The following is a 56,201-nucleotide window of genomic DNA, read 5'->3' on the forward strand; positions in this document are numbered from 1 at the left end:
CACCATCAACGCGATGTACTACGACCCGGCCGCGCAGACCGTGCATGACTACCATCACGGCATGGAAGACATCCGCGCGCGCACGCTGCGCATGATCGGCGACCCGGCCACGCGCTACCGCGAAGACCCGGTGCGGATGCTGCGCGTGGTGCGCTTCGCCGCGAAGACCGGCTTCGATATCGACGAGGCCACGCGCCACCCGGTCGCCGGCCTGGCAGAGCTGATCCACAACGTGCCGAGCGCGCGCCTGTTCGACGAGATGCTCAAGCTGTTGATGTCCGGCCACGCCTGGGCCTCGCTGCAGGAGCTGCGCAAGGCGGGCCTGCACAAGGGCCTGCTGCCGCTGCTGGACGTGGCGCTGGAGCAGCCCATGGGGCAGCGCTTCGTGCAGCTGGCGCTGGACAACACCGACCGCCGCGTGCAGGCCGGCAAGCCGGTTTCGCCGGGCTTCCTGTTCGCCGCGCTGCTGTGGCACCACGTGCTGCAGCGCTGGAACCAGTTGCGCGAGGAAGGCGAGCACGCCATCGCCGCGCTCAACAGCGCCATGGATTCGGTGCTGGAAAAGCAGACCGGCCAGCTGGCGATCCAGCGCCGCTTCGTCACCGACATGCGGGATATCTGGGGCATGCAGCCGCGCTTCGAGAAGCGTGTCGGCCGCATGCCCTTCCGCCTGCTGGAGTCGCCGCGCTTCCGCGCCGGCTACGATTTCCTGCAGCTGCGCTGCCAGTCCGGCGAGCTGCCGGAAGAGCTGGCCGCCTGGTGGCAGGATTTCCAGAACGCCGAGCCGCATGAGCGCGAGGACCTGATCGACGCCGTGCGCAGCGCGCGGGGCCAGGGTGGCGGCCAAGGTGGCGGCCAGGGCGGAGGCCAGGGTGCGGAAGGCGAAGCCCCGGCGCGCAAGAAGCGCCGCCGACGCAGTCCGCGGAAATCGGATAAAGTTTCTTCCCGGAGCGACTCGGACGCGGGCCAGGCGGCACATGCCGGCCCCGGCCAGCCGGAGGAAACCTAAATGACTCTCGCCTTCATCGGCATCGGCGCCAATCTGGGCGATGCCCGCCAGGCCATCAAGGACGCCATCGTGTGCCTGGCCCAGCAGGTCGGCATCACGGTGCTGGCGCGTTCCTCGCTCTATCGCACCGCGCCGGTCGATGCCGGCGGCGACGACTACTACAACGCGGTGGTCAAGGTGCAGACCTCGTTCACCGCGCCGCAGCTCTTGCGCATCTGCCACCACATCGAGGACCAGTTCGGCCGCGAGCGCCCGTTCCGCAACGCGCCGCGCACGCTCGACCTGGACCTCCTTGTGTTCGGCAACGAACAATACGATGACGAGCACCTGACCGTGCCGCATCCGCGCGTGACCGAGCGCGCCTTCACGCTGGTGCCGCTGGTGGAGCTTGACGCCGAGCTGTCGATCCCCGGGCGCGGCCGCGCCGCCGACTTCCTGGCCGGCGTGGTGTCCCAGCGCATCGAGAAAGTCTCCACCTGCAAGTGCCTGCGCCTGCAGGCCGAGGGCGGGGCCGGCAGTACCGGCTGAGGCCACCCGGGCCATCCGCGCAAAGCGCCATGCTCGACCACCTGCGCCGCATCGTCGTCGAAGGCCCCGTCGGATCGGGCAAGACCTCGCTGGCCCAGCGCCTCGCGCATACGCTGCAGGCGCACGAGCTGCCTGACTGCGCGCGCCGCAGTCCCTTCCTGGAACCGTTCTACCGCGATCCCGCGCGCCACGCGCTGGCGATGCAGCTGTGGTGCCTGACCCAGCGCGCCGTGCAGTTGCAGCAATGGCAGGCCGCGCTGCTGGCCGGCCAGCGCATGGTGACCAATTTCCTGATGGCCAAGGACCGCCTGCACGCGGCACTGACGCTGGCGCCTGACGAACTGGCGCTGTACGACGCCATTGCCGCGCGCTTCAGCCTGCCATCGCAGCGGGTCGACCTGGTCATCGTGCTGCAGGCCACGCCGTCGCTGCTGCGCGAGCGCATCGTCCGCCGCGGCGAGCCGGGCGAGGCCGGCATCGACGAACACTACCTGCAGCGGCTGGCCGACGCCTACGGCGAACTGTTCCACCGCTACGACGAGGCCCCGGTTCTGGTCGTCGATACCGCCCACTTCAATCCGGTGGACAACGATGACGATTTCCGTACACTACTGTCGCGCATTGAAAACATGCGCGGCCGCAAGGCCTTTCTCAATCTCGCTGCGCCCTGACAGGCCCCGCCTGCCAGCCACAACACAATAACGACGGCAGCCGTTGCCCAGCAGCATTTGCTGCGCATGGTCCCAGCGGCAAAAACCGCCGTCATACACGGGCACTGCCATGAGTTACCTCCTCGATCCCTCCCGCAAGACCATCACGATTCCCAAATTGCAGGCGATGCGCGACGCCGGCGAGAAAATCGCCATGCTGACCGCCTACGACTCCAGCTTCGCGGCGCTGCTCGACTACTGCGGCGTCGAGATGATCCTGGTCGGCGATTCGCTGGGCAATGTGATGCAGGGCCAGCAGACCACGCTGCCGGTGACGCTGGAACACATGGCCTACCACACCGAATGCGTGGCGCGCGGCAACCAGACCGCCTTGCTGGTGACCGACCTGCCGTTCGGCACGTACCCGACGCCGGAAACCGCGTTCGCCAGTGCCGTCACGCTGATGAAGGCCGGCGCGCAGATGGTCAAGCTCGAAGGCGGCGACTGGCTCTCGCCCATCGTAAAGTTCCTGGTCGAGCGCAGCATCCCGGTGTGCGCGCATATCGGCCTGACGCCGCAGTCGGTGCATGCGCTGGGCGGCTTCAAGGTGCAGGGCAAGACCGACGCAGGCGCCGCACAGCTCAAGCGCGATGCGCTGGCGCTGCAGGAAGCGGGCGCGCAGGTGGTGCTGATGGAAGCGGTGCCGGCCAAGCTCGCCGGCGAGATCACGCAGCTGCTGAAGGTGCCGACCATCGGCATCGGCGCCGGCGCCGACTGCACCGGCCAGGTGCTGGTGCTGCAGGACATGATCAACGTCTACCCCGGCCGCAAGGCCAAGTTCGTGCGCAACTTCATGGAAGGCCAGACCTCGATCGAAGGCGCCGTGCGCGCCTACGTGGCCGCGGTCAAGGACGGCAGCTTCCCCGCCCCCGAGCACACCTTCTCCGCCTGACCCGGTGGAGATCGCTGCCGCCACCGCCGCCGCATTCCGCCTCCTCGGCAGCGGCGACGCGGGGCTGTGGTTCATCGTCTGGACCTCGCTGGCCATCGCGGTGCTGGGGCTCGCGATCGCCACCGTGCCCGCCATCGCCGCCGCCTGGCTGATCGCCACGCGGCAGTTCCCCGGGCGGCGCGCGGTGGTGGTGGTAGCGCAGGCCTTTCTCTCCTTCCCGACTGTGCTGGTCGGGCTGATCCTTTATCTCTTGCTGACGCGCCAGGGGCCGCTGGGCAGCCTGCACCTGCTGTTCACGCCGTCTGGCATGGTGCTGGGACAGGCGGTGATCGGCTTCCCGGTGGTGCTGGCGTTCGCATTGTCGACGCTGCAGGGTGCCGATGTGCGCCTGCGCGAAACCGCGTGGGTGCTGGGCGCCGGACGCTGGCGCACCTTCCTCACGGTGCTGCGCGAGCTGCGCTTCGGGCTGATGGCGGCGGTGGTGGCAGGCTTCGGGCGGGTGATCGCCGAGGTCGGCTCCGCGCTGATGATCGGCGGCAATATCGAAGGCTCGACCCGCACCATCACCACCGCGATCGCGCTGGAAACCAGCAAGGGAGAATTCGCGCAGGGCATTGCGCTGGGCATCGTGCTGGTGGCGCTGGCGCTGCTGGTCAATATCGGCATGGCGTGGCTGCAGGGCGCGGGGGGGTTCCGGCGATGACAGCCGCATCCCAACCACCGGCATCGGCCCTGCTGACCGTGCGCGGGCTGGCCCGCACCATCGGCCTGCGCCGGCTGTTTGCCATCGACGCGCTGGTGATCCCGCGCGCCACCGCGATCGTGCTGACCGGCATGAACGGCGCCGGCAAGACCACAATGCTGCGCATGCTGGCCGGACTGGAACGCGCGCCCGGCGCCACCGTGCAATGGACCGATGCCAACGGCCAGCCCCACAGCGCGCCACTCGATCCGCTGCCGCTAGCGGTGCGCCAGCGCATTGCCTATCTGCACCAGCATCCCTACCTGTTCCGCACCTCGGTGCGCGCGAACATCGCCTACGGCCTGCATGCGCGCCGCATGCTCCACGACGAGATCGCGCGGCGCGTGGGCGAGGCCCTTGGCTGGGCCGGCGTGTCGCACCTGCAGGACACCGCGCCCGAATACCTGTCGGGCGGCGAGATCCAGCGCGTGGCGCTGGCGCGCGCCAAGGTACTGGAGCCGGAATTGCTGCTGCTGGACGAACCCACCTCCAGCCTCGACGGGCATGCACGCGAACAGGTGATCGCGTTGGTCCGCGACCTGGCTACCGAAGGTCGCACCGTGATCATGGTGTGCCACGACCGCGAGCTGATCAACCTGCCGGGCGTGGTGCGCTGGAAGCTGGGCGACGGCGTGCTGGACACGCACCACCCCTAGCGCTCAGATAAGCGTTGCCGGTATTGCGCCGCGCAGTGCATTGACTACCACGACCGCGTCGGCTCGCGCCAGCATGGCGCGGGTGATGACGCCCTCCGCCACCGTTTCACCAGGCGCGCCGAGTACCGCGCCGCCTTGCTCCAGCACGACCGCGCGCATCACCCCAGGCAGGATGTCGGCCGACAGCGGCGGCGTCAGCCAGCGGCCATCGATGCGGACGAAGACCGAGCTGCGCCCGCCTTCCAGCAATTCGTCGCGGGTATTGAAGAACAGGCGGTCGAAGCCGCCGACACGCTCGGCGGCCTGCCAGCCGGCGTCGTAGACCGCGCGGGCGCTGGTCTTGTGGCGGCGCAGCGGATCGGCGTCGGGCAACGGTTCGGGCGCCAGGTCGACCGTGACCGGCCCTTGCAACGGCACCACCGCGCCACTGGAGAAGGACAGCGTGCCCCCCTTGTCCAGCGCCAGGCGCAGTCGCCAGGTACCGGCGCCAAGCTGCGCGGCCTGCGCAGCCACCGCCGCCCGTGCCGCTTCGGCATCGAAGGCAAACCCGAACGCGCGCGCCGAGGCCGCAAGGCGCGCCAGGTGGCGGTCCGCCTGCAGGCATCCGCCGTCCTGCACGCGCATGGTCTCGAACAGCGTGAAGCCGGGATCGAGCCGCGTCAGGAAGCGCGCCTTCCAGCCGCATTCCGCGAATTCCTCGGCGGCTACGCTGTCGTGGACGATGCCGCCGCCAACGCCCATTTCGCCGGCTCGCAGCCCGCTCGCCGCCGGCTGCGCCAGCACCAGGGTGCGGATTGCCACGGACAGCGCGAACGGGCCCATGGTGGCGCCGGCTTGCGGGGCATCGATCCAGCCGATCGCGCCGGTGTACAGGCCGCGCGGCGTGCCTTCCAGCTCGGCGATGATCTCCATGGTGCGCCGCTTGGGCGCGCCGGTGATCGAGCCGCACGGGAACAGCGCCGCCATCAGCGCGCCGAAGCCGGTATCGGGACGCGCCGTGGCGGTGACGGTCGAGGTCATCTGCAGGACCGCGCCGAACGGCTGCACGGTAAAGCGCTCGGGCACGGCCACGCTGCCCGGCTGCGCGATGCGGCCCAGGTCGTTGCGCAGCAGGTCGACGATCATCACGTTCTCGGCGCGGTTCTTGGCATCGGCGGCGAGCGCGGCCGCGGCCTGCGCGTCGCGCTGCGCATCGCCCGAACGCGGCGCGGTGCCCTTCATCGGGCGCGTCAGCAGGTGGCCGCCGCCGTCGTGGCGCACGAACAGCTCCGGCGACAGCGACAGCACCCAGCCGTCGCCAGGCAGCCGCGCCAGCGCACCGTAGGGCACCGGCTGCGCGACGCGCAGCGCGGCGTACAGCGCTACCGGATCGCCGAAGGCGTGGCAGCGCAGGCGCTGCGTGTAGTTGACCTGGTAGGTGTCGCCGGCCTCAATCCACTGGTGGATGCGGGCGATGGCGTCGTCGAAGGCTGCGCGCGGGGTGTCGGAGACGACGTCCATCAGGCCGGCCGGCGCTGGCCCGGCGTTGGCCTGAAGCCAGTCAGCCACGGCCGCGCCGTCGAGGCGGCGCAGCTCGCGGAACCAGAGCAGGCGCAGCGCGCCGTCGTGGCACGGCATGGTCGCGCCGGTGTGGACCGGGGCATCGACCAGCGCGCCGCCAAACTCGTAAGGGGCGAACAGCGTGGCGTGCCAGCCCTGGCGCCAGCCTTCGGCTAGCATTGCGTCGAGCCGGGCGATATCGCTGCCGGCGGGCAGCACGTCTTCGCCGAGGAAGCCGGTGTATAGGCGCGATGCGGCTTGCGACGCGGTGGCGGTGGCGTCATCGAGAAGGACGAACACCTCTCCTTTCGCTGAGGGCGTGCTCCCCTCTCCCGCGCGCGGGAGAGGGGAGAAAACCACGTGCGTGCGTCGCGATCGTCGCACAAAAACAAAACCGGCCACGCTCTCACGTGGCCGGTCTCATACCGCCCAAGCCGGATCAGCTGAAGAAACTCTTCACCTTGTCCAGCCAGGATTGCTCCTGCGGGCTATGCCGCGAACCGCCCTCGTGCACCGACCGGTCGAACTGGCGCAGCAACTCCTTTTGGGCCTCGGTCAGCTTGACCGGCGTCTCCACGTTCACATGCACGTAGAGATCGCCCGGATAGCCCGAACGCACGCCCTTGATGCCCTTGCCGCGCAGCCGGAAGGTCTTGCCCGATTGCGTCGCCTCGGGCACCGGGAAGGTGGCCTTGCCGTTCAGCGTCGGCACTTCCAGGTCGCCGCCCAGTGCCGCGGTGGCAAAGGAGATCGGCATCTGGCAGTGCAGGTCGTCGCCGTCGCGCTCGAACACCGCGTGCTGCTTGATGTGGACTTCCACGTACAGGTCGCCCGGCGGCCCGCCGTTGATACCCGGCTCGCCGTTGCCCGACGAGCGGATGCGCATGCCTTCGTCGATGCCCGCCGGGATCTTCACTTCCAGCGTCTTTTGCGACTTCAGCTTGCCCTGGCCGTGGCACTTGGTGCACGGCTTGGGAATGAACTTGCCGCTGCCGTGGCACTTCGGGCAGGTCTGCTGCATGGTGAAGAAGCCCTGCGACACGCGCACCTGGCCGGCGCCGTGGCAGGTCGGGCAGGTCTCGACGCTGGAGCCCGGCTCCGCGCCCTTGCCGTGGCAGTGGTCGCAGTCGTCCCAGTGCGGCACGCGGATCTGCGCCTCGTGGCCGTGCGCGGCCTGCTCCAGGCTGATCTCCATGCTGTAGCGCAGGTCGGCGCCGCGATAGGCCTGCGGGCCGCCGCCGCCGCGGCGACCGGCCTGCTGCTGGCCGAAGATGTCGCCAAAGATGTCGCCGAAGGCCTCGGCGAAACCGCCGTAGCCCTGTGCGCCGCCGAAGCCGCCGGCCATGTTGGGGTCGACGCCGGCGTGGCCGTACTGGTCATAGGCCGCCTTCTTATCCGCGTCGGAAAGCATCTCGTAGGCCTCTTTGACCTCCTTGAATTTTTCCTCGGCGACCTTGCCGTCCTTGCCCTCCGGATTGCGGTCCGGGTGGTACTTCATCGCGAGCTTGCGATAAGCCTTCTTGATTTCGTCGTCGCTCGCGTTCTTGCCTACCCCGAGCACTTCGTAGTAGTCACGTTTTGCCATGGTGGCTCATTACCCTTTGGCCGGCAGGCGCATGCGGCACCGTACCGGCGAATAGCAAAAAAGCCGAGCGAGGCATCCGACGGCGGTTTCCCGCTGGGTCCGATGGCCGCGCCCGGCGTCGGGGCGGGAGCGGTGCCGGCCAGTGCCTGCACCGCCGCCCGCGTGTCCCGATTACTTCTTGTCGTTGACTTCCTTGAATTCGGCGTCCACAACGTTGTCGTCCTGCGGCTGGGCCTGCTGCTGCGCGCCGGCACCTGCCGCACCCGCTGCGCCCTGCTCGCCGGCCTTGGCCTGCATGTCGGCGTAGACCTTCTCGCCCAGCTTCTGGCTGACTTCCGACAGCGCATTGACCTTGGCATCGATCTCGGACTTGTCGCCGCCGCGGGCGGCGTCTTCCAGTTCCTTGATCGCGGCTTCGATCTTTTCCTTCTCACCGGCTTCCAGCTTGTCGCCGTATTCGGTGACTGCCTTCTTGGTCGAGTGGATCAGCGCGTCGGCCTGGTTGCGGGCGTCAGCCAGCTCGCGGGCCTTCTTGTCTTCCTCGGCGTTGGCCTCGGCGTCCTTGACCATGCGCTGGATCTCGTCTTCCGACAGGCCCGAGTTCGCCTTGATGGTGATCCGGTTTTCCTTGCCGGTCGCCTTGTCCTTGGCGCCCACGTGCAGGATGCCGTTGGCGTCGATGTCGAACGAGACTTCGATCTGCGGCGTGCCGCGCGCTGCGGGCGGAATGCCTTCCAGGTTGAACTCGCCCAGCAGCTTGTTGCCCGAGGCCATTTCACGCTCGCCCTGGAACACCTTGATGGTCACCGCCGGCTGGTTGTCGTCGGCGGTCGAGAACACCTGCGCGTGCTTGGTCGGGATGGTGGTGTTCTTGGTGATCATCTTGGTCATCACGCCACCAAGCGTCTCGATACCCAGCGACAGCGGCGTCACGTCCAGCAGCAGCACGTCCTTGCGGTCGCCCGACAGCACCGAGCCCTGGATCGCGGCACCGACGGCCACGGCTTCATCCGGGTTCACGTCCTTGCGCGCTTCCTTGCCGAAGAACTCCTTGACCTGCTCCTGCACCTTGGGCATGCGGGTCATGCCGCCGACCAGGATCACGTCGTCGATGTCGCTGACCTTGACGCCGGCGTCCTTGATCGCGGTGCGGCACGGCTCGATGGTGCGGGTGATCAGCTCTTCGACCAGGGATTCCAGCTTGGCGCGGGTGATCTTCAGGTTCAGGTGCTTCGGACCCGAGGCATCGGCCGTGATGTACGGCAGGTTGATCTCGGTCTGCTGCGAGCTCGACAGTTCGATCTTGGCCTTTTCAGCGGCTTCCTTCAGGCGCTGCAGCGCGAGCACGTCCTTGGACAGGTCGACGCCCTGGTCCTTCTTGAACTCGCCGATGATGTAGTCGATGATGCGCTGGTCGAAGTCTTCGCCGCCCAGGAAGGTATCGCCGTTGGTCGACAGCACTTCGAACTGCTTCTCGCCGTCAACGTCCGCGATCTCGATGATCGAGATGTCGAAGGTACCGCCGCCGAGGTCATACACGGCGATCTTGCGGTCGCCCTTCTCGTTCTTGTCCAGGCCGAAGGCCAGCGCGGCCGCGGTCGGCTCGTTGATGATGCGCTTGACGTCCAGGCCGGCGATGCGGCCGGCATCCTTGGTCGCCTGGCGCTGCGAGTCGTTGAAGTACGCCGGCACGGTGATCACGGCTTCGGTCACCGGCTCGCCGAGGTAGTCCTCGGCCGTCTTCTTCATCTTGCGCAGCACTTCGGCGGAAACCTGCGGCGGCGCCAGCTTCTGGTCGCGCACCGACACCCATGCGTCGCCGTTGTCGGCCTTGACGATGGAGTACGGCATCAGGCCGATGTCCTTCTGGACTTCCTTCTCTTCGAACTTGCGGCCGATCAGGCGCTTGACCGCGTACAGCGTGTTACGCGGGTTGGTGACGGCCTGGCGCTTGGCCGGCGCGCCGACCAGGATTTCGCCGTCTTCCATGTAGGCGATGATCGACGGGGTGGTGCGTGCGCCTTCCGAGTTTTCGATGACCTTGGGGGTGTTGCCCTCCATGATCGCGACGCAGCTATTGGTGGTACCGAGGTCGATACCGATGATCTTACCCATTATTCTCTCCTCTTGAGCCTTCGCTATCCGCGCGGCTGCAATTCAACCTGAGGCCGAAATGTGGCCGTCCGGGGTCTTTTCAAGGGCAGAAACGGCAAATCCGAGTAAATTTCTCGGATTCTGCGTTTCCTCAACGGCATTGGCGGCCGGGGCTTGAGCCAAAAATGCCATACCCCGCAACCATAAATGCGGCTTAAATAACTTTTCTGCGCCTTAGCTGACTTGCCGGTCGCGCTGCCACAGCACATCCGAGCCGCCGCCGGCCCGGTTCAGCACCCGCGCCAGCACGAACATCAGGTCCGACAGCCGGTTCAGGTACTGGCGCGGGGCCTCGTTCAGCGGCTCGGCCGCGCCCAGCGCCACCAGCGCGCGCTCGGCGCGCCGGCATACGGTGCGGCACACATGGGCCTGGGCCGCGGCGCGGCTGCCGCCGGGCAGGATGAATTCGGCCAGCCGCGGCAGGTTGGCGTTGTAGTCGGCCAGCCAGGTGTCGAGCTGCGCCACCTGCTCGGACTTGAGCAGGGTGTAGCCGGGGATGGAAAGCTCGCCGCCCAGGTCGAACAGGTCGTGCTGGATATGCAGCAGCGCGGCGCGCACGTCGTCGGGAAGCGTCTCGGTCAGCAGCACGCCGACGTGGCAGTTCAGTTCGTCGACGTCGCCGATGGCGGCGATGCGCAGGCTGTCCTTGCCGGTGCGGGTGCCGTCGCCCAGGCCGGTGGTGCCGGCATCGCCGGTGCGGGTGGCAATCTTGGACAGGCGGTTGCCCATGCCGGTCTCCTCTTGGCTGGTAAGCGTGTTGGGGGAAATGGAGCATTATCGCGCCGGAGCGCAGGGATACGCCATGCTGGCGAGGGTCCGCCAACTCCCTCCTTCGGTGCGGGTCCCGCTTGTGCGGCTATCGGCCAAGCCGGCGCCGGCCAAGGGTGGATGAGCCGCCGCGCGGCGTAGAATGCCATTATTCGTCCATTCGATAACCGGGTCGCGCCCCCGCCTGCCATTCCCTTCCGGACCGCAAGACCGGAACGCCACCGCCGGCAACACCGCCGCGCCGACCCGCCGGAGACCCGCATGAACCACCCCACGCCGTCCGCCGCGCTCGACCGCCGTCCCCTGCCGCCCGCTTTCAGCGAGGCCCTCGCGGCGCGCTTCGGCGAGCGCTTCACCACCTCGGCCGGCGTGCGCGAGCATCATGGGCGCGACGAATCGCCGTTCCCGCCGGCCGCGCCGGACGCGGTCGTTTTCGCCCACAGCACCGACGAAGTCGCCGAGGTGGCGCGCCTGTGCAACCACCACGGCGTGCCGCTGATTCCCTACGGCGCCGGCTCGTCGCTGGAAGGGCACCTGCTGGCCGTGGCCGGCGGGGTCAGCCTCGACCTGTCGCAGATGAACCGCGTGCTGGCGGTGCAGCCCGAGGACCTGACCGTGACCGTGCAGCCCGGCGTCACGCGCAAGCAGCTGAACCAGGAAATCAAGGACACCGGCCTGTTTTTCCCGATCGACCCTGGCGCGGACGCGTCGCTGGGCGGCATGTGCGCCACGCGCGCCTCCGGGACCAACGCGGTGCGCTACGGCACCATGCGCGAGAACGTGCTGGCGCTGACCGTGGTGACCGCCGACGGCCGCGTGATCCGCACCGGCACGCACGCGCGCAAGTCGTCGGCCGGCTATGACCTGACCCGCCTCTTCATCGGCAGCGAAGGCACGCTCGGCATCATCACGGAGGTCACGGTGCGGGTCTACCCGCAGCCGGAGGCGATCTCGGCCGCGGTGTGCGCCTTCCCCAGCATGGGTAGCGCGGTGCAGGCCGTGATCCAGACGATCCAGCTGGGCGTGCCGGTGGCGCGCGTTGAATTCGTCGATGCGCTGGCGATCCGCGCCATCAACCGCCACGACAACCTGACGCTGCCCGAGACGCCGCACCTGTTCTTCGAATTCCACGGCACCGAGGCCGGCGTGCGCGAGCAGGCCGAGACCGTGCAGCAGATCACCGCCGAGCACGGCGGCCAGGGCTTCGAGTGGGCCACGCGCCCCGAGGACCGCAGCCGGCTGTGGAACGCGCGCCATACCGCCTACTTTGCGATGCTGCAGCTCAAGCCCGGCTGCAAGTCGGTCACCACCGACGTGTGCGTGCCGATCTCGCGCCTGGCCGAGTGCGTGACCGAAACCGAAAAGGACCTGAACGCCTCCGCGCTGCCCTGCCCGATCGTCGGCCACGTCGGCGACGGCAATTTCCACGTCGCGATCCTGGTCGACCCGGACAAGCCGGAGGAAATGGCCGAAGCCGAGGCCATCAACCAGCGCATCGTCGAACGCGCGCTGGCGATGGGCGGCACCTGCACCGGCGAACACGGCGTGGGGCTGCACAAGCAGCGCTTCCTGGTGAAGGAGCACGGCGAGGATGCGCTCGACCTGATGCGCGTGATCAAGGACGCGCTCGATCCCAACCATATCCTCAACCCGGGCAAGATCTTCAGTGCCACGCGCGGCGGCGCGCACTGAATCAGCCCGGCATGGCATCCATGTTCAACCGCGTCCCGCCGCTGCACCTGCTGATCGCCTTCGAGGCCGCGGCGCGCCTGGGCAGCTTCGCGCGCGCGGCCGAGGAGCTGTCGGTCACGCCCAGCGCCGTGTCGCACCGCATCAAGAACCTCGAGGAGCTGTGGGGCGAAGACCTGTTCGTGCGCGCCAACGCCGCGCTGCGGCTGACCGCTGCCGGCACGCGCTACCTGCGCAACGTGCAGGACGCGCTCAAGTCGCTGAACGAGCTGGCGCGGCCCGAGTACAACAAGCTGCGCACGCGGCTGCGCGTGGCGATCCCGCCGACCTTCGGGCGCCAGCACCTGGTGCCGCGGCTGCCCGAGTTCGGCGCGCTGTACCCGCATATCGACCTGGAACTGCACCTGGCGATCCCGTTCCTCGACGTCAAGGCCGAGGACACCGATGTCGAGATCCGCTACGGCACCGGCCGCTATCCCGATCTGAAGACCACCAGGCTGCTGGTCGAGCCAGTGTTCCCGGCATGCGGGCGCGAATACTACGAACGCGTCAACGGCCGCGCCATCACCAAACCCGAACACCTGCACGGCCTGGTGCTGCTGCGCAGCCCGCTGGAACCGTGGAAGCCGTGGTTCGAGACCGCCGGGCTGGACTGGCCCGAGCCGCAGACCGGGCCGCAGTTCAACGACATCGGACTGATGCTGGAAGCAATCGCGTCCAACCAGGGCGTGGCGCTGGTGCGCCAGCGCATGGCGCGGCACTGGCTGTCGCTGGGGCAGATGGTGCGGCTGCTCGATATCGAATCGGTATCGCCGCACGGCTATTACATCGTCGAGCGCGAACAGGCGCCGCTGAAGCCCGAGGCGCGCTATTTTGTCGACTGGCTGCTGAGCCTGGACTGGTAGGAGACCGCCCATATGGAGATCCGGCTGCTGACCCCCGCCGATGCCGAAGCCTTCCACGCGCTGCGCCTGCAGGGCCTGGCCGAGGCGCCGGAAGCCTTTGCCGCCAGCCTGGAAGAAGAACAGGACCTGGCGCCCGAGGCGGTGGCGCAACGCCTGGCGCCGAGTGCCGACAAGGCCGTGTTCGGCGCCTTCGAGGGCACCGCGCTCGCCGGCGTGGTCGGCATCATGCGCGAGCCGCGTCGCAAGCACTGGCACAAGGCATCGATCTTCGGCATGTATGTGGCGCCGGGCTGGCGCGACAAGAAGCTCGGCCGCGCGCTGATGGAGCGCGCGCTGGAGCAAGCCGCCGCCATGGAAGGCGTGCGCCAGGTGCTCCTGTGCGTCAATGCCGGCAGCGCGGGCGCGGTGCGGCTGTACGAGTCGCTCGGCTTCGAGCGTTTCGGCCTGGAGCCCGAAGCGCTGTATGTCGCGCCGCACTTCTACGACAAGCTCGACATGGTGCTGCGGCTGCCGGCCCCGGCACACTGACGCGGGGGCGCCGCCTTTCCTGCACTCCCCCAGCACCCGCCGGCCAGTGCTACGCTGAAAACGGGGCCGGTGCCCGCCTGGCCATGATGAGCATTTTTGATCGGCTTGCCATGCGGAATTCACGTGCCTGGTGATGCCCGCGGCATGAGGCCTGCGCTATAGTCAGCCGTCCCCACGGCGGGCCGCCCGCCCGGCCCGACCAGAGTCCAGGAGTCGCCATGAATGCCCCGCACGAAGCCCGCACCCTCGCCACCGACGGCACCGCAGGCGCGCAGGCCACCGCCGAAGGCCGTCGCAATGCGCTGCTCGCCGGCCTGGCGCAGATCCTGCCGGATGCCGCGCTGCTGTCCAGGCCAGAGGACACCGTGCCCTACGAGTGCGACGGCCTCGCCGCGTACCGCCAGGTGCCGATGGCCGTGGCCCTGCCCGACACCGAGGAGCAGGTCTGCGCAATCCTGCGCCTGTGCCACAAGCTGGGCGTGCCGGTGGTGCCGCGCGGCGCCGGCACCAGCCTGTCCGGCGGCGCCATGCCGATCGCCGAAGGCCTGGTGCTGTCGCTGGCCAAGTTCAAGCGCATCCTGTCGGTCGACCCGTATTCGCGCACCGCGGTGGTCCAGCCGGGCGTGCGCAACCTGGCCATCTCCGATGCCGCCGCGCCCCACAACCTCTATTACGCGCCCGATCCCTCGTCGCAGATCGCCTGCACCATCGGCGGCAATGTCAGCGAGAACTCCGGCGGCGTGCATTGCCTGAAGTACGGCCTGACCGTGCACAACGTGCTGCGCGTGCGCGCCGTGACCATGGAAGGCGAGGTGGTGGTGTTCGGCTCGGATGCGCCCGACTCGCCCGGCCTGGACCTGCTGGCCGTGCTGATCGGCTCCGAAGGCATGCTGGCCGTGGTCACCGAGGTGACCGTGCGCCTGATCCCCAAGCCGCAGCTGGCGCAAGTCATCATGGCGTGCTTCGACGACGTCGAGAAAGGCGGCAATGCGGTTGCCGATGTGATCGCCGCCGGCATCATCCCGGCCGGGCTGGAGATGATGGACAAGCCCGCCACCGCCGCGGTGGAAGAATTCGTGCACGCCGGCTATGACCTCGATGCCGCCGCCATCCTGCTGTGCGAATCCGATGGCACGCCCGAGGAAGTGGCCGAAGAGATCGAACGCATGAGCGCGGTGCTGAAGGCGTCCGGCTGCACCCGCATCGTGGTCTCGCAGAACGAGGCCGAGCGCCTGCGCTTCTGGAGCGGGCGCAAGAACGCCTTCCCCGCCGCGGGCCGCATTTCGCCGGACTATTACTGCATGGACGGCACCATCCCGCGCAAGCATATCGGTACGCTGCTGCGCCGCATCGAAGAGATGGAACGCAAGTACAGCCTGCGCTGCATCAACGTGTTCCATGCCGGCGACGGCAACATGCATCCGCTGATCCTGTTCGATGGCTCGGACCAGGACGAATGGCACCGTGCCGAGCTGTTCGGCGCCGACATTCTGGAAGCGTGCGTCGAGCTGGGCGGCACCGTCACCGGCGAGCATGGCGTGGGCGTGGAGAAGCTCAATTCGATGTGCGTGCAGTTCTCGCCCAGCGAGCGCGAGGCGTTCTTCGGCGTCAAGGCGGCCTTCGATCCGGCCCGCCTGCTGAACCCCGACAAGGCCATCCCCACGCTGGCGCGCTGCGCGGAATACGGCAAGATGCACGTCAGGAAAGGACTGCTGCCGCATCCGGACCTGCCGCGCTTCTGAAGCCCGCGCCATGGCCAACGAACGCCGACGCCAGCAGCAGGAAGCAGTGGCTCGCCAGCGCCTGGGCCGGCCCGAAACCGGCTGGCGCCAGCGCTGGTACACCATCATCTTCGAGGCCGACACGCGCGAAGGACGGCTCTTCGACGTCTCGCTGCTGATCGCCATCGTCGCCAGCGTGATGGTGGTGATGCTCGACAGCATGGCCGCGGTGCACAGCCGGCTTGGGCTGCTGTTCACGGTGCTGGAGTGGACCTTCACGCTGTTCTTCACGGCCGAATACGCGATGCGCATCCTGGTGGTGCGCCGGCCGTGGCGCTATGTCTTCAGCTTCTACGGCGTCATCGACTTTATCTCGATCATGCCGACGTGGCTGGCGTTCTTCGTGCCGGGGCTGCACTTCCTGATCGACGTGCGGCTGCTGCGGCTGCTGCGCGTGTTCCGGATCCTCAAGCTGACCGTGTACTTCGAGGAAGCCGAGATCCTGTACCGGGCGCTGGTCAACAGCCGGCGCAAGATCTTCGTGTTCCTGGGCACGGTGTTCATCATTACCGTGATCCTCGGCACGGTGATGTATGTGGTGGAAGGGCCGGAGCACGGCTTCCACAGCATCCCGGTAAGCATGTACTGGGCGGTCGTGACGCTGACCACCACCGGCTTCGGCGACATGGTGCCGAAGACGGCGCTGGGCCAGTTCATCACCTCGCTGACGATCCTGCTGGGCTACGGCATCATCGCCTTCCCCACCGGCATCGTCGGCGCCGAGCTGGCCGCGAGCATCCTGAAGAAGCCGCTGACCACGCGCACCTGCACCCATTGCCTGACCGAGGGCCATGAGCCCGACGCGATGTACTGCAAGCACTGCGGCAGCGCGCTGCCGGATTACCAGAACGACAGGCCTGAAGTTCCCGGCGGCCGCGACGGCAAGCCCGGATCCTGAGCCGCCAGAAACAATATCCTCTTCACCACCCACGCATATGCAAGCCACCCTCGACGCCTTCCGCGACGCCGTCAGGCAAGCCACCGAAACCCGCACGCCGCTGCGGTTGCGCGGTGGCGGCAGCAAGGACTTCTACGGCCAGGCACCTGAGGGCCAAGTGCTGGACACGCGCGCCTATGCCGGCATCGTCGACTATGACCCGGCGGAGCTGGTGATCACCGCGCGCTGCGGCACGCCGCTGGCGGAAATCGAAGCCGCACTGGCCGACAAGCGCCAGGTGCTGGCCTTCGAGCCGCCCCATTTCGCGCTGCCAGGCCAGGCCAGCGCGGCCACGCTGGGCGGCGCGGTGGCCGCCGGCTTGTCGGGCCCGCGCCGGCAGTCAGCAGGCGCGCTGCGCGATTTCGTGCTGGGCGCGCAGCTGATGGACGGCAATGGCGAGGTGATGAACTTCGGCGGCCAGGTGATGAAAAACGTGGCCGGCTACGATGTGTCGCGGCTGCTGGCGGGGTCGCTGGGCACGCTTGGGCTGGTGCTGGAAGTTTCGCTCAAGGTGCTGCCCGCGCCGTTCGACGAAGCCACGCTGCGCTTCGAGCTAACGCAGGCCGATGCGATCAGGCAGCTGAACCAGTGGGGCGGCCAGCCGCTGCCGCTGGCCGCGTCAGCCTGGCATGACGGTGTGCTGCACGTGCGCCTGGCAGGCGCCACCGCGGCGGTGCATGCCGCCTGCGCACGACTGGGTGGCGAGCGTGTCGATGCCGCCGTGGCCACCGCGCTGTGGCAATCGCTGCGCGAGCAGACCCACGCCTTCTTCAGCCCGGCGCACGCGGGCCGCGCGCTGTGGCGCCTGGCGGTGCCGCCGGTCGCCGCGCCGCTGGACCTGCCTGGCCAGCAACTGGTGGAATGGGGCGGCGGCCAGCGCTGGTGGCTGCCCGCCGATGGCGCCACCAAAACCGATGCCGAAAGCGTGCGCGCCGTGGCCCAGGCCGCCGGCGGCCATGCCACGCTGTTCCGCAACGGCGACAAGTCGGTGGGCGTGTTCACGCCGCTGGCCTCGCCGCTGGCGGCAATCCACCGCCGCCTGAAAGCGACGTTCGATCCCGCCGGCATCTTCAATCCGCGGCGCATGTATCCCGGACTCTGATCCAAACCACCCAAGCGTTCCAACGCCCAGGCAAAGACCTCCCCCACACCATGCAAACGACCCTGGCCGATTTTCTCCGCGGCACGCCCGAAGGCGAGGAAGCCAAATCCATCGTCGGCAAATGCGTGCATTGCGGCTTCTGCACCGCCACCTGCCCGACGTATCAGCTGCTCGGCGATGAGCTCGACGGGCCGCGCGGGCGCATCTACCTGATGAAGCAGGTGCTGGAAGGCAATGCCATCACCGAAAGCACGCGCCTGCACCTGGACCGCTGCCTGACGTGCCGCAACTGCGAGTCGACCTGCCCGTCGGGCGTGCGCTACGGGCGCCTGGTCGACATCGGCCGCAAGGTGGTCGACGACAAGCTCGAAGCCGAAGGCATCCAGCGCCCCGCCGGCCAGCGCATTGCGCGTTGGGCGCTGCGCGAGGGGCTGACGCGACCGAAGCTGTTCGGCACCGCGCTGCGGCTCGGCCAGATGGTGCGGCCGATCCTGCCGGGCGCGCTGCGCAGCAAGGTGCCGGCGCTGTCGCAAGCCGCCGAGCCGGGCACCTGGCCGCGCAATGTCCACGCACGCAAGATGTTGTTGCTCGACGGTTGCGTGCAGCCGGCGATGTCGCCCAACATCAATGCCGCGACCGCGCGCGTGCTCGACCGTGTCGGCGTACAACTGGTGGTGGCGCGCGAGGCGGGCTGCTGTGGCGCAATCCGTTTCCACACCGGCGACCACGACGGCGGACTCGACAATATGCGCCGCAATATCGATGCGTGGTGGCCGCATATCGAAGCCGGCGCCGAGGCCATCGTGATGACGGCCTCCGGCTGCGGCGCGATGGTCAAGGATTACGGGCATCTGCTGCGCAACGATCCGAAATACGCAGAGCGCGCGCGACGCGTTTCCGCATTGACCCGCGACCTGTCCGAGATCCTGCCGGACTTTGCCGACGATCTGCATGCCCTGGCCGGCGCGGTGCCGCGCGACAGGCGGCGCGTGGCTTACCACCCGCCCTGCACGCTGCAGCATGGCCAGCAGATCCGCGGCAAGGTGGAAGCGCTCTTGACCGGCCTCGGCGTGGAGGTCAAACTCTGCGCTGACAGCCACCTGTGCTGCGGCTCGGCGGGCACGTATTCGGTGCTGCAGCCGGAACTGGCCTACCGCCTGCGCGACGACAAGCTCGGCAAACTGCAGGCCACGCAGCCCGAAGCCATCGTGTCAGCCAATATCGGCTGCATCACGCACCTGCAAAGCGGTACCGATACGCCGGTGATGCACTGGGTCGAACTGGTCGACCGGATGCTGGGCTGACTGGCACACGGGGCCGGATCACGGCCGTGTGGTTGTCTCCCCTCTCCCGCTTGCGGGAGAGGGGCGGGGGTGAGGGTGAGCGGTTCGTCGGGCGATATCGCATCAAGACGCGCCGGCCCTCACCCCCGGCCCCTCTCCCATTCATGGGAGAGGGGAGAAACAGAGCGACCTACGAGGCGACCGCCCCCATGCTCCAGACCTTTGCCATCCTGCTGGTTTTCCAATCCGTCGGCGAGGTGATCAGCTACGCGCTGCGCCTGCCGGTGCCCGGCCCCGTGCTCGGCATGATCCTGCTGTTCGGCTGGCTCGTCTTCGACGACCGCCTGCTGCCCATCATCCAGGGCACCACCAGCGAACTGCTCAAGCACCTGTCGCTGCTGTTCGTTCCCGCCGGCGTCGGCATCATGGTCCACGCCAACCGCATCGAAGGCGAATGGATGCCGATCCTGGTGGCGCTGGTGATTTCCACCTGGCTCGCCATCGCCACCACCGCCGTGGTCACGCGCATGCTGATGCGCAAGCGCACCGGCGCGCCCAACGCCGATGCGGAGGGAGAACAGGCATGATGACACCACGCCTGAACGAGATCTGGGTCTACCTGGCCGCGAGCCCGCTGGTCGGGCTGACCGCCACGCTGCTCGCCTACGTCTTCGCCTTCCGCATCTACGAGAAGTCGCGCTTCTCGCCGCTGGCCAACCCGGTGATGATCGCGGTGGCGCTGCTGGTCACGGTGCTGACCGTCACCGGCACGCCGTACAAGACCTACTTCGACGGCGCGCAGTTCGTGCACTTCCTGCTCGGGCCGGCCACCGTGGCGCTGGCGGTGCCGCTGTACATGCAGCTGCCCAAGCTGCGCACCCATGTGTTCCCGCTGCTGGCCGGCCTGGTGGCCGGCTCGGTGGTCGCGGTGGTGTCGGCGGTCGGCACCGCGTACCTGCTGGGTGCCTCGCCGGAAACCGTGCGCTCGCTGGCGCCCAAGTCCGTGACCATCCCGATCGCCATGGGCGTAGCCGAGAAGATCGGCGGCCTGCCGTCGCTGACCGCGGTGCTGGTGATGGCTACCGGCATCATCGGCGCGGTCAGCGCCACCAGCCTTCTCAACCTGCTGCGCATCCGCGACTACAGCGTGCGCGGCTTTGCCACCGGCGTGGCCGCGCACGGCATCGGCACCGCGCGCGCGTTCCAGGTGAACCAGGAAGCCGGCGCCTTCGCCGCGCTCGGCATGGGCCTGAACGGCGTGCTGACCGCGATCCTGGTGCCGGTGATGGCGGCCTGGATGCCACACTGACAGCCTCCTGACAGCACGCTGTCAGCAGCCCCCGCGCATGATGCGAGCTCCTCACTCCCCATCACCCGGAACCAAGGAGCCCGTCATGAGCAACCGTCTGATCAACTGGCTGGAAATCCCTGTCGTCGACATGGTCCGCGCCATCGGATTCTACGAACAAGTCTTCGCCACCAAGCTGCGCCGCGAGACCATGAGCCAGATCGACATGGCCGTGTTCCCGCACCCCGATCCCGGCGGCGCGCTGGTTGCCGGCGAAGGCTACCGCCCCAGCAACTACTACGGCACGGTGCCCTACCTGCACGCCCCCGACCTCGACGCACTGCTGGAGCGCGCCGCGCGCGCCGGCGGCAAGACCGTGTTCGGGCCGCTGCGCCTGCCGGGCGAGATCGGCCGCATCGCGCATATCACTGACAGCGAAGGCAACCGCATCGGGCTGCACGAGCCCTTTGCGGGATAAGGAAGGCCGCTACGGATGAGCCGCCGCGCCGATCGCCTCTTCCAGATCGTCCAGGTCCTGCGCGGCCGCCGCCTGACCACGGCGGCGCTGCTGGCGCAGCGGCTCGGCGTGTCGGAACGCACGGTCTATCGTGATATCCAGGCGCTGTCGCTGTCAGGGGTGCCGGTCGAGGGCGAGGCCGGCATCGGCTACCGGCTGCGCGCCGATTTCGATGTCCCGCCGCTGATGTTCAGTGCCATGGAAGTGGAAGCGCTGGTGGCCGGCCTGCGGCTGCTGAAGGCCTGGGGCGGCGGTGCGCTCGCCGCCGCGGCCGATCCGGCGCTGGAGAAGCTGGTCGCCGCATTGCCGCCGCCGCGCAGGCTCGCGGCGCAGCAAAGCCGCGTGTTCGCGCCGGAGTATGTCAACCAGTCGCACGTGCGCGACACCTTCGACGTCGTGCACGGCGCACTGGGCGAGCAGAAGCTGCTGCTGCTCGACTACTGCGACGCGCAGCAGCGCATCACCGAACGCGTGGTGATGCCGCTGGGCCTGTTCTTCTGGGGCAATGCGTGGCTGCTGGCGGCGTGGTGCACCACGCGCTCGGACTACCGCAGCTTCCGCCTCGACCGCTGCCGCGCCATCCGCATGCTGGACGACCATTTCCATGAAACGCCGGACCGGTCGCTCAACGGATTCCTGCGCGCGGTGCGCGCCAGCGGCGCGTAGCCTCAGGCCGCCGGATCGGACAGCAGCGTATCGATATCCTTGCGCAGCTCTTCCGGCTTGGTGGTGGGGGCGTAGCGCTCGTACACCGTGCCATCGCGCCGCACCAGGAACTTGGTGAAATTCCACTTGATGCCCTGCGTGCCCAGCACGCCGCGCTTTTCGGTGGTGAGCCAGCGGTACAGCGGATGCGCCTGCTCGCCATTGACGTCGATCTTGGCGAACATCGGGAAGCTCACGCTGAAGCGCGATTCGCAGAACTGGCCGATCTGCTGCGCATCGCCCGGCTCCTGCTTGCCGAACTGGTTGCACGGGAAGCCCAGCACCTCCAGCCCGCGCTCGCGGAATTCCTCATAGAGCTTCTGCAGGCCGGCATACTGCGGCGTGAAACCGCATTCGCTGGCGGTATTGACCACCAGCAGCACCTTGCCCTGGAACTGCGTCAGCGGCACGGGCTGTCCGGACAGCGAATTGGCTTCGAACTGGTAGATATTGCTCATGGCAGACTCCTGCGGACTCCTTGCACGTGGCCGAAGCATACGCCCATGCGCGCCGGCGTGCACGGCAGCCCGGCTCTAGATCACGTTCAGGTGCTCGGTGCCGGCGCCCAGGTCGGTGTCCCTGGCGTGCGCGCTGTGCAGCTTGATCATCAGGCGCAGGTCATTGAGCGAATCGGCATTGCGCAGCGCGTCCTCGTAGGTGATCTTGCCTTCCTCGTAGAGGTCGAACAACGCCTGGTCGAACGAAATCATGCCCTGCTCGCGCGATTTCTTGATGACTTCCTTCAGCTCGTGGATCTCGCCCTTGAAGATCAGGTCGGCCACCAGCGGCGTGCCGATCATGATCTCGACCGCCGGCACGCGGCCCTTGCGCCCGGCGCGCGGCAGCAGGCGCTGCGACACCATCGCCTTCAGGTTCAGCGACAGGTCGATCAGCAGTTGCTGGCGCTTTTCCTCGGGGAAGAAGTTGACCACGCGGTCGATCGCCTGGTTGGCGTTGTTGGCGTGCAGCGTGGCCAGGCACAGGTGGCCGGTTTCCGCGTACTGCATCGCGTACTCCATGGTCTCGCGGTCGCGGATTTCGCCGATCAGGATCACGTCGGGCGCCTGGCGCAGCGTGTTCTTCAGCGCCACGTGCCACGACTCGGTATCGATGCCGACCTCGCGCTGCGTGACGATGCAGTTCTGGTGCGCGTGCACGTATTCGATCGGATCCTCGATGGTGATGATGTGGCCGTAGGAATGCGCGTTGCGGTGGTCGAGCATCGCCGCCAGCGTGGTCGACTTGCCCGAGCCGGTCGCGCCGGTCACGATCACCAGGCCGCGCTTGGACATCACGATGTCATGCAGCGTCGGGGGCAGGTCCAGGTCCGCCACTGACGGAATCCGCGTATTGATGGTCCGCACCACCATGCCGGCCTTGCCCTGCTGGATAAATGCAGACACGCGGAAGCGCCCCGCCTTGGGCGCAGTGATGGCGAAGTTGCATTCGCGGCTGGTGTCGAAGTCCTGCACCTGCCGCTCGTTCATCACCGAGCGCACCAGGCCCAGCGCCTGCGTCGGGTTCAACGGCTGCTGCGACACCGGCGTGATCTTGCCGTCCACCTTGATCGCCGGCGGGAAGTCGGCGGTGATGAACAGGTCCGAGCCGCGGTTGCTGACCATCAGCTCCAGCAGGTCGTTGATGTACTTGGCGGCGGATTCGCGATCGAGCATGGCAGTGTCCTGCGGGAGTGCGGCCGTCGCATTCGCGGAGCGGCCTGGAGGGCAAGGCGTCGGCGCGGGCCTTCAGCGGCCCGCGGGTGCCTCAGCCCATGAACGCGTCGGGATTCTTGGCAATGGCGCGCGCATCGTTGTAGCTGATGGCGCTGCGCTTGATCAGGTCCGACAGGCACTGGTCCAGCGTCTGCATCCCCAGCCCGCTGCTGGTCTGCATCATCGAGTACATCTGCGCGATCTTGTTCTCGCGGATCAGGTGCCGGATCGCCGGCGTGGCGATCATGATCTCGTGCGCGGCGGTGCGGCCGTTGCCGTCGCGGGTCTTGAGCAGCGTCTGCGAGATCACCGCTTCCAGCGATTCGGACAGCATGGTGCGCACCATGTCCTTCTCTTCCGGCGGAAACACGTCGACCACACGGTCGATGGTCTTGGCGGCGGAACTGGTATGCAGCGTGCCGAAGACCAGGTGGCCGGTTTCGGCCGCTGTCAGCGCCAGGCGGATGGTTTCCAGGTCGCGCAATTCGCCCACCAGAATGACGTCCGGATCTTCACGCAGCGCGGAGCGCAGCGCGTTGGCGAACGAATGCGTGTGCGGTCCCAGCTCGCGCTGGTTGATCAGGCTCTTCTTGGAGTTGTGGACGAATTCGATCGGGTCTTCCACCGTCAGGATGTGACCCATGTCGTTTTCGTTGCGATGGTCGACCATCGCCGCCAGCGTGGTGGACTTGCCCGAGCCGGTCGGGCCCGTCACCAGCACCAGCCCGCGCGGCTTCATGCACAGATCGGCGAATACCGCCGGCGCGCGCAGCTCTTCGAGCGTAAGAACCTTGGAGGGAATGGTACGGAACACCGCGGCCGCGCCGCGCTGCGTGTTGTAGGCATTGACCCGGAAGCGTGACAGGCCAGCGATCTCGAACGAGAAGTCGATTTCCAGCCGTTCTTCGTAGAGCTTGCGCTGGGTATCGCTCATGATGTCGTACACCATGGCGTGGACATCCTTGTGCGCCATCGCCGCGACATTGATCCGGCGCATGTCGCCGTGGATCCGGACCATCGGCGGCATGTCCGATGACAGATGAAGATCGGACGCCTTGTTCTTGACGGCGAAAGCCAATAGCTGCGCGATGTCCATCTATAATGACCCCACCCTGGAATAGTTATCGGTACTTTAAGTACTTCTTTTATATGTCCGCCGGATTATGTCTGTGATTGCCGCCAACTTGCAAGCCGTGAACCAGCGCATTGCGGCGGCTGCACAACAGGCTGGCAGGCAACCCGGCGACATCGCCCTGCTGGCCGTTTCCAAGACCGTATCCGCTGACCGCGTACGCGCCGCCGCCGAGGCCGGACAGCTCGCCTTTGGCGAGAATTATGTCCAGGAAGGGGTGGAGAAAATCGCCGCGCTGGCCGATTTGCGGGGCCGGATGCAGTGGCATTTCATCGGCCCGCTGCAAAGCAACAAGACGCGGCTGGTGGCGGAGCATTTCGACTGGGTGCATGCCATCGACCGGCTCAAGATCGCCGAGCGGCTGTCGGCGCAACGCCCGGCCGGGATGGCCCCGCTGCAGGTCTGCCTCCAGGTCAATATCAGTGGCGAAGCCAGCAAGAGCGGCGTCGCGCCGGCCGAAGTGCCGGTGCTGGCGCAGGCGGTTGCCGCGCTGCCCGGCCTGCGGCTGCGGGGCCTGATGGCGATTCCCGAACCCGAAGACAATCCCGCTGCCCAGCGCCGGCCCTTTGCCTCCATGCGCGCGTTGCTGGGCGAACTGCGCGAAGACGGCCTTGACCTCGACACGCTGTCGATGGGCATGTCGGGCGACATGGAAGCCGCCATCGCCGAGGGCGCCACCATGGTGCGGATCGGCACTGCGATCTTCGGTGCGCGCGGCTGAGCCGGCGCCTTCCCTATCCATCAAGACACGACAGAGATTCCCATGCTCGATACCCTTACCTTCGGCTTTCTCGGCGGCGGCAATATGGCTTCCGCGTTGATCGGCGGGCTGATTGCCCGCGGCGTTCCCGCTGGTTCGATCCGGGTGGTCGATCCTTTTCCGGAGGCACAGCAGCGCCTTGCGCGGGATCTGGGCGTCCACGCTGCGGGGGCGCCAGACGCGGCGTTCGGCGCCAGCGACGTGCTGGTGCTGGCGGTCAAGCCGCAGCAGTTCCGCGAAGCCGCGGCGCAGCTGCAGCCGCACCTGCCGGCCGGGGACGGCAACCTGGTGATCAGCGTGGCGGCGGGTATCCGCTTGCAGGACATGCAGCGCTGGCTGGGTGGGCGCAATCGGGTGGTGCGGGCGATGCCGAACACGCCGGCGCTGGCGGGGATGGGGATGACTGGCCTGGCGGCGCCGGCCGGGTTGTCATCAGGTGACCGCGAAGTCGCCAGCGCGGTGGCGCAGGCGGTTGGCAAGTGTGTGTGGGTCGAAAACGATGCGCAGATCGATGCTGTTACCGCCATCTCTGGCAGCGGGCCCGCTTATGTCTTTTATTTCATCGAGGCGATGCAGCGGGCGGCTACTGAATTGGGGTTGAGTGCCGAGCAGGGGCGCGAGCTGGCGGTTGAGACTTTCCGCGGTGCTGCGGCGCTTGCCGGGCAGTCTTCTGAGCCGGTTTCGACGTTGCGTGAACGGGTTACGTCAAAGGGCGGTACTACCTATGCTGCGCTGACGGCTATGGATGCTTCCGGGATTGGTGATGCGTTCGTGCGGGCGATGCATGCTGCTGCGGCGCGGGGGAAGGAGATGGGGGGGGAATTTGGGAAGGACTAGTGCTCGGGGGCTTTCGCTGCTGATGACATGCTGTCGGCCGTTGAAGCGCTCGGTTCCGCCCTTCTGGCCCGCTGTCGCTATTGGCGACATGCTGTCGGCCGTTGAACCGCCTGGTTCCGCCCTCCTGGGCGGGTAACTTTTTGTCCGAGCGACAAAAAGTCACCAAAAAGCGCGTTTACGGCCCTGCGGGCGGCAACTCTTATCGTAGTTGGCGAGAGTTTTCGTACGGGGCTGGGCTTCGTTGCAGGGCAAGACTGCCTGACGCCCTGGTGCGCCACGGTTCCGGGATTGATGCGATGTTTTTGAACGAGCCCGGAGCTGTGGGTGGCCCCTGCTGCGGGCGTCAACTTAGGGTCGCCTACGGCTGCGCTGCGCGCGGGTCCTAACGTGGCGGAGCTGGCGTCCATGTCCTGGCTCGCGCTTCGGGCTCGGCGTCGCACGCTGGCGACATAGCTGGCGCATAGGAAAGCCTTGGCTCTGCTCCGGCAAATTGGCTGGCTTTACTTCGCGGGGGCTCCGGCCCTCACCCCCGGCCCCTCTCCCGCAAGCGGGAGAGGGGAGCAAACAAGCGGCAAGAAAGGGCTTGCGGGCTCACCCGCGATAGCGCCAAGCGAGCGCAGCGACGCGTTCCGAGCCAGAGCACCTGAACTTAGATGCTGCCGGCGCGCAGCGCAGCCGTAGGCGTTCCTACGTTGACGCCCGTAGCAGGGGCCACCCACAGCTCTGGGCTCGTTCAATAATCACGTCAATCTCAGCCACCGTGGCGCACCAGGGCGTCAGGCAGCCCTGCTATGTGAGGAAGCGCAGCCCCGTACGAAAGCCCTTGCCCACTACGATAAAAGTGGCCGCCCGCAGGGCCGTAAACGCGCTTTTTGGTGACTTTTTGTCGCTCGGACAAAAAGTTACCCGCCCAGGAGGGCGGAACCAGGCGGTTCAACGGCCGACAGCATGTCATCAACGGCGACAACACAGCTTCAACGGCCGACAGCATGTCATCAACAGCGACCACTCAACTCACCGAACTCCATAAGCCACCGCCGTCCCCACAAACACACATGCCCCCAACCAATTGTTGTGCCGGAACGCAGCAAAACACCGCATCCGATCCCGATCACGAATCAGCGTGTAGTGATACCCGGCACAAACAGCCGCCGCAGCCAGCCCAACCCAATACGGCCACCCCAACCCCAGCATCAACCCCGCCAGGGCCATCAGCACCAGGAAAGCGGCATAACAGAACATGATCGCAACAACATCAAACCGACCAAACGTAATCGCCGAAGTCTTCATCCCGATCAGCAGATCATCATCCCGATCCACCATCGCATAAGCGGTGTCATAAGCCACCGCCCAGAACACATTGGCCAGCAACATCAGCCAGGCCACCAGCGGCACCTGATCCTGGATCGCGGCGAACGCCATCGGAATGCCAAACCCGAACGCAATCCCGAGGTAAGCCTGGGGAATCGCAAAAAAACGCTTGAAGAACGGATAAGTCCCCGCCACCACGGCCGCCACCACGGCGAGCGACTTGGTCAGGGCATTCAGCGGCAGCACCAGAGTAAAGGCCACCAGGGCCAGCACGGCGGCCACGGCCAACGCTTCCCACGCAGCGATCTTGCCCGCTGTCAGCGGCCGTTCCTTGGTCCGCTTCACATGCTTGTCAAAATCCCGATCCGCCCAGTCATTGATTGCACAGCCAGCGGAGCGCATGAGGAACGTGCCCGCCACGAAAATCCAGAACAATCCCCATGACGGCGGCCCGCCGGCAGCCATCCACATGGCCCACAACGTCGGCCACAACAGCAGCAGCGTGCCGATCGGCTTGTCGATGCGCACCAGGCGCGCGTAGAGGGAAAGGCGTTCAAGCATCGGGGCGGGAGGCAATGGCGACAGGGACTGCACGGCGGGGATCCGGGAAGGAAGCTTCAATGGAAACGCGCCACAGCCCGGATGGCTGCAGCGCGCAATGCCGGCCGCCGCGTGGCAGCGGCCGGAAGTCGCTAAGAGGCGTCAGGCGAGCATCGCGCGCAGCATCCACGCGGTCTTCTCGTGCGTCTGCATGCGCTGGGTCAGCAGGTCGGCCGACGGCTCGTCGGCGGCAGCGTCGACCACCGGGAAGATCGAGCGTGCGGTGCGCACCACGGCTTCCTGGCCTTCGACCAGCTTGCGGATCATCTCGGTCGCCTCGGGCACGCCCTCTTCTTCGGCGATCGACGACAGGCGGGCGTATTCCTTGTAGGTGCCCGGTGCCGGGTAGCCCAGCGCGCGGATGCGCTCGGCGATCGAGTCCACGGCCAGCGCCAGCTCGGTGTATTGCGTCTCGAACATCAGATGCAGCGTATTGAACATGGGACCCGTCACGTTCCAGTGGAAGTTATGGGTCTTGAGGTAGAGGGTGTAGGTGTCTGCCAGCAGCTTGGACAGGCCTTCCGCAATCTTCTTGCGGTCCTTGTCGGAAATACCGATGTTCACGCTCATCTCATTCTTCTTTGCCATGGTAGGTACGCTCCGTTCTGGTAAAGCACGAGGAGCGCCGCCGGAATTGCCGAAAACATGGTTCCGGGCGGCGCGTTACCCGCATTATTGCATTAGCCGGCGATCCCGGACAAACCCCGGACTACCTCGATAAGGACCACCGCAGCACCAAGCACGATCACGGCGACACCGACTTCCTTGCGCCACATCTTGTGGCGCAGCCGCGCGGCATCGGGGCCCTCGGGCTTGTCATGGCCGTCATGCCAGAGCTTGCGCCACTCGTCGATAAAGAACCGGATCATTGCCATGGTGCTTCTCCCGGGCGCGGCGGCCGTTGCTGCCGCCGCGCCGGACAGGTTACTTCAGGTCAAGCGCGCGCGCCACGCCCTCCCCGTAGGCAGCGTCGGCCCTCGTGAAGTGCTCGATCTGCTTGCGCACGATCTCTTCCGGCACGCCCTGCATTGCCGCCGCGATGTTGGCGAGCAGCCGCTGGCGCTGGCCCTCGTCGAACAACCGGAACAGCGCGCCGGGCTGGCTGTAGTAGTCCGTGTCGACGCGGTGGTCCCAGCGGTCGGCCGCGCCGTCGAGCGCCAGCGGCGGCTCCATCGCGCGTTCGCTGGCGCCGTAGGCGCTCTCGCGGTTCGGCTCGTAGTTCAGCTTGCCGCCCTGGTTGCCGTCCACGCGCATTGCGCCGTCGCGGTGGAAGGTGTTGTGGAACGGGCATTTCGGCGCATTCACCGGGATCTGGTGGTGGTTGATGCCCAGCCGGTAGCGCTGCGTGTCGCCGTACGAGAACAGGCGGCCTTGCAGCATCTTGTCGGGCGAGAAGCCGATGCCCGGCACGATATTGGCGGGGTTCATCGCCACCTGCTCGACCTCGGCGAAATAGTTGTCCGGGTTGCGGTTCAGTTCCAGCACGCCTACGTCGATCAGCGGATAGTCCTTGTGCGGCCAGACCTTGGTCAGATCGAACGGGTTGATGTGGTACCTGGCCGCATCCGCTTCCGGCATGACCTGCACGCGCAGGTTCCAGCGCGGGAAGTTGCCCTGCTCGATGTTCCCGAACAGGTCGCGCTGCGCGCTCTCGCGGTCGTTCGCCACTACCCTGGCAGCCTCTTCATTGGTCCAGTTGGCGATGCCTTGCTGCGACTTGAAGTGGAACTTGACGTAGAAGCGTTCGTTGCTGGCGTTGATAAACGAATACGTATGCGAGCCGAAGCCGTGGATCTGCCGATAGTTCTGCGGCAGGCCGCGGTCGCTCATCAGGATGGTGACCTGGTGCAGCGATTCCGGATGGCGCGACCAGAAGTCCCAGACCGCAATCGGGTCGCGCAGGTTGGTGCGCGGGTTGCGCTTCTGCGTGTGGATGAAGTCGGGAAACTTGAGCGGATCGCGCACGAAGAACACCGGGGTGTTGTTGCCGACCACGTCCCAGTTGCCTTTATCCGTATAGAACTTGACCGAAAACCCACGCACGTCGCGCTCGGCATCGGCGGCGCCGCGCTCGCCGGCTACGGTCGAGAAGCGGATGAACAGCGGCGTTTCCTTGCCGACTTCGGCAAAGATCGAGGCCTTGGTGAATTTCGTGATGTCGTGCGTGACCCGGAACGTGCCGTAGGCACCGGAACCCTTGGCATGCACGCGGCGCTCGGGAATGACTTCACGGTCGAAGTGGGCCAGTTTTTCGAGGAACCAGACATCCTGCAGCAGCATCGGGCCGCGCGGGCCGGCGGTCTGCGAGTTCTGGTTGTCGGCAACGGGTGCGCCGGCTGCGGTCGTGAGAGTGTCCTTCTTGCTCATCTGTTCCTCTTGTCGTGGGTGGCGGGAAGAGAATTCCGCCTCAGTTGACGGCGGCGTAGCAGGCAAGGCAATCGAGCAGGTAGCGCCCCATGCGGAGAGAGAACGGGCGCTTGATCGTTATGCCGGGAGTGGACTGGGCACTGGTGCTCATGCTCGGCTCCTTGCCTGGTTTCGATGCCAGTTGGCATGGTAGAAGCCAGTCTACAAACAAACTATTGCACTGAGAATTTAATTATTTATACCTATGTATTAGGTCAAATCTATTCGACTTTCCGCGGTTTCATGCCGGCGCAAAGTGAAGGAGCGAAGACAAGCTCCGAAAATGCCGTACTTCGGGGACAGAAAAACAAAGGCCGCAACGGATATCCCGTTGCGGCCTTCAGGCTTGCGTCTGGTTTTGGAGAATCAGGCGGCTTCTGCCAGCTCCTTGGCATCGAGCTTGCGCACACCAGACAGCTCGCAGGCGGCCACGGCGTTGGCCAGTGCTTCCATCGCCGGCAGGCGCGTGAAGCTTTTGCGCCAGGCGAGCACCACGCGGCGGTCCGGCACCGGATCGGCGAACGGCACGTACGACAGCATGTCGCCCTTGGCCTTCAGGTCAGGCACCGAGGTGCGCGGCAGCACGGTAATGCCGACACCGCTGGCCACCATATGGCGAATGGTTTCCAGCGACGAGCCTTCGAATGTCTTCTGGATGCCGTCCGCGGCCTGCGAGAAGCGCGACAGTTCCGGGCACACGCCCAGCACATGGTCGCGGAAGCAGTGGCCGCTGCCCAGCAGCAGCATGGTCTGCCGCTTCAGCTCGTCAGGGTCGATGGCGTGCGCCTCGGCGAGCTGGTGGCCGCGCGGCACGGCGACAACGAAAGGCTCGTCGTACAGCGGACGCACCGTCAGGCCGGAATCGGGGAACGGCTCGGCCATGACCGCGCAATCGATCTCGCCCTGCTTGAGCAACTCGATCAGCTTGTGCGTGTAGTTCTCCTGCAGCATCAGCGGCATCTGCGGCACGGTCTCGATCATCCGCTTGACCAGCGATGGCAGCAGGTATGGCCCGATGGTGTAGATCACGCCCACGCGCAGCGGCCCGGCCAGCGGGTCCTTGCCCTGCTTGGCGATCTCCCGGATGGCCATGGTCTGCTCGAGCACGCGCTGGGCCTGCGCCACGATCTGCTCGCCGATGTTAGTCACCGACACCTCGGAGGTGCCGCGCTCGAAGATCTGCACGTTGAGTTCGTCTTCCAGCTTCTTGATGGCGACCGACAGTGTCGGCTGCGACACGAAGCAGGCTTCGGCGGCCCGGCCGAAATGGCGCTCGCGCGCCACGGCGACGATGTACTTGAGTTCAGTGAGCGTCATGACTTATCAATTCCGGGTAGGCGATAGATTTTACCTTCGATTCCGGGTTCTGTCAGAGCGCCCCTGTGATTTGTGCGGTATGCGTACGATGCCGCACAAGCCCCGCCGCAATCAGGCTTTGAGGAAGTGTTCGCGCCCGCCGAGCCAGCGCGACAGGTGCGCTTCCACCGCTTCCGGAAACTGTGCCAGCATCAGCTCGGCCGCTTCCTGCGCGTACTCCACCAGCCACGCGTCGGTCTGCAGGTCGGCAAAGCGCAGCATGGCCTCGCCCGACTGGCGCGCACCGAGGAATTCACCCGGACCGCGGATTTCCAGGTCGCGGCGCGCGATCTCGAAACCGTCGGTGGTCTCGCGCATGGTCGCCAGCCGCTCGCGCGCCGTCGGCGACAGCGGCGCCTGGTACATCAGCAGGCATACGGATTCGGCGCTGCCCCGCCCCACGCGGCCGCGCAGCTGGTGCAATTGCGCCAGGCCGAAGCGCTCGGCGTGCTCGATCACCATCAGCGAGGCGTTGGGCACGTCCACGCCCACCTCGATCACCGTGGTGGCGACCAGCACCTGCATGCGGTTGGCGCTGAAGTCATCCATCACCGAGGCCTTTTCGGCAGGCGGCAGGCGGCCGTGCACCAGCCCGACGCGCAGGTCGGGCAATGCGGCCACCAGCGTTTCATAGGTCTCGACCGCGGTCTGCAGCTGCAGCGCCTCGCTTTCCTCGATCAGCGGACAAACCCAGTAAACCTGGCGGCCTTCGGCGGCGGCGTGATGGATGCGCGCGATCACTTCGTCGCGCCGCTCGTCGTTGACCAGGCGCGTGACGATCGGCGTGCGGCCAGGCGGCAGTTCGTCGATCACGGATACGTCCAGGTCCGCGTAGTACGTCATGGCGAGCGTGCGCGGGATCGGCGTGGCCGACATCATCAGCTGGTGCGGCACGGTATCGGGCGCCGGCACATCGGTCGCGCCCGCCTTGCCGCGCAATGCCAGCCGCTGCGCCACGCCGAAGCGGTGCTGTTCGTCGACCACCGACAGGCCCAGTTTCGCGAAGCGCACCGTATCCTGGATCAGCGCATGGGTGCCGATCACCAGTTGCGCCTCGCCCGACTCCACGCGCGCCGCGGCCTCGCGCTTGTCGCGCGCCTTCAGGCTGCCGGCCAGCCAGACCACCGGCACGCCAAGCGGCTCCAGCCAGGCCGACAACTTGCGGAAGTGCTGCTCGGCCAGGATTTCTGTCGGCGCCATCAGCGCGGCCTGGTAGCCGGCATCGATCGCCTGGCACGCCGCCAGCGCGGCGACGATGGTCTTGCCGCTGCCGACGTCGCCCTGCAGCAGCCGATGCATCGGGTGCGGGCGCGTCATGTCGGCGGCGATCTCGGCCACCACGCGTTCCTGCGCACCGGTCAGGCGGAACGGCAGCGCCGCCAGGAAGCGCGTCAGCAGGCCGCCTTCGCGGCGCGGCATGGTTGGCGCGGTCTTCTCGCGCCGCGCCGCGTGCGCGCGCCGCAGCGAGATCTGCTGCGCCAGCAGTTCGTCGAACTTGATACGCTGCCAGGCCGGGTGCGTGCGGTCGGCCAGCGCCGCTTCGCTTTCTTCAGGAGGCGGCGCATGCAGCAGGCGCAGGCAGTCTGCCAGCGGGCGCAACTGCAGGCGCGCCAGCGGACCCTGCAGCACCGGGCGCGGCAGCGTCTCCGGCATCGGCGTGCGCGACAGCGCGCCGCCGATGGCCTTGCGCAGGTAGGCCTGCGAGATGCCGGCAGTGGCCGGGTAGACGGGCGTCAGGCGATCCGGAAGCGCTTCGCCCTCGGCAACGGGACGCACCGTCGGGTGAACCATCTCGGCGCCGAAGAAGCCGCCGCGGATCTCGCCGCGCACGCGCAGCCGCGCGCCTTCGGCCATCTGCTTGGTCTGGCTGCCGTAGAAGTTGAGGAAGCGCAGCGTCAGCTCGCCGGACGCGTCGGCAAGCTTGACCACCAGCTGGCGGCGCGGACGGAACGTGACTTCGTTGGAGATGACCTCGCCTTCCACCTGCGCCGGCTGGCCGAGCCCCGCGCGGCGGATCGCGTCGGCGATCGGCGCCAGCGTGGTCTCGTCCTCGTAGCGCATCGGCAGGTGCAGCACCAGGTCGACCGGGCGGCGCAGGCCGAGCTTGGCGAGGCGAGCTGCAGCGGACGAGGTAGACGATGTCGATTTGCCCTTGCCCTCCCCGGCCTTGCCGCGCGCGGGTGCGACCGCATCCTTGGCGGCATCGGCGGACAGGTCGGTCGTTTCGGTGGCGGTTCCGGGCATCGGCAGCGAAGACTGGCGGCAGGGACGGCTGGGGCAGCGGGCATGGGCGGGAACGCCGGCGAATAGCCGGTATCACGCCCGGCCCGGCGGCAAGCACGCCCGTGGCCTTACAATATCGGATTCGCCGATTGTACCCATGCCGGCCGCCACCACGGGCGGCGAGTGCCGCTTTGTGCCTCGCTTTCCGACCCGTCGCGGGCGCCGCGCGCCGTTTCCACGATGTTGACGCTTTCCGATTTCGATTTTCCGCTGCCGCCAGAACTGATCGCCCAGAGCGCGCTGCCCGACCGCAGCGCCAGCCGGCTGCTGGTGGTGGAACGGGTCGCGCCCGCCGACACCGCCGATGCGGTGCGCCTGGTCGACCGCGCCTTCAGCGACATCATCGACTACCTGCGCCCTGAAGACCTGCTGGTCTTCAACGACACGCGCGTGATCAAGGCACGCTTCTTCGGCCACAAGCCCAGCGGCGGCAAGGTCGAAGTGCTGGTCGAGCGCGTGCTGGACTCGCATACCGTGCTGGCCCAGGTGCGCGCCTCGAAAACGCCTGCCGAGGGCAGCGCGCTGCACCTGGCAGAAGACGCCTTCGCGGTGACGGTCGGCCCGCGCGTGGACCAGTTCTTCACGCTGCGCTTTCCCGAGCCGGCGCTGGACCTGATCGAGCGCTACGGCCGCCTGCCGCTGCCGCCGTATATCACGCACGACCCCGACGCCTACGACGAGACCCGCTACCAGACCGTCTACGCGCGCAATCCGGGCGCCGTCGCGGCACCGACCGCGGGCCTGCATTTCGACGACGCGCTGTTCGCGCGGCTGGATGCCGCCGGCGTGCGCCGCGCCTTCCTGACGCTGCACGTGGGTGCCGGCACCTTCCAGCCGGTGCGCACCGAGAACCTGGCCGAGCACAAGATGCATTCGGAGTGGTATGCCGTTTCCGAGGAACTGGCCCGGGCCGTGCGCGAGACCCGCGCCCGCGGCGGCCGCGTGATCGCGGTCGGCACCACTTCGCTGCGGGCACTGGAGTCGGCCGCGCAGCCTGACGGCACGCTCGCCGCCGGCAGCGGCGACACCGATATCTTCATCACCCCGGGCTACCGTTTCCGGCTGGTCGATGCCCTGATCACCAACTTCCACCTGCCCAAGTCGACGCTGCTGATGCTGGTGTCGGCGCTGGCCGGCGTGGAAGCCATCCGCGCCACCTACCGCCATGCGGTCGAGCAGCGCTACCGCTTCTTCAGCTATGGCGACGCCATGCTGCTGACCCGCCGGAATGATGCCGATACCGCAGGCACCGCGGCCTGAACCCTGACACAAGCATGCTTAACTTCGAACTCATCACCACCGACGGCAACGCTCGCCGCGGCCGCGTCACGCTGAACCACGGCGTGGTCGAGACTCCGATCTTCATGCCGGTGGGCACCTATGGCTCGGTCAAGGCAATGTCGCCGCTGGAACTGAACGAGATCGGCGCGCACATCATCCTGGGCAATACCTTCCACCTGTGGCTGCGTCCGGGACTGGAGGTGGTCAATGCCCACGGCGGATTGCACAAGTTTATCGGCTGGGACAAGCCGATCCTGACCGATTCCGGCGGCTTCCAGGTGTTTTCGCTCGGTGATCTGCGCAAGATCACCGAGGATGGCGTCACGTTCGCGTCGCCGGTCAATGGCGACAAGCTCTTCCTTTCGCCCGAGATCTCGATGCAGATCCAGCGCACGCTGAACTCGGACATCGTGATGCAGTTCGACGAGTGCACGCCGTACGAGATCGACGGCCGCCCCGCCACGCACGAGGAAGCGGCCAAGTCGATGCGCATGAGCCTGCGCTGGGCCAAGCGCTCGCGCGACGAGTTCGAGCGGCTGGCCAACCCCAATGCGCTGTTCGGCATCGTCCAGGGCGGCATGTACGAGGACCTGCGCGATGAATCGCTGGCGGGCCTGTCGGAGCTGGATTTCCACGGCTTCGCCATCGGCGGCCTGTCCGTCGGCGAGCCCAAGGAAGACATGATGCGCGTGCTCGAGCATGTGGCGCCGCGCCTGCCGGCCAACAAGCCGCACTACCTGATGGGCGTGGGCACGCCCGAGGACCTGGTCGCGGGTGTCGCCGCCGGGGTCGACATGTTCGACTGCGTGATGCCGACCCGCAATGCGCGCAATGGCTGGCTCTTCACCCGCTACGGCGACGTCAAGATCAAGAACGCCGCGCACCGCAACGACCCGCGCCCGCTCGACGAAAGCTGCGCCTGCTACACCTGCCGCAACTTCTCGCGCGCTTACCTGCACCATCTGCACCGCGTCGGCGAAATCCTCGGCGCGCGCCTGAATACCATCCACAACCTGCACTATTACCTGCAGCTGATGCGCGAGGTGCGCGAGTCGATCGAGCAGCACCGTTTCGCCGACTTCCGTCGCCAGTTCGCGTCCGACCGCGCCCGCGGCACGCAGTGAAATCAGTGCAGCGGCGCGAACTTTCGCGCCGCTGCCGGTCGAATACCCGGGTTGCCTGCAGTTGGCATCCGCAATGCAGCGCCCTGCTCGCCGGGACCTGCCGCGAGTCGCCCCGAAAGCACCCCGAAGAAACCCGTATTCCGCCCTAGAATGCCAAAGGCGGGCCGAATGCGAATGGTAGAATGATCGATTACTTGACTGACTTTTGTGACGGAGAATCAACGTGCTGATTTCTAACGCATATGCCCAGACCGCCGGTGCCGGCGGCGCGGCTGGCGGCCTGATGAGCTTCCTGCCCATCATCCTGATGTTTGCGGTGCTGTGGTTCATCATGATCCGCCCGCAAATGAAGCGCCAGAAAGAAGCGAAGGCAATGCTCGAAGCGCTGTCCAAGAACGACGAAGTCGTCACCGCCGGCGGTATCCTGGGCCGCGTGACCAAGGTCACCGACCAGTACGTCAGCCTGGAAATCGCTGAAGGCACGGAGATCACCGTGCAGAAGAATGCCGTGACCACGGTGCTGCCGAAGGGTTCGCTGAAGGCGCTCTGATCCGCCGATCGCCCCGATCGACTAAGCGACTCCCGCCTTTGTCTTTTCCGGCATGCCCGTTCGCGCATGCCCCGGCAGCCGCCTGATCCAGCCCGCCAGAGCCCCCGTGGCTCCGCTCCGTGGCTGCCAGGCGGCTGTTTGCCAAACCGGTTCGGCCTCGCCGACGTGGCGCGCCACGCCTGCGCCGGCCCCGCCAACCGCTGAATGACTGGCCCGAGATGAATCGTTATCCGCTTTGGAAATACCTCGTGATCCTGGTGGCGCTGACCATCGGCATCCTCTACACCTTGCCGAACTTCTTCGGCGAGGCGCCCGCCGTGCAGGTGTCTTCGGGCAAGGCCACGGTCAAGATCGACCTGTCGATGCAGAAGCAGGTCGAAGAGATCCTGGCGCAGAACCAGCTGCAGCCTGACGGCGTGTTCTTCGACATTTCCGGCCAGTCCGGCTCGGTCAAGGCGCGTTTCCGCACCACCGACGAGCAGCTCAAGGCCAAGGACGTGCTGTCGCGCGCGCTCAACCCGGACGCTGCCGATCCTACCTACGTGGTCGCGCTTAACCTGCTGTCGGGCTCGCCACGCTGGCTGACCTCGCTGCACGCGCTGCCGATGTACCTGGGCCTGGACCTGCGCGGCGGCGTGCACTTCCTGCTGCAGGTCGACATGAAGGGCGCCGTCGACAAGAAACTCGACAGCCTGGCCGGCGACGCGCGCACGCTGCTGCGCGACAAGAATATCCGCCACGGCGGCATCGACCGCGAAGGCGAACGCCTGACGGTGCGCTTCAACAACGCCGACGAGGCCAACCGCGCCCGCGCGCTGCTGGCCGACAACCTGCGCGAAGTGGCCTTCGCGCTGGACGGCAACAACGTGGTCGGCACCTTCACCGAAGCCGCCCGCAAGGCCGTGCAGGACGCCGCGGTCAAGCAGAACATCACCACCCTGCACAACCGCGTCAACGAACTCGGCGTGGCCGAGCCGGTGATCCAGCAGCAAGGCACCGACCGCATCGTGGTGCAGCTGCCGGGCGTGCAGGACACCGCCAAGGCCAAGGACATCATCGGCCGCACCGCCACGCTGGAAGCGCGCCTGGTCGACAACGACGCGCCGCGCAGCCCGCGCCCGGGCGACCCGGTCCCGTTCGGCAGCGAGCTGTTCACGCAGGGCAACGGCGCACCGGTGGTGCTGAAGAAGCAGGTCATCTTCACCGGCGACCGCATCGAAAGCGCCTCCGCCGGCTTCGACCAGAACCAGCAGCCTTCGGTCAACATCAAGCTCGACGCCCAGGGCGGCCGCGTGCTGCGCGACGTCTCGCGCGAGAACCTGAAGAAGCCGATGGCGATCGTGCTGTTCGAAAAGGGCAAGGGCGAAGTGCTGACGGTGGCGACCATCCAGTCCGAACTGGGTTCGAGCTTCCAGATCACCGGCTCCTACTCCACCGAAGCCGCCAACGACCTGGCGCTTCTGCTGCGCGCCGGCTCGCTGGCCGCGCCGATGGAGATCATCGAAGAACGCACCATCGGCCCGTCGCTGGGTGCCGACAACATCCAGAAGGGTTTTGACTCGGTCGCCTACGGCTTTGCCGCCATCGGCGTGTTCATGATCCTGTACTACATGCTGTTCGGCGTGTTCTCGGTGGTGGCGCTGGGCGTGAACCTGCTGCTGCTGATTGCGGTGCTGTCGATGCTGCAGGCCACGCTGACGCTGCCGGGCATCGCCGCCATCGCGCTGGTGCTGGGCATGGCCATCGACGCCAACGTGCTGATCAACGAGCGTATCCGCGAGGAACTGCGCGCCGGGGCATCGCCGCAGATGGCGATCGCGGTCGGCTTCGACCGCGCCTGGGCCACCATCCTGGACTCGAACGTGACCACGCTGATTGCCGGCCTGGCGCTGCTGGCCTTCGGCTCGGGCCCGGTGCGCGGCTTTGCCGTGGTGCACTGCCTGGGCATCCTGACCTCCATGTTCTCGGCGGTGTTCTTCAACCGCGGCCTGGTCAACCTCTGGTACGGCCGCAAGAAGAAGCTGCAGAGCGTGGCCATCGGCCAGATCTGGAAGCCGGGCAACGCCTCCGACACGCCGGTCGCCAAGTAAGCGGCCAGGCCAGTCGATCAGCAACAACTAGCAGTACAGAACAGGATTCAACATGGAATTCTTCCGCATCCGGCGCGACATTCCGTTCATGAAGCACGCGTTGGTCTTCAACGTGATTTCCTTCCTGACGTTTGCCGCGGCCGTATTCTTCCTCTGGCAAAAGGGCCTGCACCTGTCGATCGAATTCACCGGCGGCACGGTGATGGAGGTCAGCTACCAGCAGGCGGCCGACCTGGAAAAGATCCGCGGCCAGGTAAGCAAGCTGGGCTATACCGACGTGCAGGTGCAGAACTTCGGCACCTCGCGCGACGTGATGATCCGCCTGCCGCTGCAGAAGGGCCCGGACGGCAAGCCGGTCACGTCGGCCCAGCAGAGCGAGCAGGTAATGGGCGCGCTCCAGGCCGGCTCGCCTGACGTCAAGCTGCAACGGGTCGAGTTCGTCGGCCCGCAGGTCGGCAAGGAACTGGCTACCGACGGCCTGCTGGCGCTGCTGTGCGTGATAGTCGGGATCGTGATCTACCTGTCGTTCCGCTTCGAGTGGAAGTTCGCGGTGGCGGGCATCATCGCCAACCTGCACGACATCGTGATCATCCTGGGCTTCTTCGCCTACTTCCAGTGGGAATTCTCGCTGTCGGTGCTGGCGGCGGTGCTGGCGGTGCTGGGCTACTCCGTCAACGAATCGGTGGTGATCTTCGACCGGATCCGCGAGAACTTCCGCAAGTACCGCAAGATGACCACCCACGAGATCATCGACAACGCGATTACCAGCACGATCTCGCGGACCATCATCACCCACGGTTCGACCCAGATGATGGTGCTGTCGATGTTCTTCTTCGGCGGCCCGACGCTGCACTACTTCGCGCTGGCGCTGACGGTGGGTATCCTGTTTGGCATCTATTCGTCGGTGTTCGTGGCCGCGGCGCTGGCGATGTGGCTGGGCGTGAAGCGGGAAGACCTGGTCAAGTCGGATAAGAAGGGCGAGTCGACCGACCGCAACGATCCGAACTTCGGTGCGCAGGCCTGACGCCCTGCTGCTCCGGCAAAAAGACATGGCGCCCCGCGGGGCGCCATTTTTATTGGGGCAGTTGCAACCGGATCAAACGGGTTGCGAAAACCGCTCGATCCACGCCGCCAGCCGGTCAGCCGCGAAAGCCTCGGTGCGCGGCGCTGTCCGGCACAGGATGGTGTCGCCATCGCGCGCGAACTGCACCGCGCCGCCAACCTCGTCAAGCCACAGCAGGCTCGCCAGCCAGGCCGCGTGATGGGGCGACACCGGCGTACCCACCGGCTGCGCCAGGAACTCGGCCAGCGTAGCCGGCGTGGTCCACACCACCGAGTCGCCATCGCGGCGCACCACATCGCTGCCGAGCGCGTCGGTAATGACCGCGACCGCATCGGCCGCTCCCTTGCCCGCGTTGGCGCTGCGCAGCGCCGCCAGGCGCGTGGCCACGGCATGGCCGAAGGTGCCGCTGCGCTCGGCCTCGGCACGTACCAGATCGGCATAATCCATGCGCTGCCAGTCCGGGTCGGCATTGCGCGCGCCGGCCAGGTCGACCGCCGCCAGGTAGGTTTCCACCGGCTGGAACCGGCCCGGGCCGATCAGGCTCGCGCACAGCGCATGCAGCATGCCGATGCGCGTGGCCACGGTCTGCGTCTGCAGCACCGCCAGCTTCTCGCGCACCAGCTGGTCGCGCTCCTTGCGCAGCCCGGACAGCTCCAGCGCCTGCTTCAGCTCCATGCGCAGCGCGGTGATATCCCACGGCTTCTTGATATAGCGGTGGATCTGTCCCTGGTTGACCGCCTCGACGGTCTGGTCCAGCTCGGAATAGGCCGTGGTCAGGATGCGCACGATGTGCGGATAGCGTTCGCGCGCATAGCGCAGCAGTTCGTTGCCGTATTCGCCGGGCATGCGCTGGTCCGACACCAGCACTGCCAGGCTGTCGGCGTGCGCGTCCAGCAGCGCCTTGCCCTCTTCCACCGAACCGCCGGTCACCACCGGTGCCAGCGCCCCGATGGCGCGCTGGAAATACTTGACGGCGGTGGCTTCGTCATCGACGAACAGAATCGCCGGGGGTGGTGCCTGGGTGGCAATCGGTTCGCTCATCGGTCACTCCTAATCATTCGATTCTTGAAACTTGGAAAGTCCAGCGTCACGGTCGTGCCGGCCCCGGATGCGGATGCGATCCGGATGCCGCCGCCAAAGGACTGCATGACGCGGTTGCAGAAAATCATGCCCAGGCCGCTGCCGCCGGCGCTGGCGTGGGTGGTCACGGGATCGACCAGCAGGCGCTCCATCACCTCGGGCGGGATGCCGGGCCCGTTGTCGCTGATGTGGATTTCCTGGTGCGGCTGGGCCACCACCACGAAGCGCAGCGCCGGCGACGGCGTGTCCGCGAGCGCGCGCAGCGCATTGCTCATCACCGACGACAGCACCAGCGCCACGCAATTGGGCAGCGTCTGCACCGGGAAATCGCCGTGCATCTCGACCTGCACCCACTGGCGCTGGTCGCCGGAAAACGGGTAGGTATCGAGCAGCGATGCCACCAGCGCACCCGCGCTGGCCTCGGCACCGGGCTCGGGCCGCGCCGCCTTGCTGCCGGCGCTGTTGCGCACCGACTGCAGGAACGACGACAGCACCGCCAGGCAATACTGGGCGTTGTCGTGCATGGCGCTGGCGGCCTGGCCGATCTCGCCCTGGCGCTGCTCGCTGTATTCGCCCGCGACCCGGCTTTCGATGCCGCGCGCGAAATTGGCGATCGCCGCCAGCGGCGTGTTCAGTTCGTGCGCCAGGAAAGCCAGGGTCTCGTCGATCGCCATCAGCCGGTGCTGGCGCAGCGCGCGCTCGCGGTGGCGCTCGCCGGCCAGGCGCAGCACTTCGCGCACCTGCGCCACGCTCAGCGGCTTCTCCAGGATGCGGAACACCTCGCCGCTGTTGACCGTCTGCAGCAGCATGTCCTTGTCGGCATATGCCGTCACCAGGATGCGCACGATCTGCGGGTACAGCTGCGCCACTTCGCGCAGCAGTTCGCCGCCATCGCGGCCGGGCATGCGGAAGTCGGTCACCAGGACGGCGATGCGCGGGCCATCGGTGGCGAGCGTGGCGATCGCCTCCTCGGCACTGGCGGCCAGCAGTACCTCATACTCCGAACCCACCGCGCGCGCGAAATACTTGCGCGCCATGTCTTCGTCGTCGACGTAAAGCAGGGTCGGCCGCGCTTGCTGCACCTCGGTCATGGCACTCATGACGGCTTACTCCGCGCGCGGCAGGTCGAAGCTGAACGCGGCCCACTGCCCCAGCTCGCTCTCGGCGAAGAGCTGGCCGCCATGGCGCTCGATCACCGCGTAGCTGATCGAAAGCCCCAGCCCCAGGCCCTGCCCCACATCGCGCGTGGTGAAGAAGGGCTCGAACACGCGCGCCAGGTTTTCCTCGGCAATGCCGGGGCCATTGTCGCGCACCGTGACATGGAGCCGGCTGTCGGCCCAGCGCACCGTGGTATGGATCGCCGGCGCGGCCGTGCCGGCCTTGCGCATGGCCAGCGCGGCGTTGGAGAACAGGTTGATCAGCACGCCGATGACCGCGGCCTCGTCGCCCAGCACCAGGGTGTCGCCCGGCAACTCGCGCGTCACCTTGACGCCGCGCAGCTCGTGCGCGGTCAGGCGGATCGAGGAGTCGAGCGCCTTCTCGAACAGGAACGGCGTGCCCTCCACCTCGGCGCCCGGCTTGCGGTAGGCGAAGGTCTTCAGGTCGGACACGATATGCTGGATGCGCTGCATGCCCTGCTTGGCATCGACCAGGCACTCGGTCAGCGACTCGCTTTCCTTGGCCTGCGGCTCTTCCATCGCCACCTCGATTGCCATCAGGCAGAAGTTGACCGGGTTGTTGACCTCATGCAGCAGCCCGGCCGCCAGCGTACCGATCGCGGCCATCTTTTCCTGCTGCAGCATCTGGCCCTTGATGTCGACCAGCTTGCGGTTGATGACTTCCAGCTCGGCGTTGGTCTCGGCCACCTCCGCCTTCAGCCGGAACAGCATGAAACGCGCGCGCTCGTTAAAGAAGGTGTAGACGCCGCTTGCTGCCGCCGCGAACAGCAGGAACAGCGAGTTGACGATGAAGGTCCCCATCGGCTCGATGCCGCCGGCGTGGAACAGGCACGCCAGCACGTACAGCAGATAGGAGAGCAAGCCGAAGACCAGGTTCTGCCACAGCCCGAACGGCAGCGCGATGCCCGAGGCGAAGATCGCCAGGTTCAGGCCGACGTAGTAAGGCGACTGCACGCCCTCGGTCTGCGAGATCATCCACGCGATCATGATCTGCGGCAGCAGCAGCCAGGTCAGCGTCAACCAGGGCGCGAGCCGGCGCCCGATGGCGCTGTACAGCATCACCACCACGCCCGCGATCAGCAGCGACACCACCACGCGCGCCACCGCGAACGCAAGCTGCTGCTGCGGATACTGGCCGTAGTCGAGCCCGACGCCGAGCAGGACCAGCACGATCGCGGTATAGGCGCCGCCGCGGCTGAACGCCAGGCGGAAGTCGGCCAGTTCGGACTGGTAGCCGGCGTAGAGTTGATTGGTGCTCATGGGGTGGTCCGCGCGGACAGCCTCATTCAATGGTGGCTTCGGCAAAGACGTTGACGCCGGTGGGGTCTACGTAGATGCGGTGCGAGTGCGAATTCTCCGGCAGCAGCTGCGCCATGCCGGCGTCGTCGCGGTAGATCAGGTACCACTCCAGCAGGTGCTCCATGCCGAATTTCTCTGGATTGTTGGCATGCACGTTGGTGACCAGCACCTGGCCGGCCGAACGCGACCGCGAGGCGAAATACGCCAGCAGCCGCGTGCAGACCTTGTCCGACAGGTAATCGAACAGTCCCGCGCAGTAGACCGCGTCGAACTCCCGCGCACTGATATCGTCAGGCGAGATGCGGCGCTTGAGCAGTTCGTGCACCGACTGGTGCACCATCTCCACCGACGCCTTGCGCCCGGCGCCAGAGGCTGCCCGCTCGATCGAGTTGCGCGTGTAGTCCAGCGTCTCTTCGCTGAAGTCGACCAGCTGGAACGACAGCAGCTCGGGATTGGGATACTCCCGCACAAAGCGCTGGATCTCGAAGGCCGGCCCGCAGCCCACGTTGAGCACGCGGAACGGCCGGCCGGCCGCACGCGCGCGCTCGGCCTGGCGTGTCAGGAAATCCACCAGCAGGTCGATGCGGTTGCGGTGCGCGGTCGCCACTGCCGCCTTCAGGAAGGCGGTGTTGACGATCTGGAAGTAGGTGGTCGGACCCTGCTGCGGATCGCTCAGGATCTGGTTGACCATCTCGTAGTCGCCGGCGTAGCCGAGCGGCTTGGTGAAGGTCCGGTACACGAACGGCGCGCGCAGCAGCAGCGGGTGCAGCGCCGACTGCGCGTAGGTGCGGTGCACTGGCGCGATTTCGGGGTCCACGCGCTCGGCCTCGCCCTCGAGCCAGTCAAGGTAGGTCTTGGTCTTGACCATGATCGGCGTGGCCAGCTCGTAGAACACGTCCTCGCGCAGCTTGCCGTCTTTCTTGGGCAGCGACTCGGTCAGGTCGACCTGCTCGACCCAGCGCGATACTTCGGACAGGAAGGCGCGCATCTCGTTGACCACGATCTGGTAGTCGCGCCGGATATTGAAGCGCGTATCCCAGTCCTGCACGAACAGCTCGGCTTCGCGTGCCACCGACTTGGGCTCGTTGTTCAGGTCGGTCAGTTCGCGCCACTCGTCGATCAGCGTCAGCGATACCACCGCGGTCAGGCCGGTATTCACCAGGCTCATCACCACGGCCTTGCCCAGGTAGGCATTCTTGGCGCCCATGCGGACGCTGAGCTCGCTCAGCACCTCGCTGACCTGCACGATCGAATACGGATTGTAGATTTCCATCACCAGAGACTTTCTCTGGAGATTGATGATCGTGCCCCGCACCTGCTCGCCCTGCGAGTTGCGGAAACTAACTACCGGATCGATTTGCGTTTTGGAATACACGGTATTGCGCCAGGGAAATCCGAGAAACGCTGCGGGCCATACTGCCTGGGCGGAACGGCCGGGTACAGCAGGAGGGGCGAGGGGATCGCGGGGAAGGCTACCGGTATCGGGATGTGCAGCGAATGCTCATAGGGATGCGCTATAGCCTGTTGGCGGGCGGGCGGCCCCGCCCTGTGCGGGAGAGCACCGACAAACCCGGATCGTCTGGAATTGCCGCGGCCCATTGTACTGTGGCAATTGGGCCGCGTACAACCAAGTGCCTTGTCAGTCCCCTCTTGCGGCGGGATCGGCTACAGGATACCTAAACCCATCAAAAAAGGCCGGCGATCGCCGGCCTTTTGTCGCTTGACGTGAGCGGCCCATGGCGGGCCAACCCATGGCGCGCTTACTCGGCGCGCACGCCTTCCACCTGGATGGCGAGCTTGACTTCGGGCTTGAAGCCCATCTTCACGCCATAGTCCAGGCCGAAATCGGCGCGGTTGAACTCGCCCACGGCGTCGGCGCCGCAGGCTTCGCGCTTGAGCATCGGGTGCTGGATGCACTTGAACTCGCGGATTTCCAGCTTGACCGGCTTGGACACGCCGCGCAGCGTCAGCACGCCTTCGACTTCGGTCGGCACGTCGCCCTTGAACTTGCTGAACTTGCCCTTGTAGCTCGCCTCCGGGAAGGCTTCCACGTTGAACATGTCAGGACCCTTGGCATGCTGGTTCAGCTTGGCATTGCCGAAATCGATCGAAGACGGATCGATCTTCACCTCGACGGTACCGGCCTTGGCGGCACGATCCAGCGTGACGGTGCCGCTGGACTTGTCGAACTTGCCGCGCCACGTCGACAGGCCGCCCAGGTGGTCGGCCTCGAAGCTCGGGTACGTATGGGTCGGATCGAGGTTGTAAGTCACGGTATTGGCCGAAGCCACGCCGAAGGCGGCGGTTGCGGAAATGGCCGCGACGGCGGCAACGACGGAACGCAGTTTCATGGGATCTCCCGGCAAAAGCAGGTTGGTTAAGCGGAACGTTCTTGGTTATTAACGTCCTGGTACGTCAGCGGATTGCCGGCCTTACTTCTTGGCCAGCACGATACGGAACTTGATCTGCACATCGTCGGCCACCACCGACGTGTCCTTCCACTCGCCGTCGCCGATATTGAAGACGGTGCGCTTGATCGGCAGCGCGCCCTCGAACACCTGGCTGGCGCCTTCCTGGCGGTAGGTGGCCGGCACCACCACGTCGACGGTCTTGCCTTTGATGGTCAGCTTGCCGGTGACGTCGTACTTGCCCGGCGTGCCGTTCTTGATGCTGGTGGACTGGAACACGGCCTTGGGGTACTTGGCCGCGTCGAACCAGTCCTTGCCCTTCACTTCCTTGGTGGTCTCGGCGTCGCCGATCTCGAAGCTGGAGACGTCGATCTCGACCTTGGCCGACGAGGTGTCCAGCTTGGCGGGATCGAAACTGACCTGCGCGTCGAATTTCTTGAACTTGCCTTCCATCGGCACGCCGATCTGGCGCGCGACGGCGGTCACCGAGCTCTTGGCCGCATCGACCTGGGCCCAGGCCAGGTTGGCGGCGATGCCGGCGGCGGCCAGCACGGCTGCCACGGTGGCGTTGATGGCCAGCGAGCCGCGGCGGGAATGGCGATTCATCTTCAATGACTCCTGTCAGGTTCGAGGTTCGGCGCGAGGCGCCGCGGTACGGGATATGTCAGCGCAAGAAGGGCAGCATCCGGCCCAGCGTGCCGTCGCGGTCGACGAATTGGTGCTTCACCGCCGCCGCCGCATGGACAACGACCACCGCGGCCATCAGGTAGTTCAGCCAGACATGCGCAAACTTGAGCACTTCCTTCAGTTCGTCGTTCTTCTCGATCAGCGCCGGCATCTTCCACAGGCCGAGGTAGACCACCGGCACGCCAGCCGCCGAGCTGTAGAGATAGCCGCTGATGGGAACGATCACGATCAGCAGGTACAGCAGGTGATGCGCGCCGGCGGCGGCCCTGGCCTGCCACGCCGGCGTGCCGGGCGCGACCGGCGGAGCCACGTGCGTGGCGCGCCACAGCACGCGCAGCAGCGCCACGGCGAAGATCGTCACACCCAGCCACTTGTGCCACGAATACAGCTTCAGCTTGGTCGGCGTCAGCCCCGGGATGCCGGTCATGTACAGGCCGAGCCCGAACGCACCGAAGATCGCCAGGGCGACGATCCAGTGCAGCGCGATGGCGGTGGCACCGTAGCCGGCCGGGGCATTGGCGGTAGAACGCATCTGTTTCCTCTCGCCCGCGTCATGGGCATTTCACAAATTTGGGGACGCACCCAGGAATTGGATCCGCCGGAGCACTGAAGATTCTCGCATTATTGCGGCGGGAAGTGCGCCCGTGCAGGACAGTCCTTCATTAAGTTATTCAAATGCTTTGAACTGTCATTCTGCCGCAAGCGCCACAAGGCCGCAGGCCGACGGCCAATTGGCGTAACCCGGCGCTACTGAAGCAAAAAAAAAGCCATCCGGTTGGATGGCTTTTCTGGCTGTGCCGGCACAGTGGCCGGCATATGTGATGTCAGATGCGCTCGGCGAGCGAAACGGCCTTGCCGATGTAGCTGCCCGGGGTCATGTCGAGCAGCAGCTTCTTGGCATCGTCCGGGATGGCCAGGCCGTTGATAAAGGTCTGCAGCGCCTCGCGCGAGATGCCCTTGCCGCGGGTCAGCTCCTTGAGCTGCTCGTACGGGTTGGGCACGCCGAAGCGGCGCATCACGGTCTGCACCGGCTCGGCCAGCACTTCCCAGCAGTTGTCGAGGTCTTCGTTCAGGCGCTCGGGGTTGGTTTCCAGCTTGCCCAGGCCGCGCAGACAGGCCTCGTATGCCAGCAGGCTGTAGCCGAAGGCCACGCCGATATTGCGCAGCACGGTCGAATCGGTCAGGTCGCGCTGCCAGCGCGACACCGGCAGCTTTTCCGACAGGTGGCGCAGCACCGCGTTGGCCAGGCCGACGTTGCCTTCCGAGTTCTCGAAGTCGATCGGGTTGACCTTGTGCGGCATGGTCGACGAGCCGATTTCGCCGGCCTTGGTCTTCTGCTTGAAGTAGCCCAGCGAGATATAGCCCCAGATGTCGCGGTTCAGGTCGAGCAGGATGGTGTTGGCGCGGGCGACCGCGTCGAACAGCTCGGCCATGTAGTCGTGCGGCTCGATCTGGATGGTGTACGGGTTGAAGGCCAGGCCCAGGCGGGTTTCGATCACCTGCTTCGAGAACGCTTCCCAGTCGAACGCCGGGTAGGCCGACAGGTGCGCGTTGTAGTTGCCCACCGCGCCGTTCATCTTGCCCAGCAGCTCGACCTGCTCGATGCGCTGGATCGCGCGCGCCAGGCGCGCGGCCACGTTGGCCATTTCCTTGCCCAGCGTGGTCGGGCTGGCCGGCTGGCCGTGGGTGCGCGACAGCATCGGCTGGGTGGCATTGAGCCTGGCCAGTTCCACCAGGCGGGCATGCACGCGCTTGAGCGCCGGCACGATGACGCCATCGCGGGCGCCCTTGAGCATCATGCCGTGCGAGGTGTTGTTGATGTCTTCCGACGTGCAGGCGAAGTGAATGAACTCGCTGGCTGCTTCCAGTTCGGCGTTGCCCTTGACCTGCTCCTTGAGCCAGTACTCGACGGCCTTCACGTCATGGTTGGTGACGGCTTCGATTTCCTTGATGCGGGCGGCATCGGCTTCGGAGAACTTGTCCACCAGCGCCAGCAGCGCGGCTTCGGAGGCGGCGGAGAACTTCGGCATGTCGGGCAGGCCGGTCTGGGCCAGCGCGATCAGCCAGTGCACCTCGACCTTGACGCGGTTGCGCATGAAGGCCGCCTCGGACAGCCATTCGCGCAGCGCGTCGGCCTTGGCGGCGTAGCGGCCATCGATCGGGGAAAGAGCGGTGAGCGGCGAAAGCGAGGAGGTGGTCATGCTGGAAACCGGGGAAAGGAAGGAAATAGGGGACGTACGGTGCGCGCCGCGGGGGCTGGCGCGATATCAGCGTCGGATCGGCGGAAGCGCCGGCAACATGAGCGAAGCGCCCGATGCGCCGCACCGGCGGGTTCGCCCGCACGCGCCGCACCGGCACCCGGCGCTGCGCAACGCGGGATTTTACCACCCCTGCCCCGGCTCCGGGGCAGCGGCCAAGTTCGCCCGCGGGGCATCGGTGCGCGACCCCGCATTCGTCCGGCACCGCAGGTATACTCGCGCACGCCGTTCCAGTAGCCTGTTATGAAGTGCATCGGGCAGCAGCGCACCCCGGCGCCGCTGCCACGCCGCAGACGATGCACTTCATAACAAGCTCAAGGGGAGAACATGAAGCTGTATGCGTCCCATACCAGTCCCTACGCGCGTAAGGTGCGCGTGGTGATGGCGGAAAAGAAGATCGACTACCAGCTGGTCGAAGAGGACGTCTGGTCGCCGGAATCGAAGATCGGCCAGTACAACCCGCTGGGCAAGGTGCCGTGCCTGGTGATGGAGGACGGCGGAAGCATCTTCGATTCGCGCGTGATCGTCGAGTATGTCGACACGCTGACGCCAGTCAGCCGGATGATCCCGCAAGGCGGGCGCGAGCGGCTGGAAGTTCGCTGCTGGGAAGCGCTGGCCGACGGCCTGCTCGACGCCGCCCTGCTGGCGCGCCTGGAGGTAACGCAGCGCGAGCCGCATGAGCGCAGCGAGCGCTGGGTCAAGCGCCAGCTCGGCAAGATCGACGCGGCACTGGCCGCCATGGCCCACGGCCTGGCCGACCGCCCCTTCTGCACCGGCACGCACTATTCGCTGGCCGATGTCGCGGTGGGCTGCGCGCTGTCGTACCTGGATTTCCGCTTCCCCGACATCGCCTGGCGCGAGCGCCATCCCAACCTGGCGGCGCTGGAAGAAAAGCTGTCGAAGCGGCAGTCGTTCATCGATACCGCGCCGCCCCGCGGCTGAAATCCAGCTGCTCCAATAAAAAACACCCGCGCGCAGCGGGTGTTTTTTATTCGGCCGATCACGGCATTTATTGGATGATGCCGCCGCCCAGGCAGACCTCGCCGTCGTACAGCACCGCCGACTGCCCCGGCGTGACGGCCCATTGTGCCTCGGCAAACCCCAGCTGCAGCGTGTCGCCGTTCGCCGCCTGCACGGTGCAGGCGGCATCGCTCTGGCGATAGCGGGTCTTGGCCGCCATCGCCGCGCCAGCGGCCGGCGCCTCGCCGGCCACCCACGACAAGTCCGACGCGGTCAGCACCGGCGTCAGCAGCCATGGGTGGTCGTGGCCCTGCACCACGTAAAGCGTGTTGTTCGCCATATCCTTGCGCGCCACATACCAGGCATCGCCGTTGCCGTCGCGGCTGCCGCCCAGGCCAATGCCCTTGCGCTGGCCCAGCGTATAGAACGCCAGCCCGATATGCTCGCCCACGACCTTGCCCTCGGGCGTCTTCATCGGGCCCGGTTTAGTGGGCAGGTAGCGGTTCAGGAAATCGCGGAACGGACGTTCGCCGATAAAGCAGATGCCGGTCGAGTCCTTCTTTTTCGCGTTCGGCAGGCCGATCTCGGCCGCGATCTCGCGCACGCGCGTCTTGGGGATCTCGCCCAGCGGGAACAGCGTGCGCGACAGCTGCGCCTGGTTCAGCCGGTGCAGGAAATAGCTCTGGTCCTTGGTGTGGTCGAGTGCCTTGAGCAGCTCGAAGCCCCCTGCCGCGTTCTGGCGCACGCGCGCATAGTGGCCGGTGGCGATGGTCTCGGCGCCCAGCGACATCGCATGGTCCAGGAAGGCCTTGAACTTGATCTCGGCATTGCACAGCACGTCCGGATTGGGCGTGCGGCCAGCCGAGTACTCACGCAGGAAATCGGCAAAGACGCGGTCCTTGTACTCGGCCGCAAAGTTGACCGCCTCGACGTCGACGCCGATCAGGTCGGCCACTGACACCACGTCCAGCCAGTCCTGGCGCGTGGAGCAGTACTCGCTGTCGTCATCGTCTTCCCAGTTCTTCATGAACAGGCCGATGACCTCGTAGCCCTGCTGCTTGAGCAGCCACGCGGTGACCGACGAATCCACCCCGCCCGACATGCCCACGACCACGCGCTGCCCTTTCGCGTTTCCGTTCGCGCTCACAACTGTGCTCCCACGGACAACGCCGAGGGGTGCGTGTACAGCGCATCCAGCGCGAAACGCTTGCCGGCCAGGTAGTCGTCGATGCAGGCCTGCACCAGCGGCGTGCGGTGGCGTTCCGGGCAGGCGCGGATCTCGTCGGCGCTCATCCAGACCGTGCGCACGATGCCGGTGTCGAGCTGGCGGCCGGCGTCGAGCGAGCCCAGGTCGCCGGTAAAGGCAAAGCGCACGTATGTGACATCCGTACCGGTGCGCGACGACAGCGAGCGGCCCATGTAGCAGCCCAGCAACGCGCGCGGCTCGAAGGTGTGCGCGGTTTCTTCCAGGGTTTCGCGGATAACGGCGCGGATCAGGCTCTCGCCCGGATCCAGGTGGCCGGCAGGCTGGTTCAGGCGCAGGCCTTCCGCGGTTTCCTCTTCGACCAGCAGGAAGCGTCCACCGCGCTCGATCACGGCGGCAACGGTCACTCTGGCATTCCAATCACGTGGCATGATGCTCAATTTTTAGGCAATTTCGCATTCTACCGGTTGCCGGGGCATCGTGCAGCGGCATAGGCTGCCGGCCGGACAGGCAGGCGAAACTGTTCGGAACTGTCCGGAAATTCGTTGCCGCACTGCAACAAAAACCGACCGCGCGGTCACACCATAGCGCGTCAGATTGCTGTAAGCTGCGAAAAAATTGTGCGCTGCGGCCAAGCCGGCACGGCGAGCAACGGGCCAGACGTCGGTCCGCCCAACCAGATCACGACGCCAGCTAAAGGAGAAATCGACGATGTACATCGGCATCCCGCAGGAGACGCGGGCAGGCGAAACTCGCGTCGCCGCCACCCCCGAGACGGTCAAGAAGTACGTCGCCCAGGGCCACAAGGTCATCGTCCAGGCTGGTGCCGGCGTACGCGCCAGCCAGCCCGACGGCGCGTATGAAGCGGTCGGCGCCACCATCGGCACCGCAGCCGAAGCGCTGGGAGCCCAGCTGGTGCTCAAGGTGCGCGCGCCCGAGCCGGCCGAGCTTGCACAGATGAAGCCCGGGGCCGTGCTGGTGGGCATGCTCAATCCCTTCGATGCCGAGAACAACGCGCGCATGGCAGCAGCCAACGTGACCGCGTTTGCGCTCGAGGCCGCGCCGCGCACCACGCGCGCGCAGAGCATGGACGTGCTGTCGTCGCAGGCCAACATCGCCGGCTACAAGGCCGTGCTGGTGGCCGCGCACCACTACCAGCGCTTCATGCCGATGCTGATGACCGCCGCCGGCACCGTCAAGGCCGCGCGCGTGCTGATCCTGGGCGCCGGCGTCGCCGGCCTGCAGGCGATCGCCACCGCCAAGCGCCTGGGCGCGGTGATCGAGGCGTCCGACGTGCGCCCCGCGGTCAAGGAACAGATCGAGTCGCTGGGCGGCAAGTTCCTCGACGTACCGTTCCTGACCGACGAGGAGCGCGAGATCGCGCAAGGCGTGGGCGGCTATGCGCGCCCGATGCCGCCGGACTGGATGAAGCGTCAGGCCGAGCTGGTGCACCAGCGCGCGATCCAGGCCGACATCGTCATCACCACCGCGCTGATCCCGGGCCGCAAGGCGCCGGTGCTGCTGCAGGAAGCGACCGTGCAGCAGATGAAGCCGGGCTCGGTGGTGGTGGACCTGGCCGCCGCGCAGGGCGGCAACTGTCCGCTGACGGTGGCTGACGAGGTGGTCGAGCGCCACGGCGTCACCCTCATCGGCCATACCAACCTGGCCAGCATGGTGGCGGCCGACGCCTCGGCGCTCTACGCCCGCAACGTGCTGGATTTCCTCAAGCTGGTCATCGACAAGGATGGCCAGTACGCGCTCAACCTCGAAGACGACATTGTCGCCGCCTGCCTGATGTGCCGGGACGGCCAGGTCGTGCGCGAGGCAGCGTAATACGCGGCGTAAAAGCGCGATCAAGGAAATCAAGAAGGCCTGAGGTCTTGCTCCCCTCCCCGCCCAGCGGGAGAGGGAGCACGCAAACGGTCATTCAGAGCCCCTGGCGTTTCGCGCGCCGCAGTACAGCAAAAAAGAACACAGTAAAACGCTGCATCCCGGTTTCAAAGCAACGGAGGAGAAGTCGATGGAGATGGTGAACCACACGGTGATCAACCTGATCATCTTCGTGCTGGCAATCTACGTGGGCTACCACGTGGTCTGGACGGTCACGCCAGCCCTGCATACGCCGCTGATGGCGGTAACCAACGCGATCTCGGCCATCATCATCGTCGGCGCGATGCTCGCCGCGGGCCTGACCGAAGGCGCCACGGGCCGCATCATGGGCACGCTGGCGGTGGCATTGGCCGCGGTCAACGTGTTCGGCGGCTTCCTGGTCACCCAGCGCATGCTGGAAATGTTCAAGAAGAAAGAGCCGAAGGCCAAGGCGCCCGAAGCCAAGCAGGCACTGGCCGGGGAGGGCGCGTAATGGCAGCCGGCCTCGTCAGCATGAACCTCGTCACCCTGCTCTACCTGGTGGCCTCGGTCTGCTTTATCCAGGCGCTCAAGGGCCTGTCGCACCCGGCCTCGGCGCGCAAGGGCAATGCCTTCGGCATGATCGGCATGGCCATCGCCGTGGTCACCACGCTGGTCCTGATCATCAAGCTCAAGAACGACTTCCTGGCGGCCGGCACGGCGCAGTCTTCGGTGGGCTCCGGCCTGGCGCTGATCTTTGGCGCGCTGGTGGTGGGCGGCGGCATCGGCGCCTACGTGGCGCGCAAGGTGCAGATGACCAAGATGCCCGAACTGGTCGCGGCGATGCACTCGCTGATCGGTCTCGCGGCGGTGTTCATCGCGGTGGCCGCGGTAGCGGAGCCGGCCGCGTTCGGCATCACGCCGGCGGGCTCGCACCTGATCCCGCTGGGCAACCGGATCGAGCTGTTCATCGGCTGCTTCGTCGGCGCCATCACCTTCTCCGGTTCTGTGATCGCCTTCGGCAAGCTCGCCGGGCGCTACAAGTTCCGCCTGTTCCAGGGCGCGCCGGTGGTGTTCGCCGGCCAGCACTGGCTGAACCTGCTGCTGGCGGTGGCGATGGTCGGCTTCGGCGTGATCTTCTTCATGTCGCAGGACTGGCTGCCGTTCCTGATCATGCTGGCCATCGCCTTCGTGCTCGGCGTGCTGATCATCATCCCGATCGGCGGCGCCGACATGCCGGTGGTGGTGTCGATGCTGAACTCGTACTCGGGCTGGGCGGCGGCGGGCATCGGCTTCTCGCTGAACAACCCGATGCTGATCATCGCCGGCTCGCTGGTGGGGTCAAGCGGTGCCATCCTCTCGTACATCATGTGCAAGGCGATGAACCGCTCGTTCTTCAATGTGATCCTGGGCGGCTTCGGCGGCGATGCGTCGGCAGGCGCGGCCGCCGGCGCGCAGGCGCAGCGCAACGTGAAGTCCGGCTCGGCCGACGATGCCGCCTTCCTGATGGGCAATGCCGAGACCGTGATCATCGTGCCGGGCTACGGCCTGGCCGTGGCGCGCGCGCAGCACGCCCTGAAGGAACTGACCGAAAAGCTGGCCGAAAAGGGCGTGACCGTGAAGTACGCGATCCACCCGGTGGCCGGCCGCATGCCCGGCCACATGAACGTGCTGCTGGCCGAGGCCGAAGTGCCGTACGACCAGGTCTTCGAAATGGAAGACATCAACAGCGAGTTCGGCCAGGCCGACGTGGTGCTGGTGCTGGGCGCCAACGACGTGGTCAACCCCGCGGCCAAGACCGATCCCAAGTCGCCGATCGCCGGGATGCCGATCCTGGAGGCGTACAAGGCCAAGACCATCATCGTCAACAAGCGCTCGATGGCGGCCGGCTACGCCGGCCTGGACAACGAGCTGTTCTACATGGACAAGACCATGATGGTGTTCGGCGACGCCAAGAAGGTGGTCGAGGACATGTTCAAGGCGGTCGACTAAGACTGCCGTGCCCGCGGGTGGCCGGGGCTTCCCGGCCGCCTGCGGCGCCGTGCCTTGCAAGGCAGCCACGGCGCGCTATACTGGCCTGCGAATGCGCACGCCGGCTTGCCGAATGCGCCGAACCCCTGCCCGCCGGCCCCGACGCCAACGCATCATGACCTTCAACCCGCATGACCGGAACCTGTCGGTCTTCCATCACCCGGTCCTGACCGTCCTGGTCGACGACAGCAAATCCTTCATCGACAGCCTGGCGTTCCAGATGGATGCCTCGCGCGCGGTCATCACCTTCACCGACCCGCGTGAAGCGCTGCAATGGATCCGCGAGGCCTATGCCACCCGCTTCCCCGGTTTCCTGCCGGTGCGGGTCACGCATGACGACCTGACCTTCCTGACCGAGCGCCGCACCGTCCAGCTCGATATCGACCGGATCTACCGCCAGATCCACGATATCAACCGCTTCCTGCAGCCGGGCGTGATCGTGGTGGACTACTCGATGCCGCAGATGGACGGGCTGGAGTTCTGCCAGGCACTGCAGGACCTGCCGTGCAAGACCATCCTGCTGACCGGCACCGCTGACGAAAGCATCGCCGTGCAGGGCTTCAACCACGGGCTGATCGACCGCTACGTAAAGAAGCACGACAGCAATATGGTGGAGCGGCTGGACCAGGAAATCGAGGCCATGCAGCAGGCGTACTTCGCCACGCTGTCGCGCACGCTGCGCGAGCTGCTGACGCGGCATTCGTTCTCGTTCCTGTCCGACCCGGCCATGACCGAGCGGGTGCGCCAGCTCACGGCGCGCTACGGCTTTGTCGAGTATTACCTGTACCCCAACCCGGCCGGCATCCTGCTGTTGACTGCGCAAGGCCACGCCACGCTGATGGTGATCGAGACCCGCGCCGGCCTGATGAGCCAGGTGGAATCGGCCGAAGCCTACGACGCCCCCGCCGCGCTGATCGAAGGGCTGCGCGAGGGCCGCCTGATACCGTTCTTCTGGCCGGGCAACGGGATGTACACGCCCGCCTGCATCGACTGGGAACAATACTGCCTGCCCGCCGAGCGCTGCGAAGGCAACGAAGAGTTCTTTTACGCCCTGTTCGACCTGCCGCGCCACCTGCTGCAGGAACCGGTGGTCAGCCTGCAGGGCTTCCTGACCGATTTTTCCCGCCATCCCGAGGCCCTGACGGGGCGCAAGCGCCCCTGACCCCTGACCCCGGCCGGGCCGGCCGGGATCGGAAGGGCGCTCAGTCCGCCTGCGGCGCCCGGTTGGTGCCGCGCACCATGTCGAAGCGGAACAGCCGGCATTCGATATTGCCGTTGTAAAGCGGCGTGCGGCGCGATTCCTTCAGCCGCAGCCGGCGCGGAAAGCCCAGGTCGCCGGTAAAGACCCACGCCTGCCAGCCCGCGAAATTCTGCTTGAGGGTCGTGGCAAAGGCATTGGCGAACTGATTGGCGGCCTCCTCCTCC

General features: G+C 66.6%; 53 protein-coding genes and 1 pseudogene (2 of these 54 running past the window's edge). 30 read left to right on the forward strand and 24 right to left on the reverse strand.

The features are described 5' to 3' along the window. The 6 genes from pcnB to VSR71_RS03965 all read left to right on the forward strand — a co-directional run. On the forward strand, positions 1–1,009 hold the 3' portion of the coding sequence (pcnB, locus tag VSR71_RS03940) for a polynucleotide adenylyltransferase PcnB (protein ID WP_342912593.1). The gene continues 533 nt to the left of window position 1, outside the view; 1,009 of the gene's 1,542 nt are visible here — the last part of the coding sequence; its start codon lies beyond the left edge, outside the window; its stop codon occupies positions 1,007–1,009. Then, a complete protein-coding gene (gene folK, locus VSR71_RS03945) occupies positions 1,010–1,537 on the forward strand; it encodes a 2-amino-4-hydroxy-6-hydroxymethyldihydropteridine diphosphokinase (protein ID WP_342912594.1) in 528 nt (175 codons plus the stop codon). 29 nt (positions 1,538–1,566) lie between these two features. Then, on the forward strand, positions 1,567–2,208 hold the full coding sequence (locus tag VSR71_RS03950) for a deoxynucleoside kinase (protein WP_342912595.1): 642 nt from the start codon (positions 1,567–1,569) through the stop codon (positions 2,206–2,208). Positions 2,209–2,317: 109 nt separating this feature from the next. Next, positions 2,318–3,139, forward strand: coding sequence for a 3-methyl-2-oxobutanoate hydroxymethyltransferase (gene panB / locus VSR71_RS03955; RefSeq protein ID WP_342912596.1), 822 nt, complete (start codon positions 2,318–2,320; stop codon positions 3,137–3,139). 4 nt (positions 3,140–3,143) lie between these two features. Beyond that, positions 3,144–3,842 carry an ABC transporter permease gene (locus tag VSR71_RS03960; RefSeq protein ID WP_342912597.1) on the forward strand — a complete coding sequence of 233 codons (699 nt, stop codon included), beginning with the start codon at positions 3,144–3,146 and terminating at the stop codon, positions 3,840–3,842. Beyond that, complete coding sequence (locus VSR71_RS03965; protein WP_342912598.1) at positions 3,839–4,537, forward strand: energy-coupling factor ABC transporter ATP-binding protein; 699 nt, start codon at positions 3,839–3,841, stop codon at positions 4,535–4,537. The genes VSR71_RS03960 and VSR71_RS03965 overlap by 4 nt, the downstream gene beginning before the upstream one ends. Positions 4,538–4,540: 3 nt before the next feature. On the opposite strand, the gene pabB is transcribed toward VSR71_RS03965, so the two are convergent. The 4 genes from pabB to VSR71_RS03985 all read right to left on the reverse strand — a co-directional run bounded on the left by pabB (position 4,541) and on the right by VSR71_RS03985 (position 10,544). Then, the gene (pabB, locus tag VSR71_RS03970) at positions 4,541–6,256 is read right to left on the reverse strand and encodes an aminodeoxychorismate synthase component I (RefSeq protein WP_342912684.1); all 1,716 of its coding nucleotides are present in this window, start codon (positions 6,254–6,256) and stop codon (positions 4,541–4,543) included. A gap of 259 nt (positions 6,257–6,515) precedes the next feature. Then, positions 6,516–7,661 (reverse strand): molecular chaperone DnaJ, encoded by a 1,146-nt coding sequence (gene dnaJ / locus VSR71_RS03975; protein WP_342912599.1) that lies wholly within the window; start codon positions 7,659–7,661, stop codon positions 6,516–6,518. Positions 7,662–7,832: 171 nt separating this feature from the next. Continuing rightward, positions 7,833–9,776 carry a molecular chaperone DnaK gene (dnaK, locus tag VSR71_RS03980; RefSeq protein ID WP_342912600.1) on the reverse strand — a complete coding sequence of 648 codons (1,944 nt, stop codon included), beginning with the start codon at positions 9,774–9,776 and terminating at the stop codon, positions 7,833–7,835. Positions 9,777–9,989: 213 nt separating this feature from the next. Further along, positions 9,990–10,544 (reverse strand): cob(I)yrinic acid a,c-diamide adenosyltransferase, encoded by a 555-nt coding sequence (locus VSR71_RS03985; RefSeq protein ID WP_342912601.1) that lies wholly within the window; start codon positions 10,542–10,544, stop codon positions 9,990–9,992. Positions 10,545–10,844: 300 nt separating this feature from the next. Between VSR71_RS03985 and VSR71_RS03990 the strand changes: the two genes are divergently transcribed. The 12 genes from VSR71_RS03990 to VSR71_RS35275 all read left to right on the forward strand — a co-directional run bounded on the left by VSR71_RS03990 (position 10,845) and on the right by VSR71_RS35275 (position 21,397). Further along, on the forward strand, positions 10,845–12,275 hold the full coding sequence (locus VSR71_RS03990) for an FAD-binding oxidoreductase (protein WP_342912602.1): 1,431 nt from the start codon (positions 10,845–10,847) through the stop codon (positions 12,273–12,275). An 11-nt stretch (positions 12,276–12,286) separates the two neighbouring features. Next, positions 12,287–13,177: a LysR substrate-binding domain-containing protein gene (locus VSR71_RS03995; RefSeq protein WP_342912603.1), complete on the forward strand. Its 891-nt coding sequence runs from the start codon at positions 12,287–12,289 to the stop codon at positions 13,175–13,177. A 12-nt stretch (positions 13,178–13,189) separates the two neighbouring features. Continuing rightward, positions 13,190–13,705: a GNAT family N-acetyltransferase gene (locus VSR71_RS04000; RefSeq protein WP_342912604.1), complete on the forward strand. Its 516-nt coding sequence runs from the start codon at positions 13,190–13,192 to the stop codon at positions 13,703–13,705. A 218-nt stretch (positions 13,706–13,923) separates the two neighbouring features. Further along, positions 13,924–15,447 (forward strand): FAD-linked oxidase C-terminal domain-containing protein, encoded by a 1,524-nt coding sequence (locus VSR71_RS04005; RefSeq protein ID WP_342912605.1) that lies wholly within the window; start codon positions 13,924–13,926, stop codon positions 15,445–15,447. 10 nt (positions 15,448–15,457) lie between these two features. Then, positions 15,458–16,384: an ion transporter gene (locus VSR71_RS04010; RefSeq protein WP_342912606.1), complete on the forward strand. Its 927-nt coding sequence runs from the start codon at positions 15,458–15,460 to the stop codon at positions 16,382–16,384. A gap of 37 nt (positions 16,385–16,421) precedes the next feature. Then, complete coding sequence (gene glcE, locus VSR71_RS04015; protein WP_342912607.1) at positions 16,422–17,525, forward strand: glycolate oxidase subunit GlcE; 1,104 nt, start codon at positions 16,422–16,424, stop codon at positions 17,523–17,525. A gap of 50 nt (positions 17,526–17,575) precedes the next feature. Beyond that, positions 17,576–18,829, forward strand: a complete 1,254-nt coding sequence (gene glcF / locus VSR71_RS04020; protein WP_342912608.1) for a glycolate oxidase subunit GlcF — start codon at positions 17,576–17,578, stop codon at positions 18,827–18,829. Positions 18,830–19,017: 188 nt separating this feature from the next. Beyond that, on the forward strand, positions 19,018–19,395 hold the full coding sequence (locus VSR71_RS04025) for a CidA/LrgA family protein (protein ID WP_342912609.1): 378 nt from the start codon (positions 19,018–19,020) through the stop codon (positions 19,393–19,395). Beyond that, the gene (locus tag VSR71_RS04030; protein ID WP_342912610.1) at positions 19,392–20,117 is read left to right on the forward strand and encodes an LrgB family protein; all 726 of its coding nucleotides are present in this window, start codon (positions 19,392–19,394) and stop codon (positions 20,115–20,117) included. The genes VSR71_RS04025 and VSR71_RS04030 overlap by 4 nt, the downstream gene beginning before the upstream one ends. A gap of 85 nt (positions 20,118–20,202) precedes the next feature. Further along, positions 20,203–20,574: a VOC family protein gene (locus VSR71_RS04035; RefSeq protein ID WP_342912611.1), complete on the forward strand. Its 372-nt coding sequence runs from the start codon at positions 20,203–20,205 to the stop codon at positions 20,572–20,574. 15 nt (positions 20,575–20,589) lie between these two features. Continuing rightward, a complete protein-coding gene (locus tag VSR71_RS04040; protein ID WP_342912612.1) occupies positions 20,590–21,279 on the forward strand; it encodes a YafY family protein in 690 nt (229 codons plus the stop codon). Next, a complete protein-coding gene (locus tag VSR71_RS35275) occupies positions 21,218–21,397 on the forward strand; it encodes a hypothetical protein (RefSeq protein WP_428979339.1) in 180 nt (59 codons plus the stop codon). Before VSR71_RS04040 ends, VSR71_RS35275 begins: the two co-directional genes overlap by 62 nt. A gap of 61 nt (positions 21,398–21,458) precedes the next feature. Here the strand turns inward: VSR71_RS35275 and VSR71_RS35280 are convergent. The 3 genes and pseudogenes from VSR71_RS35280 to VSR71_RS04055 all read right to left on the reverse strand — a co-directional run. Continuing rightward, a pseudogene (locus VSR71_RS35280) lies at positions 21,459–21,815 on the reverse strand (glutathione peroxidase); the annotation flags it as partial. Between the two features lie 36 nt (positions 21,816–21,851). Continuing rightward, positions 21,852–22,991, reverse strand: coding sequence for a PilT/PilU family type 4a pilus ATPase (locus tag VSR71_RS04050; protein ID WP_342912614.1), 1,140 nt, complete (start codon positions 22,989–22,991; stop codon positions 21,852–21,854). A gap of 91 nt (positions 22,992–23,082) precedes the next feature. Next, on the reverse strand, positions 23,083–24,126 hold the full coding sequence (locus tag VSR71_RS04055) for a type IV pilus twitching motility protein PilT (protein WP_063240245.1): 1,044 nt from the start codon (positions 24,124–24,126) through the stop codon (positions 23,083–23,085). Between the two features lie 67 nt (positions 24,127–24,193). Between VSR71_RS04055 and VSR71_RS04060 the strand changes: the two genes are divergently transcribed. Together VSR71_RS04060 and proC are read left to right on the forward strand one after the other, a co-directional pair. Continuing rightward, positions 24,194–24,883, forward strand: coding sequence for a YggS family pyridoxal phosphate-dependent enzyme (locus VSR71_RS04060; RefSeq protein WP_342912615.1), 690 nt, complete (start codon positions 24,194–24,196; stop codon positions 24,881–24,883). 42 nt (positions 24,884–24,925) lie between these two features. Further along, on the forward strand, positions 24,926–25,759 hold the full coding sequence (gene proC / locus VSR71_RS04065; protein ID WP_342912616.1) for a pyrroline-5-carboxylate reductase: 834 nt from the start codon (positions 24,926–24,928) through the stop codon (positions 25,757–25,759). A 1,014-nt stretch (positions 25,760–26,773) separates the two neighbouring features. On the opposite strand, the gene ubiA is transcribed toward proC, so the two are convergent. The 6 genes from ubiA to recG all read right to left on the reverse strand — a co-directional run bounded on the left by ubiA (position 26,774) and on the right by recG (position 33,676). Next, positions 26,774–27,631, reverse strand: a complete 858-nt coding sequence (ubiA, locus tag VSR71_RS04070; RefSeq protein ID WP_342912685.1) for a 4-hydroxybenzoate octaprenyltransferase — start codon at positions 27,629–27,631, stop codon at positions 26,774–26,776. A gap of 141 nt (positions 27,632–27,772) precedes the next feature. Continuing rightward, positions 27,773–28,258, reverse strand: a complete 486-nt coding sequence (locus tag VSR71_RS04075) for a Dps family protein (protein ID WP_342912617.1) — start codon at positions 28,256–28,258, stop codon at positions 27,773–27,775. 92 nt (positions 28,259–28,350) lie between these two features. Continuing rightward, on the reverse strand, positions 28,351–28,545 hold the full coding sequence (locus VSR71_RS04080; protein ID WP_342912618.1) for a hypothetical protein: 195 nt from the start codon (positions 28,543–28,545) through the stop codon (positions 28,351–28,353). Between the two features lie 49 nt (positions 28,546–28,594). Next, positions 28,595–30,037 (reverse strand): catalase, encoded by a 1,443-nt coding sequence (locus tag VSR71_RS04085; protein ID WP_342912619.1) that lies wholly within the window; start codon positions 30,035–30,037, stop codon positions 28,595–28,597. A gap of 405 nt (positions 30,038–30,442) precedes the next feature. Beyond that, positions 30,443–31,393, reverse strand: coding sequence for a LysR substrate-binding domain-containing protein (locus tag VSR71_RS04090; RefSeq protein ID WP_342912620.1), 951 nt, complete (start codon positions 31,391–31,393; stop codon positions 30,443–30,445). Between the two features lie 111 nt (positions 31,394–31,504). Next, positions 31,505–33,676: an ATP-dependent DNA helicase RecG gene (recG, locus tag VSR71_RS04095; protein WP_342912621.1), complete on the reverse strand. Its 2,172-nt coding sequence runs from the start codon at positions 33,674–33,676 to the stop codon at positions 31,505–31,507. Between the two features lie 219 nt (positions 33,677–33,895). Between recG and queA the strand changes: the two genes are divergently transcribed. The 5 genes from queA to secF all read left to right on the forward strand — a co-directional run bounded on the left by queA (position 33,896) and on the right by secF (position 39,784). Beyond that, on the forward strand, positions 33,896–34,975 hold the full coding sequence (gene queA, locus VSR71_RS04100) for a tRNA preQ1(34) S-adenosylmethionine ribosyltransferase-isomerase QueA (RefSeq protein ID WP_342912622.1): 1,080 nt from the start codon (positions 33,896–33,898) through the stop codon (positions 34,973–34,975). A gap of 14 nt (positions 34,976–34,989) precedes the next feature. Then, positions 34,990–36,120, forward strand: coding sequence for a tRNA guanosine(34) transglycosylase Tgt (gene tgt / locus VSR71_RS04105; RefSeq protein WP_342912623.1), 1,131 nt, complete (start codon positions 34,990–34,992; stop codon positions 36,118–36,120). A gap of 223 nt (positions 36,121–36,343) precedes the next feature. After that, positions 36,344–36,670, forward strand: coding sequence for a preprotein translocase subunit YajC (yajC, locus tag VSR71_RS04110; protein ID WP_342912624.1), 327 nt, complete (start codon positions 36,344–36,346; stop codon positions 36,668–36,670). A 218-nt stretch (positions 36,671–36,888) separates the two neighbouring features. Then, positions 36,889–38,760: a protein translocase subunit SecD gene (secD, locus tag VSR71_RS04115; RefSeq protein ID WP_342912625.1), complete on the forward strand. Its 1,872-nt coding sequence runs from the start codon at positions 36,889–36,891 to the stop codon at positions 38,758–38,760. Between the two features lie 52 nt (positions 38,761–38,812). Continuing rightward, the gene (secF, locus tag VSR71_RS04120) at positions 38,813–39,784 is read left to right on the forward strand and encodes a protein translocase subunit SecF (protein WP_342912626.1); all 972 of its coding nucleotides are present in this window, start codon (positions 38,813–38,815) and stop codon (positions 39,782–39,784) included. 72 nt (positions 39,785–39,856) lie between these two features. Here secF and VSR71_RS04125 read toward each other — a convergent pair whose 3' ends face one another. From VSR71_RS04125 to purB, 8 genes are all read right to left on the reverse strand, one after another. Continuing rightward, a complete protein-coding gene (locus VSR71_RS04125) occupies positions 39,857–40,864 on the reverse strand; it encodes a response regulator (RefSeq protein ID WP_342912627.1) in 1,008 nt (335 codons plus the stop codon). Continuing rightward, the gene (locus tag VSR71_RS04130; protein WP_342912686.1) at positions 40,861–41,994 is read right to left on the reverse strand and encodes a hybrid sensor histidine kinase/response regulator; all 1,134 of its coding nucleotides are present in this window, start codon (positions 41,992–41,994) and stop codon (positions 40,861–40,863) included. Before VSR71_RS04130 ends, VSR71_RS04125 begins: the two co-directional genes overlap by 4 nt. 15 nt (positions 41,995–42,009) lie before the next feature. Beyond that, complete coding sequence (locus tag VSR71_RS04135) at positions 42,010–43,341, reverse strand: sensor histidine kinase (RefSeq protein ID WP_342912628.1); 1,332 nt, start codon at positions 43,339–43,341, stop codon at positions 42,010–42,012. 22 nt (positions 43,342–43,363) lie between these two features. Beyond that, on the reverse strand, positions 43,364–44,755 hold the full coding sequence (locus tag VSR71_RS04140) for a class I SAM-dependent methyltransferase (RefSeq protein WP_342912629.1): 1,392 nt from the start codon (positions 44,753–44,755) through the stop codon (positions 43,364–43,366). Positions 44,756–45,140: 385 nt separating this feature from the next. Further along, positions 45,141–45,731 (reverse strand): YceI family protein, encoded by a 591-nt coding sequence (locus VSR71_RS04145; protein WP_342912630.1) that lies wholly within the window; start codon positions 45,729–45,731, stop codon positions 45,141–45,143. 81 nt (positions 45,732–45,812) lie between these two features. Next, entirely contained in the window at positions 45,813–46,394 is a 582-nt protein-coding gene (locus VSR71_RS04150; RefSeq protein WP_342912631.1) for a YceI family protein, read from the reverse strand. A 58-nt stretch (positions 46,395–46,452) separates the two neighbouring features. Beyond that, positions 46,453–47,007 (reverse strand): cytochrome b, encoded by a 555-nt coding sequence (locus VSR71_RS04155; RefSeq protein ID WP_342912632.1) that lies wholly within the window; start codon positions 47,005–47,007, stop codon positions 46,453–46,455. 292 nt (positions 47,008–47,299) lie between these two features. Then, the gene (purB, locus tag VSR71_RS04160) at positions 47,300–48,676 is read right to left on the reverse strand and encodes an adenylosuccinate lyase (RefSeq protein ID WP_342912633.1); all 1,377 of its coding nucleotides are present in this window, start codon (positions 48,674–48,676) and stop codon (positions 47,300–47,302) included. A 384-nt stretch (positions 48,677–49,060) separates the two neighbouring features. On the opposite strand from purB, the gene VSR71_RS04165 reads away from it, so the two are divergent. Beyond that, positions 49,061–49,675 carry a glutathione S-transferase family protein gene (locus VSR71_RS04165; protein WP_342912634.1) on the forward strand — a complete coding sequence of 205 codons (615 nt, stop codon included), beginning with the start codon at positions 49,061–49,063 and terminating at the stop codon, positions 49,673–49,675. A gap of 67 nt (positions 49,676–49,742) precedes the next feature. Here the strand turns inward: VSR71_RS04165 and mnmA are convergent, their stop codons facing one another. Further along, positions 49,743–50,840 carry a tRNA 2-thiouridine(34) synthase MnmA gene (gene mnmA, locus VSR71_RS04170; protein ID WP_342912635.1) on the reverse strand — a complete coding sequence of 366 codons (1,098 nt, stop codon included), beginning with the start codon at positions 50,838–50,840 and terminating at the stop codon, positions 49,743–49,745. Then, positions 50,837–51,328 (reverse strand): NUDIX hydrolase, encoded by a 492-nt coding sequence (locus tag VSR71_RS04175; RefSeq protein WP_342912636.1) that lies wholly within the window; start codon positions 51,326–51,328, stop codon positions 50,837–50,839. Before VSR71_RS04175 ends, mnmA begins: the two co-directional genes overlap by 4 nt. Positions 51,329–51,608: 280 nt before the next feature. On the opposite strand from VSR71_RS04175, the gene VSR71_RS04180 reads away from it, so the two are divergent. The 4 genes from VSR71_RS04180 (at position 51,609) to VSR71_RS04195 (ending at position 55,938) form a co-directional block, all read left to right on the forward strand. Beyond that, complete coding sequence (locus VSR71_RS04180) at positions 51,609–52,730, forward strand: Re/Si-specific NAD(P)(+) transhydrogenase subunit alpha (RefSeq protein ID WP_342912637.1); 1,122 nt, start codon at positions 51,609–51,611, stop codon at positions 52,728–52,730. Positions 52,731–52,917: 187 nt separating this feature from the next. Next, entirely contained in the window at positions 52,918–53,259 is a 342-nt protein-coding gene (locus VSR71_RS04185) for an NAD(P) transhydrogenase subunit alpha (protein WP_342912638.1), read from the forward strand. Next, the gene (locus VSR71_RS04190; protein WP_342912639.1) at positions 53,259–54,737 is read left to right on the forward strand and encodes an NAD(P)(+) transhydrogenase (Re/Si-specific) subunit beta; all 1,479 of its coding nucleotides are present in this window, start codon (positions 53,259–53,261) and stop codon (positions 54,735–54,737) included. The genes VSR71_RS04185 and VSR71_RS04190 overlap by 1 nt, the downstream gene beginning before the upstream one ends. Before the next feature lie 154 nt (positions 54,738–54,891). Continuing rightward, on the forward strand, positions 54,892–55,938 hold the full coding sequence (locus VSR71_RS04195; RefSeq protein WP_342912640.1) for a response regulator: 1,047 nt from the start codon (positions 54,892–54,894) through the stop codon (positions 55,936–55,938). Between the two features lie 40 nt (positions 55,939–55,978). Here the strand turns inward: VSR71_RS04195 and VSR71_RS04200 are convergent, their stop codons facing one another. Next, positions 55,979–56,201, reverse strand: the 3' end of a protein-coding gene (locus tag VSR71_RS04200) for a class I SAM-dependent RNA methyltransferase (protein ID WP_342912641.1). Its footprint extends 1,031 nt past the window's final position; the window shows 223 of its 1,254 coding nt (coding positions 1,032–1,254); its start codon lies beyond the right edge, outside the window; it ends in the stop codon at positions 55,979–55,981.

Origin of the sequence: Cupriavidus oxalaticus, assembly GCF_038900635.1 — a bacterium.
Classification (GTDB): domain Bacteria; phylum Pseudomonadota; class Gammaproteobacteria; order Burkholderiales; family Burkholderiaceae; genus Cupriavidus; species Cupriavidus oxalaticus_B.

Bases quoted from the DNA above. Each gene is read 5' to 3' on its own strand.
- VSR71_RS04190 (WP_342912639.1), top strand. From the start codon at position 53,259: ATGGCAGCCGGCCTCGTCAGCATGAACCTCGTCACCCTGCTCTACCTG.
- queA (WP_342912622.1), top strand. From the start codon at position 33,896: ATGTTGACGCTTTCCGATTTCGATTTTCCGCTGCCGCCAGAACTGATC.
- VSR71_RS04165 (WP_342912634.1), top strand. From the start codon at position 49,061: ATGAAGCTGTATGCGTCCCATACCAGTCCCTACGCGCGTAAGGTGCGC.
- VSR71_RS04060 (WP_342912615.1), top strand. From the start codon at position 24,194: ATGTCTGTGATTGCCGCCAACTTGCAAGCCGTGAACCAGCGCATTGCG.
- purB (WP_342912633.1), bottom strand. From the start codon at position 48,676: ATGACCACCTCCTCGCTTTCGCCGCTCACCGCTCTTTCCCCGATCGAT.
- VSR71_RS03990 (WP_342912602.1), top strand. From the start codon at position 10,845: ATGAACCACCCCACGCCGTCCGCCGCGCTCGACCGCCGTCCCCTGCCG.
- VSR71_RS04180 (WP_342912637.1), top strand. From the start codon at position 51,609: ATGTACATCGGCATCCCGCAGGAGACGCGGGCAGGCGAAACTCGCGTC.
- glcF (WP_342912608.1), top strand. From the start codon at position 17,576: ATGCAAACGACCCTGGCCGATTTTCTCCGCGGCACGCCCGAAGGCGAG.
- VSR71_RS03965 (WP_342912598.1), top strand. From the start codon at position 3,839: ATGACAGCCGCATCCCAACCACCGGCATCGGCCCTGCTGACCGTGCGC.
- VSR71_RS04155 (WP_342912632.1), bottom strand. From the start codon at position 47,007: ATGCGTTCTACCGCCAATGCCCCGGCCGGCTACGGTGCCACCGCCATC.
- VSR71_RS04185 (WP_342912638.1), top strand. From the start codon at position 52,918: ATGGAGATGGTGAACCACACGGTGATCAACCTGATCATCTTCGTGCTG.
- pabB (WP_342912684.1), bottom strand. From the start codon at position 6,256: ATGCTAGCCGAAGGCTGGCGCCAGGGCTGGCACGCCACGCTGTTCGCC.
- VSR71_RS04130 (WP_342912686.1), bottom strand. From the start codon at position 41,994: ATGACCGAGGTGCAGCAAGCGCGGCCGACCCTGCTTTACGTCGACGAC.
- VSR71_RS04005 (WP_342912605.1), top strand. From the start codon at position 13,924: ATGAATGCCCCGCACGAAGCCCGCACCCTCGCCACCGACGGCACCGCA.
- tgt (WP_342912623.1), top strand. From the start codon at position 34,990: ATGCTTAACTTCGAACTCATCACCACCGACGGCAACGCTCGCCGCGGC.
- VSR71_RS04055 (WP_063240245.1), bottom strand. From the start codon at position 24,126: ATGGACATCGCGCAGCTATTGGCTTTCGCCGTCAAGAACAAGGCGTCC.
- dnaK (WP_342912600.1), bottom strand. From the start codon at position 9,776: ATGGGTAAGATCATCGGTATCGACCTCGGTACCACCAATAGCTGCGTC.
- VSR71_RS03950 (WP_342912595.1), top strand. From the start codon at position 1,567: ATGCTCGACCACCTGCGCCGCATCGTCGTCGAAGGCCCCGTCGGATCG.
- VSR71_RS03995 (WP_342912603.1), top strand. From the start codon at position 12,287: ATGGCATCCATGTTCAACCGCGTCCCGCCGCTGCACCTGCTGATCGCC.
- VSR71_RS04175 (WP_342912636.1), bottom strand. From the start codon at position 51,328: ATGCCACGTGATTGGAATGCCAGAGTGACCGTTGCCGCCGTGATCGAG.
- secD (WP_342912625.1), top strand. From the start codon at position 36,889: ATGAATCGTTATCCGCTTTGGAAATACCTCGTGATCCTGGTGGCGCTG.
- VSR71_RS04075 (WP_342912617.1), bottom strand. From the start codon at position 28,258: ATGGCAAAGAAGAATGAGATGAGCGTGAACATCGGTATTTCCGACAAG.
- recG (WP_342912621.1), bottom strand. From the start codon at position 33,676: ATGCCCGGAACCGCCACCGAAACGACCGACCTGTCCGCCGATGCCGCC.
- VSR71_RS04145 (WP_342912630.1), bottom strand. From the start codon at position 45,731: ATGAAACTGCGTTCCGTCGTTGCCGCCGTCGCGGCCATTTCCGCAACC.
- VSR71_RS04090 (WP_342912620.1), bottom strand. From the start codon at position 31,393: ATGACGCTCACTGAACTCAAGTACATCGTCGCCGTGGCGCGCGAGCGC.
- VSR71_RS04050 (WP_342912614.1), bottom strand. From the start codon at position 22,991: ATGCTCGATCGCGAATCCGCCGCCAAGTACATCAACGACCTGCTGGAG.
- VSR71_RS03985 (WP_342912601.1), bottom strand. From the start codon at position 10,544: ATGGGCAACCGCCTGTCCAAGATTGCCACCCGCACCGGCGATGCCGGC.
- glcE (WP_342912607.1), top strand. From the start codon at position 16,422: ATGCAAGCCACCCTCGACGCCTTCCGCGACGCCGTCAGGCAAGCCACC.
- VSR71_RS04000 (WP_342912604.1), top strand. From the start codon at position 13,190: ATGGAGATCCGGCTGCTGACCCCCGCCGATGCCGAAGCCTTCCACGCG.
- proC (WP_342912616.1), top strand. From the start codon at position 24,926: ATGCTCGATACCCTTACCTTCGGCTTTCTCGGCGGCGGCAATATGGCT.
- VSR71_RS04135 (WP_342912628.1), bottom strand. From the start codon at position 43,341: ATGAGCACCAATCAACTCTACGCCGGCTACCAGTCCGAACTGGCCGAC.
- VSR71_RS04030 (WP_342912610.1), top strand. From the start codon at position 19,392: ATGATGACACCACGCCTGAACGAGATCTGGGTCTACCTGGCCGCGAGC.
- dnaJ (WP_342912599.1), bottom strand. From the start codon at position 7,661: ATGGCAAAACGTGACTACTACGAAGTGCTCGGGGTAGGCAAGAACGCG.
- VSR71_RS04025 (WP_342912609.1), top strand. From the start codon at position 19,018: ATGCTCCAGACCTTTGCCATCCTGCTGGTTTTCCAATCCGTCGGCGAG.
- VSR71_RS04035 (WP_342912611.1), top strand. From the start codon at position 20,203: ATGAGCAACCGTCTGATCAACTGGCTGGAAATCCCTGTCGTCGACATG.
- VSR71_RS04010 (WP_342912606.1), top strand. From the start codon at position 15,458: ATGGCCAACGAACGCCGACGCCAGCAGCAGGAAGCAGTGGCTCGCCAG.
- VSR71_RS04085 (WP_342912619.1), bottom strand. From the start codon at position 30,037: ATGAGCAAGAAGGACACTCTCACGACCGCAGCCGGCGCACCCGTTGCC.
- VSR71_RS04080 (WP_342912618.1), bottom strand. From the start codon at position 28,545: ATGGCAATGATCCGGTTCTTTATCGACGAGTGGCGCAAGCTCTGGCAT.
- VSR71_RS04150 (WP_342912631.1), bottom strand. From the start codon at position 46,394: ATGAATCGCCATTCCCGCCGCGGCTCGCTGGCCATCAACGCCACCGTG.
- VSR71_RS04040 (WP_342912612.1), top strand. From the start codon at position 20,590: ATGAGCCGCCGCGCCGATCGCCTCTTCCAGATCGTCCAGGTCCTGCGC.
- panB (WP_342912596.1), top strand. From the start codon at position 2,318: ATGAGTTACCTCCTCGATCCCTCCCGCAAGACCATCACGATTCCCAAA.
- VSR71_RS04195 (WP_342912640.1), top strand. From the start codon at position 54,892: ATGACCTTCAACCCGCATGACCGGAACCTGTCGGTCTTCCATCACCCG.
- folK (WP_342912594.1), top strand. From the start codon at position 1,010: ATGACTCTCGCCTTCATCGGCATCGGCGCCAATCTGGGCGATGCCCGC.
- VSR71_RS04125 (WP_342912627.1), bottom strand. From the start codon at position 40,864: ATGAGCGAACCGATTGCCACCCAGGCACCACCCCCGGCGATTCTGTTC.
- secF (WP_342912626.1), top strand. From the start codon at position 38,813: ATGGAATTCTTCCGCATCCGGCGCGACATTCCGTTCATGAAGCACGCG.
- ubiA (WP_342912685.1), bottom strand. From the start codon at position 27,631: ATGCTTGAACGCCTTTCCCTCTACGCGCGCCTGGTGCGCATCGACAAG.
- VSR71_RS35275 (WP_428979339.1), top strand. From the start codon at position 21,218: ATGAAACGCCGGACCGGTCGCTCAACGGATTCCTGCGCGCGGTGCGCG.